This window comes from Abiotrophia sp. HMSC24B09, from assembly GCF_001815865.1.
Lineage (GTDB): Bacteria > Bacillota > Bacilli > Lactobacillales > Aerococcaceae > Abiotrophia.
In genome coordinates, this window is record NZ_KV822195.1 from 426667 (window position 1) to 484337 (window position 57671).

The following is a 57671-nucleotide window of genomic DNA, read 5'->3' on the forward strand; positions in this document are numbered from 1 at the left end:
TTGGACTCAACCTTATCCACGGCGGATAGCAATAAAGCCTTCGTATGTTTTGCCTCAGATGTCGGCATTGCGGCCATTCGCCCAATTATCAAAGAAGAGCTAGGTAAACGCGAATTGGTCTTGAGTCATTTTAGTAAAGGGGTGATGGTCTTTAACAATGAACTGGAAGATTCAGCTAAAAATCATGCAAATCTAAGCTATGAGAGCAGCTCGAGTCTTTCTCAAAGTCAGGACTATTTAAGTGACGCAGTTGAGCGCTATGGTAATGATGCGACTTATCTATTAGCGGGGCAGGCCAATGATGTGAATGCTATGACCAAATTCCTTGAGGATAAGGGAATTGATAAGAAGAAGATAAAAACTAGTCGATTTAGGGGCTTAAAATAGTCTGTAAATTAAAGACTAGACTTTAATGGCTCTTGAGAGTGAAAAAGGGATGAAAAAAATCCAATGGTTGCCTGACCATTGGATTTTGTTTTTACACATAGTATAGAATGCTATAAAACATGAAGACGGCGCCGCCTAATACGAAAAGGTGCCAAATGATATGCATCCATTTGTTGTCTTTCATACGATAAAAAATCGTTCCTAGTGAGTAAGTGACACCGCCCAAAGCCAAGAGCAGAATCCCGGTCAAGGGAATGGATTGAGCTAAGGGATAGATGATAAAGACACTAAGCCAGCCTAATCCAAGGTAGAGGAAGGTGCTGAGTTTTGGCCATCGGCCGATAGCAGAGACTTCGAAGATAATGCCTCCAATAGCCAAGGCCCAGACAAGCGCTAGGAAACCATAGCCCACAAGTCCCCCGATTGAAACCATGAGGTAGGGAGTGTAAGTCCCCGCGATTAAAAGGTAGATAGAAGAATGGTCAATCTTTTGGAAGACATCTTTATAGCGAGTCAGGCTAAAGGAATGATAAAGGGTTGAATTTAAGAATAATAAGAAGAGGCTAGCTCCATAGATCGCATAGGAGACAATCTCTAAGTGTGAGCCATGTTGGACGCCTTTGAGTATGAGCGCAACCGTGGCAATAATGCTTAAGAGGGCGCCAATACCATGAGTTGCAGCATTGAGAACTTCAATGAGGACCTGTTTAGTATAGGATAATTTGAGTGTTTCTTTCATGTTTTCCCTCCTTTTCTATCATTGTACCCTAAATATACTGAGAAAGAAAGTTAAAGCCTTAGGGACTATGTTTTGCATCTTGTGGCCTTTTTTTGGTAGAATGGGTATATACAGACACGAAGGAGGGCCTAATGGCAAAGAGTTTTTACGATTATATTTCTCGTTCAGTGGACTATGGAGCCAAGGACCCCATGAGTCGCTTGGCGAATGCTATCCACTCAGATCAAGGGTTTCCTAAGCGTAGCGACGAATTTGACGAAATCTCACGTTACATGGAAGACAGCCCTCATTATTCACGTCTATTGTCCATCTTTGATGATGCGTGGCAACAGTATCTTTACCACAAATAGAAAGGATTGAATTTTATGTCGATTCATATTGCAGCCCAAGAAGGCCAAATCGCTGAAGTAGTTTTATTCCCGGGGGATCCATTGCGGGCCCAATATATTGCTGAAACCTTCCTGGAGAATGTGACGCGTTATAATACGGTACGCAACATGTTCGGTTTTACTGGGACCTACAAGGGGGTTCCAGTTTCTGTTCAAGGTTCTGGTATGGGGATTCCTTCAGCCATGATTTACGCTGAAGAACTCTACCAAAGCTATGGTGTTAAGACGATTATCCGCATTGGGACCGCTGGTGGGATGAAAGAATCTGTCAAAGTTCGGGATATCGTCTTTGGCCAAGGGGCGACGACTGACTCTAGCTGCTTAACCAATATCTTTAATGGGCAAGTCTCCTTTGCAGCCTTAGCTGATTTCAAGGTTCTAGATACTGCTTATCATCTAGCAGCAGAAAAATTACCTAAGGAAAATATCCATGTCGGTAATATTTTATCTAGCGATCGTTTCTATAATGAAGAGATGGACAAGGGCAAACTAGCTCGTTATGGGGTTTTAGCTGTGGAAATGGAAGCAGCGGGGCTCTATGCCGTGGCAGCTAAACACAACCGTCAAGCCTTGGCTATGTGTACGATTAGTGACCACTTAATTACAGGTGAAGAAACAACGGCTGAAGAACGCCAAACAACTTTCACACAAATGATGGAAGTTGCCTTAGAAACAGCTTACGCGCTTCAAAGCAAATAAACTCAATATTCTTGGAAAGAAGGGATTCGATGAAGTTAAGCAAAGGATTGAAATGGTTCTCTGCCTTACTAGTAACAACCAGTGTACTTTCAACAACTGTTCCAGTGACAGCTGCACCATTTAGCCTCTTTGGCTCAAAAGAACAGCTTTCAGATGAAGACATTCAGAAAATTCAGGAAGTCTATCGTTCTATTCGTGAAGGCTACATTGAAGAAATTGACAAAGAGAAGATTTTAGAAGGTGCCCTGAAAGGTATGGTGTCTGCCACAGAAGACCCCTATTCAGAGTATTTTAACAAGGAAGAATCAACCGCCTTCGATAATGCCATGAGTGATTCCTTTGAAGGGATTGGGGTTCAATTCCAAGTCAAAGGTGGCGAAATGGTTGTTATTAGTGCCCTTGATGATACACCTGCCTCTAAAGCAGGTTTGCAGCCAAATGACGTCATTGTCAGTGTAGATGGGACAGAGCTTAAGGACAAGACGACCCAAGAAGTCATGAAACTTATCCGTGGCCCTAAGGGTTCTGAAGTTAAACTAGTCATTCGTCGCGGCGGGTCAAATTTTGATGTCAAGTTGACTCGCGACACTATTCCAAATTATTCCGTTACTAGCAATTTGGATGAGCAAGACAAGACCATTGCCCACATCAAAATTATCCAATTTGGTGAAAATACCGCCAAGGAATTGGAAAATGCCGTTAAGAAAGCCCGTGAAGACGGTGCTAAGAGCTTTATCTTTGACTTGCGTAATGACCCAGGTGGCCTCTTAAGTCAGGCGCTGGCTATTGGGAATATGTTCTTAAAAGATGGCGATGTCATCCTCCAAACCCAAGAACGTGGCAGTGATCCGACCGTCTTTTCTGCTGATACCAAGCTTTATGGAGACTTTAAAATCACAGAACCTTACGTCTTCTTGGTAGATGGTGGTTCAGCATCTGCTAGTGAAATTTTAGCTGCTGCAATTAAGGAAAACACCAAACATGATTTAGTAGGCGAGAAGACCTTTGGTAAGGGGACGGTTCAACAAGTTCTTAATCAATCAGATCTTGGCGAATTGAAGTTAACGATTGCTAAATGGCTAACGCCAAAAGGTGATTGGATTCATAAACAAGGGATTGAGCCGACAGTTGCTGTCGAACAAGAACCGGTGGCTAAGGCAGTTAGCCTCAGCTATGATGATACCCTTGCCAAAGGCCAATCTAATGACGGAGTAAAAAATCTGGCCTTAATTCTTAAAGCTTTAGGCTATGAATTAGAGTCTACTGAATACTTTGATGACAAGATGGAAGCTGCTGTCAAGGCCTTCCAAAAGGATAAGGGATTGACTGAAGATGGGCAAGTAACTGGTAAGACAGCAGATGCCCTCAACGAGGCAACCCGTGATTATCTCAAGACTCATGATGCGCAGTACGACAAGGCCAAAGAAGTACTTAAGCAAGGAAATAACTCATGAGATCACTAAGAAAATTAGGCCGTGACTTGGTCAATGTGGTCTTCTATCTCATGATTGCCGTCTTAATCCTAACAGGTATTCGGCAGTATATTCTGCAGCCTTTTCAGGTTGATGGCCATTCTATGGAGGCAACCCTCCATCATGGAGAGCACATGTTGCTCTTTCCTAGTGCTAAGATTAATCGCTTTGATGTAGTGGTATTTCCTGATCCGAAAGGGTCAGGAAATTCCTATGTTAAGCGGGTTATTGGTTTGCCTGGTGATCATTTGCAGGTGAAGAATGACCAACTCTATCTCAATGACTTGCCAGTACCGGAGCCATACCTGGAACCAAATAAATCTCAAGCTGATAGCCATCCATTTACTCAAGACTTTTCCTTGTGGGATACCTTGGGAATCGAGTCTATTCCTGAAGGATATTATTTTGTTATGGGGGATAACCGACCAGGATCAGGGGATAGTCGTCAGTTTGGTCTAGTCCCAATTGCTTCGGTTCAGGGCAAAGCTGACCTAGTTTATTGGCCTTTCAATCAAATGCGACGCATGGCGCAATATCAGCTACAAGCAGATGGCTCCTTGTCTATTAGCGCACCCTAAACTATGTCCTAGGAGGAAAGTTCGTGTCACAACCCATTCAATGGTTTCCTGGCCATATGGCCAAGGCTAAACGTGAAGCCAAGGAAAAACTCAATTTAGTCGATATTGTTATTGAACTAGTTGACGCTCGTATCCCTGAATCCAGTCGTAATCCCTTGATTGACGAAATTGTAGGTAATAAGCCTCGTATTATGGTCCTCAACAAGGCCGATTTAGCAGATCCTGCTAAGACTCAGGCTTGGATTAATTACTATCAAAGTCAAGATATTCATGCTTTATCTATCGATGCTCAGCATGGTAAAGGACTCAAACAACTTGAGAAGCAATGTCAGCTACTTATGTCAGATTACTTTGCCAAACAAGCTGCTAAAGGTGTCAAGCCGCGTGCTATTCGCCTGATGATTCTGGGGATTCCTAACGTAGGTAAATCAACCTTAATCAATCGCTTTGTGGGTAAGAATCAGGCCATTACCGGGAATAAACCCGGGGTTACCAAGGCGCAACGTTGGCTAAAAGTAGGGCGCAATTTTGAATTACTGGATACGCCGGGGATTCTGTGGCCTAAATTTGATGATCCTTTGGTGGGCAAAAAATTAGCCCTAACCGGTGCCATCAAAGACCAACTGGTTCATATGGATGATTTGGCTCTTTACCTATTAGATTTAGTATTAGGCAATAATCTGGATGTGCTTAAACAGCGTTACCGTCTGACTGAACAAGAGTGCCAACTGCCCCTAGTAGAGTTACTTTTAGTTATCACTAAGCGACTGGGCTTTAAGGATGATTATGATCAGGCATCTACAAAATTAGTCATTGACTATCGTCAGCACCAATTAGGTAGTTTGACCTTGGATCAAGTGCCTTTAGAAGCCTCATTAGTAGGTGAAAATTAATGTCTAAGTTAACTGTAAGTCAAATTAAGGATGCTTTGCTAGAAGTAGAGGATGAGTCTCATGAATTATTAGCGATACTAGAAAAAGATGAGCGTAAAAGTGTCCAAAAATTGCTTGAACAATGCCATAAACGCCTACTAAATCAACAAATCATGTTTCACGACCACCAAAAAAGGCTTATACATGAAATTGCAGCCTATAATGCTGGATATCAAGTGATTGCCGGATTAGATGAGGTAGGGCGTGGGCCTTTAGCTGGTCCAGTGGTGGTGGCAGCAGTTGTTCTGCCTAGAGACTGCCAGCATTTACTGGTTGGGGTGACAGACTCTAAGCAACTCTCACACGCAAAACGTCTAGAGTTTGCTCGACAAATTCGTGAGGTCGCCCTTGATCTTAAAATTGTTGCCATTCCTCCAGCTATTATTGACCGGGAGAATATCTATCAAGCTACGCGACAAGGGATGAAGGCTGCAGTTGAGGCTCTAAGTCTAAGACCTGATTATTTGCTACTGGATGCCATCAATATTGATGCTGATTTGCCACAAGAGTCCTTGGTCAAAGGCGATCAGCGTTCCTTATCCATTGCGGCTGCTTCTATTGTTGCCAAGGTTTATCGGGATGAATTGATGGTCCAATACAGCCAGACCTACCCAGAGTTTGGCTTTGAGCGGAATATGGGCTATGGGACCAAGGAACATTTAGAGGCCTTGGATAGAGTAGGTTATACTCCTATTCATCGTCGGAGCTTTGAACCGGTTAAGTCCATGTACAAAACATATGAATCATAAATTCAATCGGTTCCGCTACGGAGCCGATTTTTCTATAGTGAAGGCAAGGTAAGCTTGACAAAACCCTTAGACATTTGTAGAATTAAGGTGAGAAAGATTGATTCATTAAACGAAAGGAGATTCTTATGGTAGCAAAAATTAAGCGTCTAGCGGATGGCGAATTCACTATCTTGAAGGCCATCTGGCAATTGCCACAGCCTACAACTTCTGCTCAGATTATTGAATATCTAGGTGAAGACAATCATTGGAAGCCACAAACCTTGCTTACGGTCTTGGCTCGTCTTACTGAAAAAGGATATCTCAATAGCGAGCGAGTGGGGCGGGAACGTCACTATACAGCACTAGTTTCAGAAGCAGATTATCTGGAGGTTGAGGCCTCTGACTTCTTGAATCGCTACAAGGGTCACTCTCTCAGTGGCTTTATTAATAACTTATTCCGTTCAAATTCCTTATCTGATTCTGATATGGATGAATTGCGTGACTTGCTGAATCAGCATAAGTCCTAGTGAGGAGGGGGCTAAATGCAAGACATACTCTTTAACTTCTTTTTGACTAGCTTATCAGTTTCTTGCTTAATCCCATTTGTCAGTATTTGTTTTATGCTTTTCAAGAATCGACTGTCAGTCCGGAGTAAATACTATATCTGGATTGGGGTTATCCTGAGCCTCTTGTTACCATTCAGACCAGCCTTTAGTCTGGGCTTAATTGAGGTGCAACCACCCGCACCATTACTCCCGACCTCAGCTCCGGCTCATATGGGGTCGACACCAATAGAAGCTTCAGGAGCAACAGTTCCGACTCCTACATGGTCCTTTAACATTTTACATGCTATCTTGTTGGTCTGGCTATTAGGTGTCTTGATATATCTTGGACGTCAGCTCTATAGTTACATCAAGTTCCAGACCATGCTCAAGCGATGGGGCGACCCTGTTGAAGATTTAGCCATCTGGGAAACCTTAGCTGAGATGCAAGCGCTTGTGGGTGTAAAACGCGAAATTGGCCTAATTTATTGCCCGTTGGTTCACAGTCCTCTCTTATTTGGCTTCAGAAAACCAACCATTGTACTTCCTGAGCTTGACTATACAGAGGAAGAATTTAGTTTGATCTTCCATCATGAATTAGTCCACTATAAGCACGGAGATGTTTATGTTAGTCTCTTAGCCATGTTTATTAAGAGTCTCTACTGGTACAACCCATTGGTTCGTTTTGCCAGCAAAGAGTTATTGGAAGCAGGGGAAATGTACTGTGATGCTACCGTATTAGCTCAACAAGATGTTAGTTATCGCATCTTCTATGGTGAGACAATCCTGACCATGATTGACCGAAGCAAGAAAAACCAGGTAGCTTTAACCACTTGCTTCTATTCCAATCGTTTCAATTTGAAGCGACGCATATTAGCCATTATGGATAATCGTTATCCAATTCGCTTCTTATCCGTTCTTGCCATTCTAGGAGTGGCTACTTTAGTCTTACTATCGCGTTCTGTCTTTGTCATGGCACAACCACCTGCTAATCAGGTGGCAGATAGTCAGATAAGTGAGCTCGGAGTTTCTAGCAATCAAGCCAGAGATTATGCCTTAGCAGAGGCGGGCTTGACATTGGATCAAGTCCAAGCCTTAGAAATAGAATTGTCTCAGGACCGCTATTTTGTCGCTTTCCAATATCAAAATACCATTTATCAGTACCAAATTAGTTTGATAGATGGGCAAATTTTACGAGTTCATGAGACCAACCAAATTTTAGTCTCGAATTCTCAACCAAGTGAGAGCGTCGCAGGTTCTGAACATGTAGCTAGCCAAACTTCTAATGCAGAGTCGTCACAGGCACCGTCAGTATTTAGACCTTTACTCAATGTGCAGTCCATCTTGAAAGATAGCGATGACGATGAATCTGATGACAAAGATGACATGGATGATCCAGATGATCCAGACGACCCAGATGTAGATGATTAATAAACAAATATAGATTTGAAGTCTAACGAGAGACGATAGAGCTCTCGTTAGGCTTTTTGTATGTGGTTTTGCAAATATAACAATCTCATGACACATGTAGAATTGACTTGAATTATAAAAACTACAAGTGTAGAATATAATTATAAACGACAAATGTAGTATATTCATTAGCTCCTAGAGAGCTTATCTTTTATCACCTAAATACTACATATGTAGAATTAGGAGGAGTAAAAATGAAAGAGCATAAAGTTCAAAAGAATTTCCAACGTTTCGAGAGTAAATATTTAGTGGATGCTAAGACCATGACGGCACTGAATAAGGAGTTTAGTCAATACTTAGTGCCAGATGACTACCCTGTCTCGACGATTAGTAACTTGTATTTTGATAATGCAGACTATGACTTAGTGGAAGATTCATTAGCTAGATTGCATGGACGCGAGAAAGTCCGAATGAGAACCTATGATGCTAAGCCTAAGGCTGATAGTTTTGCCTTCTTAGAGATTAAGAAGAAGATTTTAGAAGTAGGGCATAAGTACCGTTTTGTAGCAGATATGGCAGATATTATTCGCTATGTGGCCCATCCTACCAAAGCTCATCCAGATGCTAACCCAGAGTTGCAATTAACCTTATTAGAGCTACAACGTCGCTACGTAGCACTTAAGCCAATGATGTTTATTGGTTATAATCGCGACTCCTATCGTGGAATTGAAGATCCTAAGGTTCGTGTAACCATTGACCGCGAAGTTGTTTACCGAAACTACGACTTAGATTTAACAGCTGGGCGGCATGGAGAACCATTAATCGAGGAAAATCAAGTTATTCTAGAAATTAAGGTTAATGGTGATCAACCCGACTGGATGGTTGAAATCTTGAACCGTCATCAAGTTGAAGAAATTTCTTTCTCTAAATATGGGAGAGCCTATTCTAAAACTTTAGAAGCTTCAGAAGTTCGCTTGGCTTTATAATAGGGAGGTAGGTTTATGAACCAATTATTCAATTCAGTTTATGTGGCAAATGAAGCCAATGCTAAGCCTGAAATGTTAATGATGTCACTGCTAGTTGCCTTACTAACTGGTCTCTGGTTGGCTTGGGTCTATAAGTATAAGACGCTCTATACGAAGGATTTCGTTATTACTTTGGCTCTCTTGCCAACCATTATTGCCATGATTATCTTTTTAGTCAACGGTAATTTGGGCACCAGTGTGGCTGTAGCCGGGACCTTTAGCCTCATTCGTTTTCGTTCAGCGGCAGGGGGCGCCAAGGAGATGCTAGTTATTTTTATGGCGACTGCCATCGGTTTAGCCTGTGGGATGGGATATATCTTCCTAGCCCTTGGCTTTACCCTTGTTTTGACCTGTCTGCTCTTGATTTTGGAACATGTCAATTTTGCTAATACAAGCCAATCACGGCGCTATCTGACAGTGAAAATTTCAGCTGATCAAGATTATGATTTGCTCTTTGAGGGTATTTTTGAAGCGCTTTGTCAGTCTGTAGAACTGGCCTCCATATCTTTTGAAGATGGCGATGCCTTGCTTAAGTTAGACTATATCGTAGACCTTAAACGTGAGGTTAGCGATCATGCCTTTATTAATCAATTTCAGGCCTACAATACTTTAGCTAAAGTTAGCTTGAGTAAGGTAGCCAAGAAGAAGAAGACACTTTAGATAACTCCTAAGCCAGTAGATTTATTTAGTCTGCTAGCTTATTTATACTTACTTGACAGCTGATTGAAAACGCTTTATGATAGTTATATACTCTATTTTAAAGCAAGGATTCATTTTGTGAAGAAATGCATAAGTTAACAAAACGAGTGGTATCATGCCTGGTTTATTCATCAGAAAGGGAGAGTGTTATGAGACCAAGAAAATCTCTAGTGAGGGACTTACTTTTAGCGCTTGATCGTCAGCTGCCCGTTCATTTCGAATTGGAAAACCTATTAGACTTTGTAGAGTCACATTCTTACAGCCAGGACCAAGTGATTTCAGCTTTAGAATACCTTAAGCACGAAGGCTATTTGTCAGGTCTTATTCTCTATGATGACCAAGGGCAGCCATATCACTTCATTATTGATGGTATGTCCCGCCAAGGGCTTGACTTGCTAGATAGCTTATCTAAAGAAAGTACCCTATAGGAACTTTAACTACAATAAGGGAGACTGGGAATCAATTCCAGTCTCCCTTATATATGCTTTTCTTACTATTTATATAGCCTTGTAACTTTTTATCTTTTTTAGACGTGTTTTATTCTCCTTTTTGCCTATATATAGTATGAAAGGGGAAATCTTGATGGATTTGACGATGAAGGAGCAACTCATTCTTTTGAGCCTAGAAGGCGCTAATTACCGTGAGATTTGGTATTACCTCAAGCATGCTATCAAAAGTGCTTGTCATCGCGACGCACTTCAGCTCGCAGACTGTCAGTCTATGTTAAGGGAAGTACAGAAAGAAGAAGGCGTCTTAGTTAATCCAAGTTTTCATTTCTATTTGGATGACCAAAACTATGAAAGAATTAAGGAATTAGCCAACTATAGTCTGATGATTGGTGAAAGACTGTATCCTAGCACCTGGTTAGAGATTCCTAAGCCGCCTTTATTGGTATATTTTCAAGGACATATTGAATGGTTGCAAGAGCCGCTAATTTCGATAGTTGGAACTCGAGCTATTAGCTCACAAGGTCAGCGAGATGCTAGCTCGCTAACACAAGCTTTGTGCCAAGCAGGCTATGTCTGTGTCTCGGGGATGGCTTTGGGAGTAGATGCCATGGTCCATCGAACGGCTCTAGGCTGCTCAGGTGGCAAAACCATTGCTATCTTGCCGGCTGGCTTTGGGACCTGTTATCCACGAAGTCATACAAGCCTTATGGCTGAATTAGGGCAATCCCACTTGCTCTTGTCAGAGTATTTGCCTCATATAGGAATCAAAAAACATCATTTTATTATGCGTAATCGATTGGTAGCGGGGATTGCACCAGCACTGGTTGTTGTGGAAGCAGCCTTGAAGAGCGGGAGTCTCATCACGGCTAATTTTGCCCTGCAGTATAATCGCGAGATTTATGTCTGTCCAGGACATTTGAGTGAGACTAATTCAGCCGGATGTAATCAGTTAATTGAAGCGGGAGCTAATGCCATTTATAGTCTGCCAGACTTCTTGGGAGACCTGGAGACTCTCTATCGTCTCCAAGCAATAAAGAATTAAAAGTGTTGACAAGCGATCCGGTTTCGTCTAAGATTGATACGATTTACATTGAAGCAAGCCCCCTTGCTCGAGAAAGGGATGTGTCGATCAGGTGACTTATAAATATCTGGTGATTGTCGAATCACCAACAAAAGCAAAAACTATTGATAAATACTTGGGTAAGAACTATAAAGTAGTAGCCAGCAAAGGACACTTGCGTGATTTGCCTAAGAGCAAAATGGGTGTGGATATCGATAACCATTTTGAACCTAGCTACATTAACATTCGCGGCCGTGGTGATACCATTAAAGAACTTCGTAAATACGCCAAAAAAGCTGAAAAAGTCTATTTGGCAGCCGACCCGGACCGTGAAGGGGAAGCAATCGCTTGGCATCTGTCCTATATATTAGGTTTGGATCCAAACGACAAGAACCGCGTGGTCTTTAACGAAATTACCAAAGATTCTGTTAAAGAGGCCTTCAAGCATCCGCGTGCTATTGACCAAGAACTAGTTGATGCCCAACAGGCGCGTCGTATCTTAGACCGTGTAGTGGGTTATTCCATTTCGCCTATACTATGGAAGAAAGTTAAAAAAGGCTTGTCTGCTGGTCGGGTGCAGTCCACGGCATTGAAACTGATTATTGACCGCGAACTAGAAATCCGAAACTTCAAACCAGAAGAGTATTGGGATATTCCGACTACCTTCCTTAAGGGCAAAAGCAAGTTCCAGGCTGATTTTTATGCACTAGATGGCAAAAAGCGTGAGCTTAAGAGTCATGAGGATGTCCAAACGGTGATGGCTCGAATTGATCAAAAGGCCCCATTCAAGGTAGATGAGATTGAGGAGAAGGAGCGCCGTCGTAAATCGCAGGCGCCATTTACTACCTCAACCCTACAACAAGAAGCGTCTAATCGTCTGGGCTTCCGTACCAGCAAAACCATGATGGTCGCCCAACAGCTCTATGAAGGGATTAGCCTTGGCCGCAACACGGTTGGTTTGATTACCTATATGCGTACAGACTCTACCCGAATTGCGCCGAGTGCCCGTCAGGCAGCTCTCGATTATATTGATGAGACTTTTGGATCTGAATATCTTGGCCCCGGCAAGGTAGTCCGTAATGGTCAAAGCGCTCAAGATGCCCATGAAGCGATTCGTCCATCTAATGTGACACTTACTCCAGAGTCCATCCAAGCCTCTTTAACTAAGGACCAATATCGACTCTATAATTTGATTTGGTCCCGTTTTGTGGCTAGTCAGATGGCAGATGCGGTCTACGATACCATTCGTTGCGACTTAAGTCAGAATGGTGCAACCTTCCGTGCAAATGGCTCTAAGATTAAATTCCCTGGTTTCCTTAAGGTTTATCCATCTCAAGGGGCTAAGGATAACTTCCTGCCAGACTTAAAAGTTGGAGAGGCAGTGAAGGTGGCGGATATGAATCCAAGTCAGCACTTCACCCAACCACCTGCTCGTTACAACGAAGCTTCCTTGGTTAAGGTCTTAGAAGAAAAGGGGATTGGCCGTCCATCTACCTATTCACCTACCATTGAAACCCTGCGCAAGCGTTACTATGTCAAAATGGTGGCTAAGCGTTTTGAACCAACTGAACTAGGCGAGATTGTCAATAATCTGATGACTAGTTATTTCCCTAATATCGTGAATACCGAGTTTACGGCTGGTTTAGAAACGGAACTAGATGCCATTGAAGAAGGCAAGTTCCAGTGGGTTCAAGTCCTAGAGTCCTTCTATGAAGGCTTTAAAGGCAATTTAACCAAGGCCGAAGAAGAAGTAGCTAAGATTGATATCAAGGATGAGCCAGCTGGTTTCGCCTGTCCTGAGTGTGGCCATGATATGGTCATTAAGATTGGCCGTTTTGGTAAGTTCTATGCCTGCAGCAATTTCCCAGATTGTCGACATACAGAAGCGATCGTCAAAACCATTGGCGTGACCTGTCCGCAGTGTCATCAGGGCCAAGTGGTCGAACGCCAATCCAAGAAGAATCGGCTCTTCTTTGGCTGTAATCGATATCCTGACTGTGACTTTGTCTCATGGGACAAACCAGTTGGACGCGACTGCCCAGTCTGCCAACACTATCTAGTAGAAAAAACAAGTCGCAAGGGCAAACAAGTTGCTTGCAGTCACTGTGACTATCAAGAAGATATTCAAAAATAAGCAAGTTCCTTGCCAGCATAAAAGAGATTAAACCGAGGTTTAATCTCTTTTTGTTTATCAATCCTTAACAAATGAGAGCAAATGAGGCGGAGCAGTCGCTTCAAAAGCAAAAAAGTGATACACTAAAAGACATAGAAAGAATGAAAGTAGGTGGTCTTATGCAAGAAGCTATTGCGCGTTTTCTCCAATACATTAGTGTTGAAAGACGCTATTCCCAGAAGACCCTAGCTGCCTATCAACAAGACTTAGCGGCCTTTCAGTCTTTTATTGAGACTAGCGGTGGCGGCGATTTGAAGCAAATTGCCTATCAAGATGTTAGACTCTATCTGGCTTATCTCAATGAACAAGCCTACGCAAAAACGAGTATCCGCCGTAAATTATCCAGTCTACGATCATTTTTTTCTTACTGCCTAAGCCAGGGATGGATTGAGACTAATCCCATGGAATTGGTTCAGTATCAAGTGAAGAAAAAGACCTTGCCACAATTCTTCTATGAAGAAGAACTGAGTCAACTCTTTGACGCCCTTTATAAGCGGGAAGATGATGCGGCTTGGCGTGACCGAATGCTCTTAGAAGTTCTCTATGCAACCGGTATGCGGGTCAGCGAACTAAGCGAATTGAGCCTAAATCGCCTTAACCTAGAGGTACAGCTTATTCGTGTGCTAGGTAAAGGAAACAAGGAGCGCATCGTACCATTGGGAGATTCAGCGACCCAAGCCATTCGGGATTACTTAAGTCATTTAAGACCGAAAATTGATAGAAATAACAGCCCATACCTGCTACTGACTGACAAGGGGGCGCCAATGAGTCCCCGACAGATTCGGACTCGACTCAAGAGCTTGGTTGAGGAGCAGGCCATGAATTTAAAAATCTATCCCCACAAATTGCGGCATTCTTTTGCTACGCATTTGCTCAATAAGGGGGCAGATCTGAGAACAGTTCAAGAACTCTTAGGCCACGCCAACCTCAGTTCAACCCAAATTTATACCCATGTAACTAAAGACCAATTGCGCAGCCAATACCTTAAAGCCCATCCTAGGGCTAAACAAGCTAAGCAAGACAAATAATCAAGCTAAAAGGAAGTGACCATCATGACAACAATTTGTGCTGTAAAAAAAAATAATCAACTGGCCATGGCTGGTGATGGCCAAATTACCATGGGCCAACAAGTCATTATGAAAGGCTCTGCCCGTAAGATTCGCCGTATTTATCATAACCAAGTCCTGGTTGGTTTTGCGGGTGGGGTAGCGGATGCTATTACTCTATCAGAAATGTTCGAGGCCAAGCTCAGTGAGCACCAAGGACAGTTAACCCGGGCAGCCGTCGAACTAGCCAAGTCTTGGCGTTCTGACCGGACTTTACAGAAGCTAGAAGCCCTACTGATTGTCATGGATAAGAACAATCTCCTCATGGTCAGTGGGACGGGGGAAGTCATTGAGCCAGATGATGGCATTTTGACCATTGGCTCTGGGGGTAACTATGCCTTAGCAGCAGCCCGTGCTCTCAAGCGTAACGCGCCTGAATTGAGTGCCGTAGACATTGCCAAGCAAGCCTTACAAATTGCTAGTGAGATTGATGTCTTCACCAATGACCAAATTCGTGTGGAAGAAGCCTAAGAGGGCTGACTTGCCACTATAATAGAAGGGATGAATTGATTATGAGTCAATTAACACCACGTTATGTTGTCAATGAATTAAATAAGTACATTATCGGCCAAGATGAAGCTAAACGCGCCATTGCCATTGCCTTGCGCAATCGTCTGCGCCGTCTCAAGTTAGATCCTGCTATGCAGGCTGAAGTCAAACCAAAGAACATCTTAATGATTGGACCAACTGGGGTCGGTAAGACTGAGATTGCGCGACGCTTGGCTGAAATCGCCAATGCGCCTTTTGTCAAAGTAGAAGCGACCAAGTATACCGAAATCGGTTATGTTGGTCGTGACGTAGAGGCCATGGTACGTGACTTGGTGGAAGCCAGCATTCGCATGGTCAAGAAGATTAAACATCAAGAAGTGAGAGAAGAGGCCTATGAGCGTGCCTTGACCCGCCTAGCTAAGGCCCTCAAACCGGGTATTAAGCAAGAGAAGAAGCAACAAGCCCAGCCTAATGATTTTATGGCCATGTTGCAACAAATGACTCAAAGCCAGGAGGAACCTCAGGAAGTGGTGACAGATGACATTAAGGTAAGTCGCCGCCAAATCAAGGAACAATTGCGCCAAGGCTTACTTAATGATAAGGAAGTCACCATTGAGTTAGAAGAGAAGAAACTGCAACTCAATAACTTAAACCCTATGATGGAACAAATGATGGATGTCCAATCCGAATTCCAAAACTTACGACCTAAGAAAAAAATCAAACGCAGTGTGACCGTCAAGGAAGCGCTGGAATTGCTGACAGAAGAAGAGTCAGATCATCTGGTTAATCAGGATGATATTAACCAACAGGCCTTAGAACTGGCTCAAAACAGCGGGATTATTTTTATCGACGAAATCGATAAGATTGCAACTTCATCCAATCATGGTGGAGAAGTCAGTCGCCAAGGGGTCCAACGTGACATTCTTCCGATTGTCGAAGGAAGTGACGTCCAGACTAAGTATGGTATCATTTCAACTGATCATATTCTCTTTATTGGGTCAGGTGCCTTCCATGTAGCCAAGCCTTCGGATTTAATCCCAGAGCTGCAGGGGCGCTTTCCAATTCGTGTTCAGTTGACTGACCTTAAGGTAGATGATTTCCGCCGAATCTTACAAGAGCCTGCACATGCTATTTTGCATCAATACCAGGCCATGCTGGCTACAGAAGGGGTACAGGTCATTTTCACGGACTCTGCTATCGATAAAATGGCGGAGTATGCGGTGCTATTGAATGAGTCAACCGATAATATTGGGGCTCGTCGTCTCCATACTATCGTCGAGACAGTCCTAGAAGAATTACTCTATGAAGCCGCGGATATGAATATGGGCCGTATTGAGATTAATGGGGCTTATGTAAGTCAACGATTAGATAAAATAGTAGAAAGTCCTGATTTGAGCCACTATATCTTATAGGCAACTCATAGAGGAAGATTTGAGGAGGTAAATCCATGATACGACTTGAGAATGAACAAGTAATTGTAAAAATTAAGGAGATGGGGGCTGAACTGACCTCTGTCTTGAATCGCGCGTCAGGTTATGAATTCATCTGGCAAGGGGATCCCAACTACTGGGGACGTCAGGCGCCCATTCTCTTTCCGATTGTGGGTAGCTTAAAGGAAGGATGCGTCTCTTATCAGGGGCAGGATTACCGCCTACCACGTCATGGTTTTGCCAGAGACAGTTATTTCCGGGTCATTGCTCAGTCACAACAAGCGGTCACCTTTGAACTGACATCAAATGATGAGACCAAAGCACTGTATCCTTTTGACTTTGTGTTGCAAGTCTCCTATATTTTGTCTGGCCCACGCTTGACTGTTTCTTATACGGTCCATAATCCTAATGCTAGCCAGGTATTATACTATAACATTGGGGGCCATCCAGCTTTTAATGTCTGCCAAAATGATAAGGACGAGTTTGATGGGGTATACCTTAGCTTCCAACCACAAGAGATGTTACGCCATATTCCGCTAGACCTAGCTAGTGGCTTAATTGAGCTTAATAAGGCGCGCTATCAAGAGCTGAGTCGAATGGAGCTTAGCCACAAGACATTTAAAAAGGATGCGCTAATCTATCAAATCAAGCCAGAGACTGAGCTGCTTCTAGAAGATGCCCAGGCAAGCATCGGACTCAGCCATCATGGCATGAGCTTTGTGGGGATTTGGTCACCGTATCCTGCTAAAGCGCCATTTGTCTGCCTAGAACCATGGGCGGGCATTGCGGATAGCAGTGAGGCAAGTGGCCAGTGGCCAGAAAAATACCAGGTCATTGAAGTGGGTCCTTCCAATGTTTCCACCCATGACTACACCCTGACTTTTACTAAAAAAAACTAAGACAAGAAATTTAGGAATTAGCAGAAAGCGAGGCTAGACATATGCATTCCCTTCAAGTGGCGCCCCAAACCAAATTAGGGGTTCTAGAAGCCTATTATGGGTATGACAGCTTTCGCCCAGGCCAAGAGGCCATTATTGATGCCATTCTATCCGGACGGGACGCTATGGCCATCATGCCAACTTCGGCTGGTAAGTCTCTTTGCTTTCAAGTGCCAGCCTTGTTATTGCCAGGGGTAACCTTAGTGATTTCGCCACTTATTTCGCTAATGCAAGACCAGGTTTCTAGCTTGGAAGCCATGGGCATACCTGCAGTTTTGATTAATAGTGGCCAAAGCTTGGAAGAAAACCGTCAAGCAGTGACGGCCTTAAGAAGTGGGCGAGTCAAATTAGCCTATATTGCGCCAGAGCGCCTGTCAAATGACTATTTTTTGAACTTGGTCAGCCAATTAGAGGTTAGTTTAGTGGCAGTGGATGAAGCTCATTGTATTTCCCAATGGGGTAATGACTTTCGGCCTTCTTATCAAGCCATTCCTCATTTGCTGGACTATCTAGCCAAACGACCGGTTATGGCGGCTTTTACGGCGACAGCCACCCACCAGGTTCGGCAAGATATTGTCCATTATTTAGGGCTACAAAAGCCCTTTGAAATGGTGACAGGCTTTGATCGACCTAATCTTTTCTTTGCCTTGGAAGAACCAAGCGATAAGATAAGAAGGCTAAAGGAACTTTTGGCCAGTGGCGAGCCTAGCATTGTCTATTGTGCCACACGCAAAGACGTGGAGTCTGTAGCTAGTAAACTAAATCAGTCCGGTATTAAAGCCAGACCCTACCATGCTGGAATGGACATGTTAGATCGACACGCTGCTCAACGCGCCTTTCAATTTGATGAGATTCAGGTGGTGGTGGCAACTAATGCCTTTGGTATGGGGATTGATAAATCCAATGTGCGTCAGGTCATTCATTATGCTATGCCTAAGGATTTGGAATCCTATTATCAGGAAGCAGGCCGTGCTGGTCGTGATGGCGAAGACTCTCGTTGTACCTTGTTCTATTCAGACCGCGACATTATGACCAATGTCTACCTGATTGAACAAGGTGGCGATCCAATCGGACGCCAGAAACTCAATGAAATGATTGACTATTGCCGAACTACTCAGTGTTTGCGGGGCTTTATGTTACGTTACTTTGGTGAATCGCCACATGAAAGGAACTGTCAGTCCTGTACCAATTGCACGACGACAGTGGAACAGGTTGATATTACGGTGCCTGCACAAAAGATTCTAGCCTGTGTCTATCGTATGGGCCAACGCTATGGTTTGACTAAGGTGGCCGAGGTCCTTAAGGGCAGTCAGAAGGCAGACATCAAAGGAACATATCTGGCTGATCTGCCCACTTATGGTCTCATGAAAGACATACCAGAAGCTCAAATCAAGCGTTATATTAGTGCCTTGGTGGTAGAAGGTTATCTTAAGATGGTAGGCCAAGACTATCCCATTCTCAACCTAACTTCTAAGGCTAAGCCGGTGCTAAAGGGGCAGGAACAAGTAAGTATTAAGCATACTTTGGCAATGAGTATTGCTAAGATGAGTCAAGTCAAGGCTCGTGGTAATGAGAGCCAAGATGCCTATGATCAAGTGCTTTTTGAGCGTTTACGGCAAGTTCGTTATGATTTAGCTCAAAAGCATCAGGTACCACCTTTTATTATTTTTTCCGATGCTACCTTGCGCGCCTTGTGTCGTCATTTCCCGACGACGGAGACAGCCTTCCTGACTATCTCTGGTGTGGGGCAGAAGAAATTATCACAGTATGGCTATGACTTTATGCAAGCCATTGAGGCCTATCTGGCTGAAAAAGATAAGTAGAAAAACACGCTTAACTCTCAGGGGAGCTAAGCGTGTTTGCTTTTATTTTGCTTGTGATGAATCCTTGGATCCATGCTGATTGAGCCAGAGACCGAGCCCAAAGCTGATAGTCTTTTCTTCATGGCGTAGTAGGCGCTCAATGTTCTGCCGGTGACGATATATCATGAAGAGGGCGATAAGGATAAAGGTCACGCCGTAGATTTTATTAGGCTGAGTCAAGAAGAGGTAGCAGGCGGTCAAGCTATAAGAGACCATGGCCGAGAAGCTAACAGTACTGGTTAGATAGAGTAGGGTAAAGAAGCTAATCACCATGACCAAGGCAATCCAGAAATGGAAGCCTAGCAAGACACCGATAGAAGTAGCAACAATCTTGCCGCCCTTGAAGTTGGCCCAGATGGGATAGGCATGGCCAATTAAGGCTGCAAGTGCGACAGCTGAGATCACCCAGGCATTATCTGTGAAGAGCCATTTGGCCAAGTGAACTGGAATCCAGCCTTTTAAGACATCAATCATGGCAACTAAGACGGCTGACTGAAAGCCGTAGGTACGTCCAATGTTAGTCGCGCCACTGTTACCAGAGCCTGTTTGGCGCACGTCTTGACGATAGCGTAGACGTGAATACCAAACCCCAGTAGGGATGGAGCCTAGTAAGTAGGTGGCAATAATCAATAGGATTTTGAGATGCATAGAGAGCCTCCTTTAAATTCCCCTTTAGTGTATCACGAATTCCTACTAAAAAAAAGGCCAGGGGACATCTTTCAGTTGCTATTTAGCGGATGATGCGCTAGAATGGGCCAGATGAAAGATTTAATTGAAATCTAGACCTAGTATTTGGTATGATAGAACAGTTGAAACAAAAAGTTGAGGTGACAATAATGGCTGATAAGCAGCAATTATTAACAAATTATGGTGATGATGCCATCCAAATCCTAGAGGGTTTAGAAGCTGTACGTAAGCGTCCGGGTATGTATATCGGCTCTACTGATCAACGTGGCTTGCATCACCTTTTATATGAAATTGTGGACAATGCTGTCGATGAAGCTTTGTCAGGTTTTGCGGACCATATTAAGGTAACCATCTGTCAAGATGGTAGTGTTAAAGTTCAAGATAATGGTCGTGGTTTGCCAGTCGGCTTGCATGCTTCAGGTAAGCCAACCATTGAAGTGGTCTTTACTGTCCTCCATGCCGGCGGTAAATTTGGTCAAGGTGGTTATAAGTCGGCTGGTGGTCTTCACGGGGTAGGGGCTTCAGTGGTCAATGCGCTCTCTACTTGGGTGCAGGTTGAGGTGGACCGTGATGGCTATACCTATCAAATGCGTTTTGAGAATGGGGGCGTGCCGGTTACTAAACTCATTAAGACTAAGAACTCCAACAAGTCTAAACATGGAACTACCGTGCATTTTATGCCGGATAGCAAGATTTTTGGCCATGCTAGCATAAACAGTGAGACGATTGCAGAACGTTTGCGTGAGTCTGCCTTTCTGCTTAAGGACCTAACGATTGAACTAATCGATGAGCGTATTGATTATCATGAGGTCTTCCACTTCAGCCAAGGTCTGATTGACTTCATTACTTATTTAAATGAAGAGAAAGATACCCTTGGAGATATCGCTGGTTTTGCTGGTGAGGTTGAGGGCTTTGAAATTGATTTTGCCTTTCAATATAATGATGGCTATTCTGAGACCATTCTATCCTTCGCCAATAATGTTCGCACAGGTGGCGGGGGGACCCATGAAGTTGGGATGAAGACCGGCATGACTAAAGCCTTCAATGACTATGCACGTAAGGTGGGACTGCTCAAAGATAAGGATAAGAACTTAGAAGGTTCAGATGTCAGAGAAGGGCTAACGGCGGTTATTTCGCTACGTATTCCTGAGGAATACCTGCAATTCGAAGGTCAAACCAAGGAAAAACTTGGAACGCCTAAGGCGCGCCCACTGGTAGAAAACTTCGTTAACGAAAAAATGACGGCCTATCTCAATGAGAATGGCAACTTCTCTCAGATGATTCTGCGTAAGGCCATTAAGGCCAGAGAAACGCGCGAAGCGGCGCGTAAGGCTCGTGACGCGGCGCGATCTGGTTCTAAGAAGCAGGCCCAAGAACGAGCAATTTCCGGTAAATTAACTAAGGCTCAATCAAAGGATTCCAGCAAGAACGAACTCTACCTAGTCGAAGGTGACTCTGCTGGTGGTTCAGCTAAGCTTGGCCGAAATCGCCAGTATCAAGCCATCCTGCCACTTCGCGGTAAGGTCATCAACACCGAAAAAGCGTCTATGCAAGATATCCTTAAAAACGAGGAAATCAATACCATGATTTATACCATCGGGGCTGGAGTAGGGGCAGATTTTGACCTAGAGTCGGTTAACTACAACAAAGTCATTATCATGACCGACGCGGACACGGATGGTGCCCACATTCAAGTCTTACTCTTAACTTTCTTCTACCGTTATATGAAGCCCTTGTTAGAAGCGGGCAAGGTCTATTTAGCTATGCCGCCACTCTTCAAAATATCTAAAGGATCAGGTAAGAAGCAAGTGGTGGAATATGCCTGGACAGATGAAGAATTAGCCAGCAAAATTGCCAAAGTTGGCAAAGGCTATGTTCTACAACGCTATAAAGGTCTTGGGGAAATGAATGCCGACCAGCTATGGGATACTACCATGAACCCAGAAACCCGTCTATTGATTCGTGTCACGATTGATGATGGGGCACGCGCGGAACGCCGATTGACTACCTTGATGGGTAATAAGGTAGAACCACGACGTAAGTGGATTGAGCGTCATGTCAGCTTTACGCTAGATACAGAAGACTCAATTCTGGAAATGTCGCAAGGGCAAGAATCCAGTCATGCCCATCATGAAAGTTTAGTCAAACAACAAGATGCGCGTCAAGAAGCCCAAGGGCCTGAGTTAATTGCTCAGGATTCCGGTGAATTTTCACTCTTTAATGATGAGGAGGTCTAAGCATGAGCCAAGAAATGATTCAAGAATTAAGCTTTGCAGATGTGATTGGTGATCGCTTTGGTCGTTATTCCAAGTACATCATTCAAGACCGGGCCTTGCCAGATATTCGAGACGGTCTCAAACCGGTTCAACGCCGGATTCTATACGCTATGTATCGTGACCGGAATACAGCCGACAATCCTTACCGTAAGTCCGCTAAGACGGTCGGTAATGTCATCGGTAACTATCACCCTCATGGGGACTCTTCTGTCTATGAAGCCATGGTCCGCATGAGTCAAGACTGGAAGTTGCGCAATCCTCTGATTGATATGCACGGGAATAATGGTTCCATGGATGGGGACCCAGCCGCGGCTATGCGTTATACCGAAGCCCGCCTGTCACCTATTGCGGCTCAGTTACTGCGTGATATTAAGCAAGAAACTGTTGATTTTATCCTTAACTTCGATGATACGGAAGAGGAGCCAACGGTTCTACCAGCACGTTTCCCAAATCTCCTAGTCAATGGGGCAACAGGGATTTCAGCTGGTTACGCCACTGAAATTCCCCCTCATAATCTAGGTGAAATTATTGATGCCGTCATCTATCTCTTAACCCACAAGCGTCCTAAGTTAGAGGAATTGTTGGAGTTGGTGCCGGGCCCTGACTTCCCTACGGGAGCCATTATTCAAGGTATAGATGCCATTCAACAGGCCTATAAGACAGGCCAAGGTAAGATTACCTTAGTTTCGCAAACTGACATTGAAAGTCTAAAAGGTGGGAAAAGTCAGATTGTGGTGACTGAGCTACCATACGAGGTCAATAAGAGTAAACTCATTCAACGTTTGGACGAAATTCGCATTCAGCGTAAGGTAGAGGGTATCGCAGATGTTCGCGATGAATCTGACCGTAATGGAGTGCGTCTGGTAGTCGAACTTAAGCGTGACGTTGACGCCAAAGGGATTCTGACCTATCTTCTGAAACATACTGACTTGCAAGTGAACTACCATTTTAACATGGTCGCGATTAACAAAAGACGACCTGAACTGGTTAACTTACAAACCATGTTGGAAGCCTATATCAGTCACCAGCAGGAAGTACTAACCCGTCGCACTCAGTATGATTTGGCTAATGACCAAAAACGTCTACATATTGTAGATGGTTTGATTCGGGTAGTCTCCATTCTGGATGAAGTCATTGCCACTATTCGTCGCTCTGATAATAAGCAGGATGCTAAGGAAAACTTAGTAGCTGAGTTTGATTTTTCTTTAGAACAAGCCGAAGCCATTGTGTCCTTACAACTCTATCGTTTGACAAATACCGATATTACGGCCTTGCAACAGGAACGTTTGGAATTGAATGAGCGGATTCTGATGTATCAAAATATCCTATCCAATCCTGAAATCCTCAATAAGGTTCTGATTAATGAACTTAAAGCTATCAAAAAAGACTTTGCGACACCGCGTCGTAGCCAAATACAAGCAGAGGTTCAAAGCCTAGAAATCGATACTCATATTCTGATTCCAGACGAGCAAGTTATGGTTTCTTTGACCAAGGAAGGCTATATGAAGCGTACTAGTATGCGTTCCTTTGCCTCATCTGATCTAAATAGTTTAGGCTTACGTGACTTTGACTATCCAATTTTTGTCGAGGAACTCAGTACACATCAAGAATTAGTCATTATCACTTCAAAGGGGAATTATATCCATATTCCGGTGCATGAACTGCCTGAAATTAAATGGAAGGATCTTGGGGTCCATCTGTCCCAAAACTATCAACTTCAAGATGGTGAACGCTTTGTTAAGGCTTTTGTGGCAAGCCAGGAGGACCATAAACTAATCTTGGCTACTAAGGCGGGTATGATTAAGCAGACGCCATTATCGGCCTTCACGACTTACCGGTCTTATAAAACGCGGACGGCAAAGGCTATGAATCTGCTAGACGATCAAGATGAAGTAGTAGCAGCGGAATGCCTTAAAGCTGGTCAAAATTATGAGGTCGTCTTATTGACCAAACGCTCTTATTGCTTACGTTACTCAGCTGACTTGGTATCAGAAATGGGCCTGAAAGCCAAAGGGGTAACAGCAATTAAGTTGAAAAAAGAAGACCAGGTGGTTGCCTGCTTAGTGGTTAACCAAGAAGCAAAACGGCCACAACTCTTTGCCTTGACTCAGCGAGGAAATGTGAAACGCAGTGATTTAACTGTCATACCTGAACTGGGGCGTGGCTCGCGTGGCGTCCTCTTACTAAAAGAATTAAAAACCAATCCGCATCAATTATTGAAAGTCCTAGCCCTTGATAAAGCGCAGCACCAAGTCTGTCTTTTAGGGGATACAGGACAAAGTGTGGTCTTTCCAGCTAGTGAGATTCCACTGTCGGATCGCCTTGCTAACGGCTCGCAAGCGCCTGATTTAGCCAAATTGGGTAATGTCTTAGACTGTTATTTAGTCTTGGACATCCAATCTCAGGCTTCAGAAGCAAATTAGTTTTTTTAACCATCGTCTGATTGGACGATGGTTATTTTTTTGCTTTGACTTTGTGCAAGACAATGAGGGTAGGGTAATAAAGTTTGTTCATTTTACTTGTAGAAGGACATAGATCTGCATCAGACTTACTTGTTATAGATTTTTTGTAAGAAAAAGAAAACGTGTAGGACTAGGGTTAGAGGCAAATGTACTAATACAGATGACAAATTATGGGCAAACAGGATTAGTACAGGATAGATATTTCACAAACTTTTACACAAGCTGCGCGACTTTGTGAAACCGGTGTAAACCTTGATATAACAAGGTATTTTACTTGGTGTTTCTGAACTAAAGGGCTTGCATTTTAAAATATGAGTGTTATAATGAACATATAAAAGTTGTTGTACTAGATAGTTTACAATTCAGTTAAGGAGGATATCTATGGAACAATGGCAAGGCTTTAAAGGTAAAAAATGGCAGGAAGAAATCGACGTGCGCGATTTCATCCAACAAAACTATACGCTCTATGAAGGAGACGATAGTTTCTTAGCAGGTCCTACTCAAGCTACCAAAGACTTATGGGCACAAGTAATGGACTTGAACAAGCAAGAACGTGAAGCGGGTGGTGTCTTAGACACTGATACTTCTGTTGTATCTACCATCACTTCTCACGGTCCTGGTTACTTAGATAAAGACAAGGAACAAGTGGTTGGTTTCCAAACTGACAAACCATTCAAACGTGGTTTACAACCATTTGGTGGGATTCGTATGTCTGAAAAGTCTGCAGAGGCTTATGGCTTCCATGTAGACCCAGAAGTTTCTCACATCTTTACTGAATACCGTAAAACCCATAACCAAGGGGTATTTGATGTTTATACACCAGAAATGCGTGCAGCTCGTAAGTCGGGGATCATCACTGGTCTACCAGATGCTTATGGTCGTGGCCGTATCATCGGTGACTACCGTCGTGTTGCCCTCTACGGTGTTGACCGTTTGATGGAAGAAAAACTCAAAGACTACAACAACATCGGTTGCGATGTTATGACTAATGACATCTTACAATTACGTGAAGAATTGTCAGAGCAATATCGTTCATTGAAAGACCTTAAGAAATTAGGGGAAATCTACGGTTTCGATATTTCTAAACCAGCAACTACCGCTAAAGAAGCTTTCCAATGGCTCTACTTAGCATACTTAGCTGCTATCAAAGAACAAAACGGGGCAGCAATGTCCTTGGGTCGTACTTCTACCTTCTTAGACATCTACGTAGAACGTGACTTACGCAATGGTACTTTGACAGAAGAAGAAGCGCAAGAATTGGTTGACCACTTCATCATGAAGTTACGTTTAGTTAAATTCATGCGTACACCTGAATATAACGAACTCTTCTCTGGGGACCCAACCTGGGTAACTGAATCCATTGCAGGGGTTGGTTTAGATGGTCGTCCATTGGTAACTAAGAACTCCTTCCGTTACCTCCACACCTTATCTAACTTAGGTCCAGCACCAGAACCAAACTTAACGGTTCTCTGGTCACCACAGTTAACTGATGGCTTCAAGACCTTTGCGGCTAAGATGTCTATCGAATCTTCAGCTATTCAATACGAAAACGACGAAGTAATGCGTCCACAATATGGTGATGACTATGCCATTGCTTGCTGTGTATCTGCAATGCGTGTAGGTAAACAAATGCAATTCTTCGGCGCTCGTGCTAACTTAGCTAAGTGCTTGCTCTATGCAATCAACGGTGGTATTGACGAAAAATCTAAGGCTCAAGTAGGTCCTAAGTTCCAACCAGTCACTTCTGAATACCTAGACTTCGAAGAAGTAATGGAAAAATATGATGATATGATGGAATGGTTGGCAGGTCTTTATGTCAATGCCCTCAACTGTATCCACTACATGCACGACAAGTACAGCTATGAACGCATTCAAATGGCGGTTCAAGATACCTACATTCACCGTACTATGGCGACAGGTATCGCTGGTTTCTCTGTTGCGGCTGACTCCTTGTCTGCTATCAAATACGGTAAAGTTAAGACTGTCCGTGACGAAAACGGCGTTGTAGTTGACTTCGAAGTAGAAGGCGACTTCCCTAAATATGGGAACAACGATGACCGCGTAGATACATTAGCGGTTGATCTCTTGAAACGCTTCATGACCAAAGTTAAGAAGCACCCAACCTACCGCAATGCGCAACACACTACTTCTATCTTAACCATCACTTCTAACGTTGTATATGGTAAGAAGACTGGTAACACACCTGATGGTCGTCGTGCAGGTCAACCATTTGCACCAGGTGCTAACCCAATGCACGGTCGTGACACTCACGGGGCTTTGGCTTCCTTATCATCTGTTGCGAAAGTACCATACTCTTACGCATTAGACGGTATTTCTAACACCTTCTCCATCATCCCACGTGCCTTAGGGAAGGAAGAAGATGTGCAACAAGAAAACTTATCCAACATGTTGGATGGTTACTCTAAAAAAGGTGGTCACCACCTCAACATCAACGTATTCAATCGTGACACCTTAGTGGATGCGATGGAACACCCAGAGAACTACCCACAATTAACCATTCGGGTATCTGGTTACGCCGTTAACTTCATTAAGTTGACCCGTGAACAACAATTAGACGTTATCAACCGGACTATGCATAGCCAAATGTAATAGTCGAGTCTTGACTGGGAAAAGTGACGGGGCAACTCGTCGCTTTTGCCCTTTATATAGAGATAGGTAAGGAGATAAATGTAATGCAATTTGGGAACACAGCCACAACACAAGTAATTGGTCATGTCCATTCAACCGAAAGTTTTGGGTCCGTGGATGGCCCAGGCATTCGATTTATTACCTTCATGCAGGGCTGCCGCCTACGTTGCGAATTTTGCCACAACCCTGATACTTGGGCGACGCGTGGGGGACATGACTATACGCCGCAACAACTCTTTGACGAGGCCGTTCAATACCAAGATTTCTGGGGTAAGAAGGGTGGCGTTACGGTCAGTGGGGGAGAGCCTCTCTTGCAGATTGACTTTGTTATTGAGTATTTCAAAATCTGTAAAGCCAATGGGGTCCACACTACTTTAGATTCTTGTGGGGGGCCATTCACCCGCAAGGAGCCATTCTTTAGTAAATTTAATGAATTGCTTAAGTATACAGATTTAATTCTCTTGGATCTTAAGCACATTGATTCAGATGGCCACCGTAAGTTAACTGGTCAGCCTAACGAGAACATTCTGGATTTGGCTCACTATTTATCGGATATTGGTCAACCAGTATGGATTCGCCATGTCTTGGTACCTGAACGGACTGACTTTGATGAATATTTAATTCGGCTCAGCGCCTTCGTTAAGACGCTTAAAAACGTCTTGAAATTTGAAGTCTTACCTTATCATAAGCTAGGGGTTTACAAGTACGAAGCCCTGGGGATTAAGTACCGGTTGGCGGGGATTGAGCCGCCGACACCTGATCGGGTAGAGAACGCCAAGCGTATTCTAGAAACCGCCTCTTATCGCGGTTATCTAACAGCCTAAGGATTAAAATAGCCTTTAGTGATTTTCTATCACTAAAGGCTATTTATTTTTGTGCACAAGTCATAGGCGGGAAAGTTGCCAATCAGTGTGTGAAAGCGTAAAATAAAAGGGTATGAGGGACTTTGCCTAGACCTCTTTGGGGCTATAATTTTTCCCAGCTACATGTTAAAATAAGGGCAGTAATTATCTTATAGGAGGATCCACTGACATGACCCAATACTTAGTTTTCGGACATAAAAACCCAGACACTGACACCATTGCATCTGCTATTGCTTTTGCCTACTATCTCAACCAAAAAGGCCACCAAGCTGAGACGGTGGCACTAGGTACACCTAATGAAGAAACGGCTTTTGCCCTTGAATACTTCAAGGCTCATGCACCTCGTGTGATTGAATCTGCAGCTGGGACGGGCGCCCATGTGGCTTTGGTTGACCATAATGAAGCTAGCCAGTCCATCGATGATTTAGCTGATTTAACAGTAGACTATGTCATTGACCACCACCGGATTGGCTTTGAGTCTGCACAGCCTTTGTACTATCGTTGTGAGCCAATCGGCTGTACTGCTACTGTCCTTTACAAGATGTTTGGCGAAGCAGGAATTGAAATACCTGCCCAAATTGCCGGTCTTATGTTGTCTGCCATCATCTCTGATAGCTTACTCTTCAAATCACCAACTTGCACGCCTGAAGACGTGGATGCTGCTCAAGCATTGGCAAAACTGGCGGGTGTTGACGCACAAGTCTATGGTTTGGATTTATTGAAGGCGGGGACTAACTTAGCAAGCAAATCGGAAGAGTCTTTACTCAACTTAGATGCTAAGAGCTTTGACATGAATGGCCACCAAGTAAGGATTGCCCAAGTCAATGCCATTGGTTTTGCTGATCTCTTGGCTCGTAAAGAAGCCTTATTAAAGGCTATGCAAGCGGAAGTTGAGGCAAAAGGCTATGAACTCTTCTTGCTGGTTGCGACAGATGTCTTAGATAGCAATTCCTTTGGTTTAGTTGTAGGCCAAGATGTATCTGCTTTGGAAGCCGCTTTTGGTCAGAAGGTGGTGGACCAACAACTAGAACTGCCAGGAGTAGTATCACGTAAAAAACAAATTGTACCACCATTAACTGATAGCTACGCAGCCCGTTAGTTATCTGCCGAAAGGGAGCTTTTATGAACAAAATTAAGAAATTACTTTATCCAGTATTACTTGTTTTAGGTTTAATAGTGATTGGGACTAGTATCTGGCTAGCCAACCAATCGAATCAGGAACCTGCTTCAGTAGCCGTGTCTACTAACTCATCTGAGGAATCCAGCTCACAAGTTGCTAAGGCGGATTCTTCCTCTAGTGAGGCTGCTAGTTCTGCGACTTCTAGTAGTCAAGCTGTGCGTGGAGTAAATAAACCTGAACGTAAGGGACCATCTGCCCCTGATACTAAGTTGTTAGATGAACTAGGCAATACCATTGCTTTGTCATCAAAATTTGGCAAACCAACTATTATCAATATTTGGGCTTCTTGGTGTCCACCTTGTCGCGAGGAGATGCCCTATTTTCTAGAAGCCTACCGTCAATACGGCGATAAAGTAAATTTCGTTATGATTAATGCAACCGGTAGTCATCCGGACGAAACAGCAGAGAAGGCGCAAGCCTATCTGAAAGAAGCCGGCCTGACCGACTTACCAATTTATTATGACGATCAACGTCAGAACCAAATTGCTTTTAATGCTGTCAGCCTACCAACAACCTATATTCTCAACTCCAAAGGCGAAATTATCAAGCGCGGGCAAGGTTCTGTTCCTCGCGAAGAACTCTTCAAGGTGCTAGAGCAAATGGTGGCTGAGCAGTAGTTCAAGTAACTAAAAGTAAGAACAGTGCCTAGGGCGCTGTTCTTTTATTCAAGATTTAAGGAAGGATGTGATTGAATGAGTTTTGATGGTTTTTTGACTCATGCCTTAGTTAAGGAGCTAGGTGCTCACTTGATAGGAGGGAAAGTTGCTAAAATCTATCAACCTTTTGAGCAAGAGCTGCAGCTAGTCATTCGATCACAACGCCAAAATTTCCGCCTACTCATCTCCATTCATCCTCAATACTATCGACTTCATCTGACAGACGAACGTCCTTCTAACCCTGAACACGCGCCAATGTTCTGCATGCTCTTGCGTAAACATCTGGAGCAAGCCGTTCTACTAGATATTCAACAGGTTGAGAATGATCGGATTGTTGAGCTGCATTTTACGGGACGAGATGAGTTGGGGGATAGCCAGGTCTATCGCTTGATTATTGAACTAATGGGGCGACATTCTAATGTGATTCTGGTTAATGGGCAGGGTCGTATCATTGACTGTCTTAAGCATGTCCCAATGGCCTTAAATTCCTATCGTTTGTTGCAGCCCGGCGCTGACTATCGTCGGCCACCACAAGATGAGCATCAAGTTAACTTGTTTAAGCTAAGCCAGGTGGATAGAGCAGAACTAGCTGAGCGATTAGCTAGTGCGACTAGCCCAGGTCAGGTTCAAGCCCACATTCAGGGCCTAGGCCGACTAGCCAGTCAATCCTTCTTGGCCCAAGTTCAAGAAGGGGCAAGTTGGGATAAGCTACTAGCTGATTTCTGCCAGGCTGTGGATGCCGGTGGCGCCTATTTCTTAGAGGCCGACAAACCTGATTTTTATATGACGCCTTTGGCAGCTGTTGCTGGCCAATGGACTGCCTATGAGTCATTGTCAGGCTTGATTGCTTTCTATTATGCAGAGCGTGTTCGGCTGGACCGTATTAAACAAATGACGGGAGATTTAAACCAGCGTTTGCAGCATTTAATTGAGCGTAACCAACTTAAGCTAGCCAATTTGGATCAAGATCAAGCTGTGGCTTCTCAATCAGAAAGCTATCGAATCAAAGGTGAATTGCTCTCTGCCTACGCCTATCAAATCCAAAAGGGGCAGAGTCAAGTTTCTTTACCAAATTATTATGACAATGACCAAATGATAGAGATTGACTTGGACCCGCGTAAGACGGCAATTGAAAATAGCCAAGCTTATTTCAAGCGCTATACCAAGTACCGCGATGCCCTCAAGCATATCGAACTCCAAAGGCAGCTTGCACAAGAAGAAATTGCTTATTTGGAGTCTGTCCAAGTACAACTTAGTCGGGCTGACCTTCAGGATGTGGCCCAAATTCGCCTAGAACTAGCGGAGCAAGGCTACTTGGGTGCCAAGCAACAAAATCTCAAAAAACGCCGCCAGGAAAAGGGCTTAGGCCCTCGGCTTTATCAAGCAAGTGATGGGACACGAATCTTAGTAGGGCGTAATAATCTCCAGAATGATCAGCTCAGCCTTAAACAGGCCAATAAGAACTTCTGGTGGCTACATGCTAAGAATATTCCTGGTTCACATGTCATTATTGAATCTGACCAGCCTTCAGATACAACCCTGACAGAAGCGGCTATGCTAGCAGCTTATTATTCTAAATTTCAGCAGTCAGCCAATGTTCCAGTAGACTATTTACAGGTTAAGTTTCTAAGAAAACCAAACGGGGCCAAACCTGGCTATGTTATCTACGAAGGACAGAAAACGCTAAGTGTAACGCCAAGTCCGGAGCTTATCGAAGCCATGGAAGTTAAAAAATAAGAATTTTCCACATTAGTCTTGACACTGCTTGTAAACAAGGTTAAACTAGGATTATAAAATAATGAAAGGTTGAGGCAAATGTTTCAAAGTCAAACACAAGCAACAAAATACTGGCAATTCTGGCATAGATAGGTTGTAGACTTGGAACATTTCCAATGGATACAGCCCAGTTTAACATACTGCTGTATCTATGTAGCCTAACACCTCTGTTTACTGCATAGACACTGAGTCAAGACTATGCGTAGATGATCCAGAGGTTTTTAGATAGGACTTCTTATCCGACGCATAGCTGGCGTCGGATTTTTTGTTGCTAACTAATTCTTATCAGAAAAAAGGAGATTTATTATGAAAAAAGTAGTTAAATTTGTCGTACTATTCTTTGCTTTAATTCTTATTGCAGGCCAAGGCCTAGTGGCGCATGCAGCACCTGCCAAATTAAAAGTTGCCATCGTCCAACTTGTGACTCATCCATCCTTGGATGAAATTACCAGTGGGATTAAGGAATCCCTTGCTAGCCATGGCTACAAAGAAGGGGATAACCTAGAAATTGATTTCCAAAATGCGGAAGGGGATATGAATCTACTTCATAACATTTCAGAAGAAGTAGTAGCTAAAGAGCCGGATTTAATCTTTGCCATCACCACTCCAGTGGCACAATCTTTACAACAGGCCACCACAAAAATCCCAATCGTTCTTGCTGGTATCACGGATCCTGTCAGCGCCAAATTAGTGACAGCCTTAGACAAGACAGACGCTAATATCACTGGGGTTAGTGACTTTGCACCTTTAGAAGATCTCTTCAAGCAATTTAAGGCCCTTGACTTAGATGTTAAAACCATCGGGATGATGTACACCACTAGCGAAGACAATGCTAAAGCTGAAGTTGAAAAAGCTAAAGCTATTGCTGAAAAATTAGGTTACAAGGTGGAAGTTAAGACCATTGACTCAACCAATGATATGGCTTTAGTTGCTGAGGAATTGGCAAGCAAGAGCCAAGCCATCTTCATTCCAACGGATAACACCATTGCGAGTTCGATTAGCACTCTTTTAGATGTTACCGACAAGGCCAAGATTCCAGTTCTTCCAACTTACGAGAAGGCAGTCAAAGAAGGGGCCCTCTTGTCAGTCGCTATCAGCCAAACTAATATTGGTAAGCAGTCAGCAGATTTAGGTCTCAAAATTATTGATGGCACCAAAATTTCTGATTTACCAATCGAATTTGCCAAAGAAACAGTCAAAGTCTATAACGGACAAACAGCAGAGAAGCTAGGCATTAAATTACCAAGCGACCTAAGCTCTCAATTTAAGGACTTAAGTAAGGAGTAATTTCTATATGGGAATTTATTATAGTGCCATCGCTCAGGGGTTGCTTTACAGCCTCATGGGGATTGGGCTCTACATTACCTTTCGTATTCTGAACTTTGCCGATCTGACCAGTGAAGCTTCCTTCTCGGTTGGGGCGGCAGTCGCAGTCAAAACCTTAACCCTAGGCTTGCACCCTGTCTTGTCCCTGATTACTGCTTTTGTGGCAGGGATGCTGACAGGCTTGGTCACTGGGCTTTTGATGACCTATTTCGAAATCCCGTCTCTCTTAGCGGGAATTATTACCTTAACGGCCTTTTATTCTATCAACCTACGTATTATGGAGCGGGCCAACTTGAGTTTGCGCCAGGTTAAGACTCTCTATGATTTATTAACTAACCTATTAGCAGATTCTACCATTCGAATTTTCCTGGTGGGTATTATTCTGACCTTGATTGTTATTCTATTGCTGGGCTACTTCTTTAAGACTGATTTGGGCCAATCAATGGTTGCCTCCGGCGATAATGAAGTCATGGCTCATAGTTTAGGGATCTCGGTTAAGTTAATGAAATGCTTAGCCCTCATGGCTTCCAACGGAATTATTGCGATGAGTGGAGCGTTGATTGCCCAACAGAATGGGTATGCTGATGTGGACATGGGGACCGGGACCGTGATTATCGCACTTTCTTCCATTATTATTGGGGAGATGCTCTTCAAGCAGCTGACCCTCACCATGCGCCTTGGTGCCATTGTTTTGGGTTCTGTCCTATATCGCTTGCTCTTGGTGGCCGTACTCAAGCTAGGCTTCTTGCCATCTGACTTCCGCTTGATATCTGCTTTAGTTTTAGCCATCTTCTTGGCTTTGCCAGCTATGCGTAAGAAAATTCAAGCTAAAAAATTAAGATAGGAGGATAGGATAATGACCATACAACTGGATGTACAATCTATTAGCAAGACCTTCTATCGTATGCAGGATAGTCCCTTACAGGTACTAAGTGATATTTCTTTCCAAGTCCAAAAGGGTGAAATTCTGGGGATTATTGGAACTAACGGGGCAGGGAAATCTACCTTGCTCAACTGCTTGACTGGCCATACGCCTGTGACCTCAGGCAGTATTCTACTAAATGGGCAAGTTATTAGTAACCAAGCTGAAAGCAAGAATGCAGCCCTCATTAGCCGCATTTTCCAGGATCCGCGCATGGGGACCGCCCCACGTATGACGGTCTTTGAAAATCTTATGTTGGCCTCTAGACGGGGCCAAAAACCTGGCTTTAAGCGATCACTTACTAGGGATAACTATGAGGCCATGAGAAATTTATTGAGTCAGTTCCATTTGGAATTGGAAGATCGCTTAAATGTGCCGATTGAAGCCCTGTCTGGTGGCCAACGCCAAGCTATTGCTTTAATCATGGCAACACTTAAAAGACCAGAACTCTTACTCTTAGATGAGCATACTGCCGCTTTAGATCCGCGTACTTCTCGTCAGGTTATGCAAATGACCTCTGACCTGATTAAGAAAGAAGGGCTGACGGCGCTCATGATTACTCACCAGTTGCCAGATGCCATTGAATATTGCGACCGTATTTTGCTTATGCATAAGGGGCAGATTCAGCATATCTATGACCAGGATGAAGTCAAGAACTTGTCGGCTCCTGTCCTTTATCGCCATCTGGAAGACTTGATTGAAGCTGAAGCCCAAGCGCCATTGTAATGAAAGGAGTCGCATATGACACTTTTACAAGCTAGCCATGTCGTGCTACTAGGGTGCTCAAATGGCAAGACCAAGACCACTCAAGCTCAAGATAATCTGGATGCTTTGGTGAAGCTCCTGACCAGTCAATATGGTGCCAAGGTTACGATTAAGCCTAGTATTTGGCTAAATCAGGAAACGGGTGGTCACTGTCCAGCCGAGCTTAGGGCAGACTATTTGGCAAAGGCCTTAGCTGATTCTGAGGTCGACTGGATAATGGATTTGACAGGTGGAGACCTGGCTAATCAAACCTTAGCAGCCTTACCGCAAAAATTCTTCCAGCAGCTAAATCGTCAAAAGCCCGTCTACTATATGGGTTACAGTGATAATAGTGTGATTCTTAATGCCTGTTTGGCTCATGACATGATTATACCGGTGAATTTCTTTCCCATGGCCTTGGTCTTAGATCCTACTTCGCGTGCTAAATTTGAGGCTTTCTTGCAAAATAAGCCTGAAAACGATTTGGGAGCTTTTGGCGGAAACATTCGTTGTTTTCTCAAACTAGCTGGCACTAGTTTCTGGCCACAAGATATAGTAGGGCGTCGCTTATACCTAGAAGCTAGTTCGGGTTCCTTAGAGCGAATTCAGTCCATGCTAGTCCAGCTTAGTCAGTTAATTACTTTAGATAATTTAAGCGAAATTTGTCTGGGACAATTCAATGAATTAGACGATAAGGGACAGCGACCAATTTTAGTGGACTATCTTAGTAGTTTGACGGAGACAGCCATCACTGAAAATTTCTATTTGGGGCATCGTTTCCCCCTTGCGCCCTTTATTTATCATAGTATTAGTGATGCAACTCTTCCGGAAAACTAAAAAAGACAGAAAACTCATCTGAAAAATAGTGAACTTTGGCTAGAGAGAAGTAACTTAACGTTCGTGAAGTGGCACTATATGTAGTAGGTAAAATTTGTTAAACCAAAAATTTTTACTATATATAGATTGCCTTTTCCTTCGAAACAGGGTATGATAGTAAAGTAAATTCGAAGGAGGGATTCGAACGATGAAGAAAATAACGGTATACTCAAAACCAAACTGTATGCAGTGTGATTTTACTAAGCGTTTCTTAGATCAGCACAATCTGGAATATACAGCTGTAGACGTTATGCAAGATAGCGATGCCCTAGCTCGTGTACAAGCTCTAGGCTTCCAATCGCTACCTGTTGTCGTAGCGGACGGTGTTGAACCATTTTTTGGTTTCCGTCCAGATATGCTTGAACAATTAGCATAAAAAGAAAAAACCCGGTTTACGCCTTATAGAGTAAACCGGGCTCTTTTATTTTAGAAGTTGCTTTGCATAGTGTGAAGGACTCATGCCGTATTCTTGGGTGAAGACTCGTGAAAAGTACTGTAGGGACCCGTATCCCAAGGTTTCAGCAATCTCAGATAGGGTTAATTTAGATTCTTTGATTAGAAGCTTACTACGCTTTAGGCGAAGTTGGTTGATATAGTTTTTAGGTGTCGTGTTGGCATATTTCTTAAATAACAACTGTAGGGTTGAGCGCGATAAACTGAAGTGATTAACCAAATCATTTACCTGATTCTCAGCTTCCACATGATGATGTAGATAATCGACAATGGACTGGAAGAGTTCGTTCTCGTAATTTTCTCGCATAGAAGTACTTGGTTCATCATAGAAGGCTTGATCACTCTTAAGCATCTGGATAATGACCGATTTGAAGAGTGTAATCATTTCATCAGCGTAAAAGGGTGCACTGGGACGATTAGATAATTCTACCATTTTTTCGATAACTTGGGTGTAGTGATTGCTGAGATGTACAATTTTATTTTTAAGTTCGGGGCTAATACCACTTGCTTGGAACATAATGGATAGATAGGTAGATACGCCTTCTTTCTTAACCATTTGGCTGTGTCGCTGATTAGGATAATAGAGCATGCAATCATGCCGCTTGGCAACATGCTTCAGGCCTTCTACTTCATGAACAAGTTCACCTTGGTCAACAATGGTCATTTCAAAGTAGTCATGTTGATCGTTGACGAAACGGTAAGGAGCAGTCTTGACTTGATAGAAGAAACCATAGACTTTTTCAATTTTGATTTCTTCTACAAAGTCTCTGACTTTAAGGGCTTGCTTAGCAGCCACTAATTCTGGACGATGGTTAAAGCGGGGTTCTAAAAGAATGCTACATTCATCTGTAATAGATAAGATGTTAAAGCAAATATTAGCATGTAACTCAATCGAGCCTTGCAAAACAAACTCTTGGTAAGTGTCCACTAGATAGGGATTGTGGGTCATAATGATCAGCGCAATACCACTGTGAGCGGTGATCGTAACAGTATCAGGAAATTTCAGAAAACTATCTGACTTCTGGCGATTGATGGTGAGGGCTTTTTTTGTATGCTTATGACTATCAAATTCAAAATTAGTGAGGGTATCAAAATAGTCAGCATGAGCAAAAGCGGATGTCTTAATGTACATGGGATCACCCCTAATATTTATAACATATTTACCTTTTTAGTATACCTCAATTTTGGATAATAATCACTAAAAATGTCCTGAAAGTTAAAAAGGATAAATTAAAAATGTCTAAGATTCCATCAATACAGTTGTATCTAGCCTTAAATAGCATTATACTATTGTTTGTAGAAAGTATTTAGTCATGAGAGGAAGGAAATCTCAATGCCAACAATCGAAATGGCCAGAGTTGATAATCGACTCATTCATGGCCAGATTTCAGTTCGATGGTGCAGTAAACTCGAAATCAATACAATCATTGTCGTCAACGATGCGGTTGCACAAAACAAGGTACAACAAGGCTTGCTAGATATGGCTGTTCCAGATGACTACCATACACGCTACTACACCTTACAACAAGCCATTGACAAGCTACCTAATCTGTCTTCAGACAAAAAAATGTTACTCATTTTTGAGAATATCCAAGACCTACGTAGCTTGGTAGCTGCGGGAGTTAAAATCCCATACATCAATATCGGCAACTTGGATATGTCACCTGGCAAACGTCATATTGCAGCCTCAACTTCCTTAAGCCAAGAGGAAATGGATTGGCTGGATAGTCAGGCTCAAGCAGGGACTAAGGTTGAAGTAAGACGAATTCCGTCCGAAGAAGCAACCTATGTATTTTAAGCTTTAGAACAAGTCCAGGCCCTTGGTTTGGGCTTGTTTTTCAATTTTTGTAAATGTTAGGAAGTGCCCTATGATACGCCCAGCCCAGGCCAGTGATGTGCCTGCTCTCTATGATTTGATGGTCATAATCTGGCAGGATATGGAGTTTGAACCATTTGTGACTTTAGATTCTCAGACTTTTAAAGAGGCTATGATTCAACATCTCTTAGATACTAAGCAAAAGTATAATTACCAAAATTGTTGGGTCTATCAAGCTAGACATACAGGCCAGATTCAGGGTCTAGTCTTAGGTTACCCTGGTAACTTAGAATCCACTTATGACCGTCTCATAGAGCAACATTTCGGTGATCACACAGAGTTAGGAGATTTCTCTTTGACTCGTGAAAGTCGAGACGATGAATGGTACATTGATATGCTAGTCGTAGCTCCTCAAGCTCGAGGATTTGGCATTGCGAGCTCCCTTATCAAGCATCTAGAAACTATTCACAAACCAGGAACTGTTTTGGGCCTTAATTGCGACTTAGTCAATCCCAGAGCCAAGGCCCTTTACCGTCGCTTGGGCTTTGAGGTCAGAGACCGAGTCACTTTCTCAGGCCATGACTACCACCATATGCAAAAAATCGTAAGCCCCTAGGAGGATGTATGAACTTTAAAGACTACACAGCTAAAGATTGGATTCGCTTAGTCATTGGTCTCTTAATTCTGGTGCTAATCTGGTATTTCCGTCCGGGTGGCCAGGATAGCCCTAAGGACAAGAATCACAACCCTGAGTCTAGCCAACGAGCGCAAAATTCAGGCTCTACTAGTGAGCAGATTGATATCAAGGCTTTTACTGGGACCAACTATCAAGTCCTACCAAAAGGCCAGAAAATACCAGTTAACTTTGTTCGCATTGTAGATGGGGATACGGTCGTTCTTTCATTAAATGGCCACGAATTTCGGACCCGTTATCTGATGATTGATACGCCAGAATCGGTTAAGGAAGGTCTCAAGCCTCAGCCATATGGTAAAGATGCGGCCCATCGCAACCAAGAATTACTGACCAATGCTAAGCAGGTCAGCCTTGAGTTCGACAAGGGGCCTTATGCCGATGATTATGACCGGGCGCTTGCCTATGTCTATGCCGATGACAAATTAGTTTCCCTAGAATTAGTCAAGGAAGGTTTGGCTTCAGTTTCCTATGTCAATCCTCCTAACAACAGTCAAGAAAAGACCCTGAGACAGGCCCAAAAGCAAGCTAAGAATGCCAAAAAGGGTATCTGGTCCATCCCCAACTACGTCAATGATAAGGGGAAATTTACTATCCAAGAATAAGAGAGGAATCGCCTATGCAGCTAATAAATAAGCAAGCCCAGCAAGTAATCAAATTCAAGTTGAAGTGCAAACTTCTTTTAGTTATGAGTCTATTGACTTTATGGACGCCTCTGTCATTGGTTCATGCTCAAATGACCATTGATAAAAATGAGTCAGCCATGCAGTCCGTAGGCCAAAGCAGTGAGTCGAGCCATGAGGGCTCAACAGTCCGCGTGCGTGTTATTGGCGATATTCTCTTGCATGACTTTGTCTATGAACGGGCGCGAACTGTCAATGGTTATAATTTTGATAGCATGTTAGCGCCAGTCAAATCCTATTTAGAAAATGCCGATATTACCGTCGCTAATATGGAAACCATTGTAGCAGGGGAGTCTGTTGGCTTAGGGACCTATCCCTTCTTCAATGCACCGTCACAGATTGTTGACACCCTTAAAAATGTTGGGGTAGATATCGTCAACAATGTGTCCAACCATACCATGGATATGGGGGCACAAGGGGTATTAGCTTCCATTAAAGCCCTCAAACAAAGGGACATGATGTACGTGGGTTCTTATGAGAGCTGGGAGGACTATAATACGCCTCGCATCATTGAACGAAACGGCATTAAGGTTGGTTTTCTGGCCTATGCTTATGGCCTCAATGGCTTGGAGCGCCCTCAGAATCAACAGTATCTGGCAACACTGATTGACAAGCAGCTCATTCCACTTGAGATTAAAGACTTGAATAGCAAGGTCGATGTTTCCGTAGTTATTATTCAAAATGGTGAAGAGTATGAGACCATGCCGACGGCAGACCAAATAGCTACTCATCAAATGGCTCGTGATGCTGGTGCTAACTTCGTTTTAGGTGGTCATCCACACGTTTTAGAGCCTTTTATCTACTATAATGAATCTCAAGCGGGACTCTTCTCACATGGTAACTTCCTGACTGGTCAATATGAGACAGCAACCAAGGTAGGGGGGATCACAGAATTTACCTACCGTAAGCTAAATGATGGTAAGGTTATTCTGGATAGCATGCGTTTTATGCCAACTTATAATATTGGCCTACCAGAGTCTAATGAATACCTGGTTGTGCCACTGGCTGACTGGCAGAAATACAATATTGCCAATGGACAAGCCCTTATGGACGAAATCCGTCAGCGTATGACGCGCTTTACTAACAAGGTTCAAGTCGTTGACTACCTGGATTAATCATACATATTTTATATAAAAGAAAAGCCTGATGGGATGGGCTTTTCTTTTTTTATGGTGATTTTTCGGATATATTTAGCCTATTTTGGGTATTTATATAAGAAGGAGGGGAGTAGTATGAAAGTAAAATTTAAGGGCATCTTGACAACTGGCTCCATACTAGTTGTCATGGTGGCTAGTCAGGTGGGGGCACAATCAGCCTATGTTTTATCTCAGTCTGTTAATAAGATACCAGTTGAGGCCCCAACTTGTGTCAGCCTTATTCGACAAATGACCCAAGCAGATGCAAACGACACTAGCAGTTCCCAGGACTTAGCTAGTCAGATGCGGGAGCAAGAAGCTAGTCTAGCCAGCCTAGAAGAGCAAGCCAAGCAAGTACAAGCTGAGCTAGCTAGCTTAGACGATAAAATTAAATCCCTACACGACCAGTTAGATCAAGCCCTAGATAGTGCTTATCAAGCCTTAGTAAAAGAAAATCCTGAATTAGCTCAAGCTAGTGAAGACCAGCAGGCCGCAGCTTTAGCCAATCAGCCTCAAGTGGCTAGTCTGCAAGAAGCCTTAACGAGTGCCCAGACTGAGCAACAAGAAAAGCAGGCCGCCCTAGAGCAAATCAAATCAGAGATGGCCAATTTGGATTATGATCACCACCATAAAGAAGACCAATTGGAACAATCCAAATCCAACAAGACGGCACTTAATGCCTGTTTGCTTTATCCTTACTCTAGTCACTATCTCAGTGCCGACAGTCTACCACTCAATCCTGCTAGTGAGACCTTGGCTGACTATTTGGTTGAGGTCAATCAAGTGCTCAAGCAGATTGTACCCTTAGCCTATCAAAAGCTTAAGTACCAAGAAATTGAGACGCTATTTTCACCGGAAACTAGCAATATGGACGAGGTTAACAAGCTATTGGAGGGCAAACAGGACTTGCAACTGTCGCCAGAAGGGGAGACCTATTATCAGTATGCGCAGGAACTATCGCTCTTTGACGTAGAAATTTTGGCTAATCTAGCCCTGCGTCACTACTACCAATCAGGTGATAAGGCGACTTTGCAAGCAAAGTTCGATCAGGTCTACCAACTCAAAATCGGCCAGTATCGTTATCTGATATCCATTAACAAAGAGGTTTTTCAAGCCCTTAAACAAGGTTTAGCCGACTATCTTAATGCCCACCACTATGGTCCTGAAGCCCAAGGAAAATTGCAAGCCCTGGTCGATCGTTATCAATTACATTTGGTGAATTATAATGAGACTAATCAAAAGTGGCAAGTAGTTGAAGAAGAGGAGGAAAGCTTCCTGACGGTACCGGATTTGATGTCAGAGGATCCTGAGACTAACAGTTCAAATAGTGAGTTGGGTGATAGCAACCATCATCATTCTACTAGAGATTGGACACCGTCCGACCAAGATAGACAGACAAGAGACTCTAGCAGTCAAGGGCATCAAGAAACTTCAAGCTCGAGTCAAAACCAGACAGAGTCTAGCTCTGAATCGTCAGCGGATAATAATCCCGAGACTCTAAAGCGACTTAAGGAACGACTCAATAAACGGCAAGCTAAGAACTCGCATCATCAGAGTAAGTCCAAGCATCAAAGCACGTCTGGCCAATCTAAAAAGGAAGCCAAAGCAAAAGCCAATTCAGATCAAGCCAATGAGAGCAGTCAAGAGAAGGGCAAGGGCAGTGTCAAATTACCTGATACAGGCGAGCAAGCCTTTTACATGACATTAGCCTTGGCGCTTTGTGGCTTAGCAGCTGTTATTGTAGCAATCTATCTCTACCGGCGTTACCGTGAACGCAAGAAACTCAAAGACATTCATTTTGACTAAGCAAAGCATTTTGTGATAGGCCGGAAAAATCGTATAATAAAAGGGTAAAATGCAAAGGAGTGATTAATTCATGAATGAAGTAGCAAACTACCTAGAACAAGTCAAAGTATTCCAAGCTGTCAGCCCTGAAGAAGCCAAGGCATTGATGGACGCCAAAGATGGTGGCATCCTCTTTATTGGCCGTGAAAGCTGCCCATACTGCCGCCGTTTTGTGGCTAAACTTAGCCCATTGGCACAAGAAGCTGGCTTAAAAGTGGCTTATCTGCACTCTCAAAATCCAGAAACTCTGAGCCAAGTGCAACAATTACGCGATCAATGGCAAGTTCCAACTGTGCCAGGTTTCCTCTTTTCAGACAAAGAAGGGGTTCATGTTAAGTGTGACAGCTCCCTAAGCCCAGAAGAGATTCTAGCCTTTGTTAAGCGCTAGTTACTAAAATATTCTTGATTCCTCTTAGCTGATTCTGCTATACTGAGACTAAGCAAAAAGGAGGAAGAAGATGTCTAAATTACCAAATTGCCCGCAATGTGATTCTGAATATACCTACGAAGATGGCCAGCTCTTTGTCTGCCCAATGTGTGCCCATGAATGGACCCAGGAAGACGAAGTGGCTCGTGCTGAAGCTGGGATTATTCGCGATGCTAATGGCAATCAACTTGAGAATGGTGACAGTGTCACGGTCATTAAGGACCTTAAGTTGAATGCGACGACAACGATTAAACAAGGGACTAAGGCTAAAAACATCCGTTTAATTGATGAGCCTGTTGATGGTCACGACATTGCATGTAAGATTGATGGCATTGGTAGCCTTTATCTCAAATCAATTTACGTCAAGAAATAACTAGCGTCTTAGGACCCGTTCTTACGTCAAGAACGGGTTTTTTGCCGATTAAATCGGCCTGTGGACTGATGGGTTTAGGCTGATTCTAGGTTACAATAGGAAGTGCATAAGGAATCATGGAGAGGAGGGAAGAATATGCAGCAGACCATGCGACACTCATTGAAACAATTGTTCTTGCTTTTATTTCGTCATTTGTTGAGTTTTGTCACGATTGCAGCTATTCTCCAAATTACCATTAGCTACCTAGGTGGTTACCTTCTAAAATTGATTTTCCGTCTAGCCCTTCTCTTGGGCAATCAGACTCATTTGGATTTAAATAATATTTCTTACCTAATGAGGCAGCCAGATAGTCTATTAGCTTTTCTTCTCTTTGCGCTCTGCTTTGCAGCCCTCTTTTTTATTGAGTTGTCGGTTTTGATTTACGTCATTTATGCTCGCCAACTTAAAAAGGAAATCTCCTACGGAGCGGTCATTCGCCAAGCACTAGGCCGTTTGCGCCATTTATTTGGGCTGAGCTTCTTCTATTTTCTTGGCTATATCGCCATCACGATTCCCATATCCGGCCTAGTCATGCAGTCTTCACTGACCAATGGCCTCAGGATACCTGATTTCATCACAGGTGAGTTTCTTAAAACTTGGCAGGGGACAATCCTTGTGGTGCTCCTAGCGATTCTGCTCTTCTATCTCAACCTTCGCTTGATTTACGCTATGCCCCTTATGATGATTAAGGACCAAAGTTTTGTCATATCGCTAAGGGAAAGTTGGCGAATGACTCAAGTTAAGAAGTGGAAACTTTTATTGACTTTCGCTATTTTCGGTTTTGTCCTGGGTTTAATTAGTGTAGGCTTGATTAGCGTATTTATAGAAGCGGCCATGGCCTTTGATCCATCCGGTAATAGTTTTATAGTCCAAGCGCTGCTCTTGTCAATTCTTAAGTTTATTGCCTTCACGGTGATTATCCTATCCAAAGTCGGTACCTTAATCATTTTAGTGGATCAGGTAGTGGCGCCTGAAGTGACCAATTCGCTGCTCTTAATTGAGCCGAGTCATCGTCGCCACCGTCGACGCATCTTCCTACTAGTCTTCAGTCTCATATTCTTCAAAATAGGGGAGAATGCCTTTTTACTAGCTGGCCAAACCTATCAAACTCAGCAAGCCATTATTGGCCACCGCGGCTATGTAGAAAAGGGCGTAGAAAATACCATCCAATCTCTTGAAGCAGCCGCTGAAAATGGCGCCACCATGGTAGAACTAGATGTCCAAATGACTAAGGATCAAAGGCTGGTTGTTATGCACGACAGCAACTTACAGCGTTTAGCGGGCATGAATAGAGAAGTTTGGGATATGACTTATGATGAATTAGTGGGACTGACGCTCAGTCAGGGAGACTATCAAAGTCAGCTGCCATCCTTTGAGGAATTTGTTAAGCGAGCTCAGGAGCTAGATATTGATCTTCTAATTGAGCTCAAACCCCATGGCAAGGAGCCAGATAATTATGCTCAACTGATCGTTGATAAACTCCAAGAACTAGGTATTACTAACCGCTATCCAGTCATGTCTCTCAATCATGAAGTTATTGACGCCATTGAGTCTCTCAATTCTGATATTAGAACTGGCTATGTGATTCCATTGCAATTTGGTGCTTTTGCCAAAAATGAGGTTGATTTCTATGTCTTAGAGGCATTCTCCTATACTAGTGAGCTAGCCAATCAAGCTCATAAAGAGGGCAAAGAAATCTATGTCTGGACCATTAATGATGAAGAGGAAATCCAAAGCTTTCTCTATCGACCTGTTGATGGTATTATTACCGACAAATTGGAAACACTCAAGGAAATCCAATACGGCATCTCAGACAATCAAACTTACTTCGAACGTGTAGGACAACTTATGGCGCCACAGTTCTGAAAGAATCGAAATGGTTAAGCTGATAGATTGAAATGTAGGTGGGAAATTATGAGTCGAAAAAAAGCAATTTTCCTTTATCTATTAGGATCCTTAGGGCAAATATGGATTATATCTATGATCGTTTTTATATTGCGTAATTTGGGGGTGAGTGTAGATTACACGACGCCAATAGGAATGCTTGCTATTGGATTAGGGGGCGTTTCGTCCGCTCTATGGGGAATGATTATTGCAGTCAACTACAAAAAGTACAGTGGGAAGAGAATCTTAAAGGATTTTTTCTCTATCAAGCAAAAGACTAGTAGCTATTTATGGGTCCTATCCTTCTTGTTTTTGGATTTTTGCTATCTTGCCTTTGATGGAAAGTTGGTCTTGGATGCCTGGTATCTTCCGATTATCTTATTTCTTAAAGCAATCCTTTTCGGTGGGATTGAGGAAGTAGGGTGGAGATATGTTTTTCAACCCATAATCATGGAGCGTCGTAGCTATCTTAGTTCAACTTTAATGACTTTTGTACTATGGGGAATATGGCATTTTGCTTATTTCTACATTGAAGGAACCTTGTCACAAGTATGGACAGGCGGATTTTTGCTTGGATTGTTGACTAATTGTTTTATTTTATCTGCATTATTTATAAAGACAAAGAGTTTGTGGATATGTGTTATGACGCATTCCTTAATAAATGTTTTCTCTCAAATAGCAGTAGGTGGTAATGAAAATATCTCTTATGCAAGCAAGGTAATCATTATTGTATTGGCGATTCTTCTTGCACTTAGAGCGCAAAATAATAAAGCAAGAGATTTGTCGGTTATTTAAAAATCGACAAATCGGAAGAATCAAGAAAATCCAATAGACTATCTCAGACAATCAAACTTATATGGCAACTTAGGCACCACACTTCTGAAAGGATCAGATTATGACATTTCTCTTTTTACTACTACTTGTCTTGGTCAGCTCGCCATTCTTTTGGGTTTACTGGCATGATAAGCGAACCTTATGGTTGGGATTTTGGTTCCTAGTGTCGGGCTCATTAGCTGGTATTATTGGAATCTACTTGACCTTTGTACTAGAATGGCAATTCTTTGCTGTCATTATGGTTGTCCTGGGTGTCCTCTTCATTTTGACATTGATGTTGGCGCCTTTGATCAGCCTAATAGCTCTCTTGTATTCAGGCCTTACCTTGATTCGGCGGGAAGGCTTCAATCTGGTTAATTCACTAGCGCTCATGCTAGCATTTGGCATGATTGGTTATATGGTCATCTGGCCTGTTCTAGCAAGTCGTTTATCACTCAATTGGCCAATCTTTAATGTCATCTATGGGCTCATGGGAAGCACTATTTTCTATTTTGCCGTCTTAGTCGGCATCTTTTTCGTTACCAACATTCTCAACTTTATCCATTTCGTACGGCCGCGCTATTCTTATATTGTGGTGCTAGGGGCTGGCTTAAATGGGACAGAAGTGACGCCCTTGCTTGCCAGTCGAATTGATAAGGCCATCAAACTCTGGCGCCGTCGCCCTCAAGAAGTGACCTTGATTATGTCGGGTGGCCAAGGTCCAGATGAAGTCATCTCAGAAGGGGAGGCGATGAAAGCTTACGCCCTTCGACAAGGCGTGCCTCAATCCGCCATTCTGGTCGACAATCAGTCTCGTAATACCCATGAAAATCTTCAATTCTCCTATAAGCTAATGGAAAAGGGGAAAGAGGACTTTGTCATTGTCACTAACTATTATCATTTATTACGTGCCCTTATTCTGGCCCGGCGCCTAGGACTTAAGTGTCAAGGTTATGGCGCCAAGACTAAGCTCTATTTTTCGATTAATGCCTTTTTACGTGAGTTTATTGGCTATCTGACCTTAGCCTGGGGCCTACATCTGGCCTTGATAGGGGGCTTGTGGGTGCTTACTCTGGTTTTATCTCTATGAAATGGCTTACTTAACTAAGAAAGGAAGTCCCTATGCAAAAGAAGAAGTTGATTTATCTCATACTTGCCTGTATCTTAATCTTGCAGGCTTCATTAGCTGTGCAGGCTAAAACAAGCTACAAATTGCCTAGTTTAGAAGAAATACAAACAATTAACAAAGATTTGAAAGTGGATGCTTTAATTGAAAAACTACCCGTGACCGCACATAGTGATGATCCACTGCTTAAGCTAGTTAATAAGAATAATCCTAATGCTGATAAAAAAGAACCAGAACTGGCTTGGGATAGCTACGGTAATATCTATCATCAAGACTTAGTCAAGCCCTTAGAAGACTTAATGGAAGCTGCTGCCAAGGATGGTTTCTATTATCGGGTTGTATCAGGTTATCGGTCTGTTGAAGAACAAGAAAATAACCGTAACCTTAGCATTCAAAACTATCTAGCTCAAGGCTTAAGTCAAGCCGATGCAGAGTCCGTTACCAATCAATATTTCGCGCCAGCAGATGCCTCAGAGCATACGACGGGCTTGGCTATTGATCTTCTAGGTACTGAATGGCTAGATAATGGTGGTGAACTGGAGGCAAGCTATTCAGAGACAGATTCAGCCAAATGGTTGGCTAATAATGCGCATCGTTTTGGTTTTATCCTAAGGTATCAGCAAAAGAAAGAGTCCATTACAGGATATAACTTTGAACCCTGGCATTTTCGTTATGTCGGTAAGGTCCATGCGGGCTTTATCTATGAGAATGAGTTAACCTTAGAAGAATATCTGGCTTTATTGGCTAAGAAGGAGTCTAACTAGATTCCTTAAACGATTATCCTATAATGTATATTATGTTAACTCATGGATATCAGAAAATATCTAAGTCTCTACTGACCCATTTCCCTTCCACTAGAAAGGATTTCTAATATGAATTTTGAATTTACCAATCAAGCAATCGAATTTATCCAACAAGCGCTGTCTCAGCATGATAGCAAATCTTACCGCATCCTTATGGATTATGTGGATGGCAATAGCCCCTATAATGACGATCCAGTTGGCTGTCACTGTAATGTTATGGGCAAGTATCGTCTGCTCATAGTAGCTGACAATGACCCAAAAGTGCCATTTGACCTCTATTCAAGCAAGTTTGAGACTAATTTTGAGTCCATCTATCTCAACCCTCTCTATGACATGATGTTTGATCATCAACATAAGATTGGCTTTGATCCGGCTTATCCAGCCTTGACATTATCAAGTGATGCAGGTCAGATTACACCTAAATTACCTTTAATACTTGCCCTGCCGGATTCGTGAAAACGATGACAAGTGTCCTATATCATGCTATAATAGAGTCACTTATAAGCGCAATATTTAGGAGGTTTCCTCTATGGATATTCAGTTATTTATTCAACGGCGCAAGTCATTAGGAATTTCACAGTCTGAATTGTGCCAAGGAATCTGTACCCAAGCCACCCTGAGTCGTTTTGAAAACCAAGGACAAGTTCCTTCTGTTAAGATTTTACTGGATTTGTGTCAACGATTAGATATGAGTTTGGGCGAGCTCTTCCCACGTCAAGATGTCCAATCGACTGAGCTTTATCAACATATTGAAGCGGCTGAAAATGCCTTTGTAAGAGCTGATTATAAGTTGGCCAATCAGGAATTAGCTGCTGTGGATGCCAAGCAAGTCAGCCCCCTTTCGCTCAAGAAACGCTACCTTTACCTTAAGGGTTTCCTGGCGGCCTTGACCAAGGCTTCAATCAATGATAGTTTTTTCTACTTAAATCAACTAATGACCGATTTACATGCCGATTTCGAGCCACTCTACAGTTCTTTAGCTGCAGCTGGCTTAGGGCTAGCCTATGCCAATGCAGGTGAATCCGAACGGGTCCATCACTACTTTGAAAAAGCTCAAGACGGGCTGCTAGATTATGAACCGGCTAATAGCCAGGAATTATGGCGTATACTTAATATTGTTTTGCATTCAGCTAATTTCTATGCGACAGCCCAGGAGTATGACCAGTCTGACCGCCTCTTGCTACATGGCATTAATCTTTCTAGCCAAGCAGCGGTATCCCATTACGTGGATCGACTCTATTTCCGACTTGCTCAGAATGCAGAAGCTCAGGGCTTAGAAGCGGACCAAATCAAGCAATATAGTGCAGACGCTTTGGCCTTTGCTAAATTTAATGGCAATAGTCAGTTGCTAGCGCGTATTAAGCAATTCCAATCTCATATCTAAAGCAAAAATCCCATTATATCATATATGATATAATGGGATTTTTTGTGGTCATAAGTTTTTACTGAAGGCTTTTTGGGTTTTGTAACAATCATAGCCAATGGACTGATAAAAGGCGTGTGCCCCAGTGCGATGGCTACCAGAATTGAGGCGAATGTGGTGGATGCCCTTTGAAATAGCTTGGGCTTCCAAGGCTTGCATCAAAAGTCGCCCTATTCCTTGGTGATGATAGGTCTGGTCGACTGCTAGCGCCATAACATTATAGGCAGGATCGCCATAAAAGGAATAATAGTAACTGGCGTGGACAATGCCCAAGACCTGTTTAGGAGCTTCTTGACTGCAAGCCACTAGAAGAATCTGCTGGTCATCCGCTAAGAGAGCCTGTAGGCGTTTCTGGCAGGCTTCTAGGGGATAATCATATCCTAATTCTTGGCAGGCTAGCTTTTGAAGGGCCGCCGCGTCCTCAAGTTGGGCTGGTCGAATTTCAATAGTTCTGGTCATCTTATTACCCTTCTTGACTTGCTAAATTTTCAGCTGGTGATAAGGCTTGATCGGCCCAGGACAATTTGATATGGCAGTAGCCACTAGGATGTTTATCTAGGTAATCTTGGTGATAGTCTTCAGCTGGCACAAAATGAGCCAAAGGCATGACTTCAACAGCCGTTGGCCGCCCTGCTCTTTGCTCAAAAGTAGCCACTAGGGCCTTAACAGCCGCTTCTTGACTGGCACTAGTGGTGTAGATTCCTGTGCGGTATTGACGACCAACGTCACCGCCCTGCTTATTGAGGCTAAAAGGATCAATAACACGGAAGAAATGGCTAATTAAAGTCGCCAAATCGACCTGGTTAGGATCATAATGAATGGCTAGGGTTTCTGCATGATCTGAGCTTTTAAGACCTTGATAGGTGGCCTGTGGGCTTTTGCCGTTAGCATAGCCAACTTCCGTATCCACCACACCTGTCAGGCGCTTGTAATAGCCTTCCATGCCCCAAAAGCAGCCTCCTGCTAAATAAAGTGTTTCTGTCATCGTCATACCCCTCTCTCTCGACTCTTGATACTTCTATTATAACATAAGCCCAAAATAGACGTCCTCAAAAAAGCACCAAGTGCCAGGCACCTGGTGCTAGAATCGTTAGCTACTTGCTATTATTTGATACGTCCTGGACGTTCCTTGTAACCATAGTAAGCGTCTTGGAGGATTTCTACCATGTCAGCTACCATTGGTAAGCGAGGGTTAGCTGGTGAACATTGGTCTTCGTATGCTAAGTAAGCAATCTCTTCAACTGTGTCCATGTATTCCTTCTCATCCACGCCTTGTCCCTTAATACTCATGTCGATTCCGACACGAACACCTAGGTCATAGACTGCTTTTGCTAAAGCATCAACTGCTTCTTCAGGCGTTGAAGCTGGCAAGCCTAACATCTTAGCAATGTCTTGGAATTTAACATCGGCCTTGTAGTAGTTGTATTTTGGCCAAGTTGCAGCCTTAGCTGGACGAGTCCCGTTGTAACGGATAACGTATGGTAAGAGGATGGCGTTGGTACGGCCGTGAACGGTATGGAAGAAACCACCGATCTTATGAGCCATAGAGTGAGACATCCCTAAGAAGGCGTTGGCAAAGGCCATACCTGCCATGGTTGAGGCGTTATGCATCTTCTCACGTGACTCAAAGTCAGCATTCTTAACAGAGCTTTCTAAGTTTTCGAAGACTAACTTGATAGCTTGTAGAGCCAAACCATCTGTATAGTCGTTAGCCAAGGTAGAAGTATAAGCTTCCACTGCGTGAGTCAAGACGTCCATACCAGTATCAGCTGTAACTGATGCAGGAACTGTCAAGACAAAGGCTGGGTCCACGATGGCGATGGTTGGTGTCAAGGAGTAGTCAGCCAATGGATATTTACGGTTATTCTTCTTATCAGAGATAACGGCAAATGGTGTTACTTCAGACCCGGTACCAGAAGTGGTTGGAATCCCAACGTATTTAGCCTTTTTACCTAATTCTGGGAAGCGGAAGGCACGTTTACGGATATCCATGAATTTCTGTACTAAATCACGGAAGTCAACTTGAGGTTGTTCGTAGAACATCCACATTACTTTAGCCGCGTCCATTACAGACCCCCCACCTAAAGCGATGATGGTATCTGGTTGGAATTCACGCATGAGGGCTGCCCCGCGTTCAACGGTTGTAATATCTGGATCTGGTTCAACATCTGAGAAGATGGTGTAGGTAACTTTCTTAGGACGGAGGGAGAGTTGTTCGATGACACGGTGAACGAAACCAAGTTTGAACATCGCATCGTCCGTAACGATCATAACTTTCTCTACATCCTTCATCTTTTGCAGATATTGGATGGAGTCACGTTCGAAGTAGATTTTTGAAGGTACTTTAAACCATTGCATATTATTTCTACGTCTCCCCACTTTTTTGATGTTTAACAAGTTAACGGCGCTGACGTTGTTGCCGACAGAGTTGCGACCATAAGTCCCACAACCCAAGGTTAAGGATGGCAAGAAGGCGTTATATACGTCACCAATCCCCCCGAAAGTAGATGGTGCATTCCAGATAACACGAATTGCCTTAACTTCACGACCAAAGTCTTTAGCCAGTTGCTCGTTACGTGTATGGATAGCAGCAGAGTGACCCAAACCATGGAATTCAACCATTTGACGAGACTTCGCAATCCCATCTTCAGTATTTTCTGATTTCAATACAGCAATGATTGGAGAGAGTTTCTCACGAGTTAATGGTTCTTTTGGCCCTACTTCAGCCACTTCGGCAGCTAGGATATTAGTGCCTTCAGGTACGCTGAAGCCAGCTTGTTCAGCAATCCAAGCAGCTGGTTTACCAACGATATCAGCGTTCAATTTACCTTCTGCGCAGTTCTTGCTGTTAGCTTTTACGCCGAAGCAGTAGTTTTCTAACAAGGCTTTTTCTTTCTTGTTAACGAAGTATACATGGTAAGACTCAAGTTCTTTCTTGAATTCATCGTAAACTTCTTTATCCACGATGGCAGCTTGCTCTGAAGCACAGACCATCCCGTTGTCGAAAGACTTAGACATGATAATGTCGTGTGCAGCTTGTTGGATGTTAGCTGTTTTTTCTACGTAAGCAGGTACGTTACCAGCCCCTACCCCTAAGGCAGGCTTACCACATGAGTAAGCGGCGCGAACCATGGCGTTACCACCAGTTGCTAAGATTGTTGCGATCCCTGGGTGATTCATAAGCGCAGAAGTTGCTTCCATCGATGGTAAAGTAATCCATTGGATACAGTTCTTAGGTGCCCCTGCTGCTACTGCCGCATCGTAAACCACTTTGGCTGCGTGAGCAGAAGATTCTTGTGCAGATGGGTGGAAGGCAAAGACGATTGGGTTACGTGTCTTTAATGAAATCAAAGATTTGAAAATCGCGGTAGAAGTTGGGTTGGTGGTTGGGGTAATCCCCGCTACAACCCCGACAGGTTCAGCAATCAAGGTTAAACCAGTCACATCGTCTTCTGAGATAATGCCAACTGTTTTAGTGTGACGCATGTTGTTAACCACGTGCTCGCAAGCGAAGAGGTTCTTAGTTGCCTTATCTTCGAATACCCCACGACCTGTTTCATCAAGCGCGTGCTTAGCCAAGACCCCGTGTTGGTCTAAGGCTGCAACTGAGGCTTTAGCCACAATGTAGTCTACTTGTTCTTGGTCTAAGAGACGGAACTCGTCAAGAGCGACTAAGCCTTTTTGGACAAGCTCATCAACATGGGCTTGAGCCTCTAACTTCTTATCTTCTTTTTCAACCATGGATGTTCCTCCTAAGTTCTTTTTATTTACATCTTCATCATACGCCTTTGTTTTCAAGAAGTAAAGCACTTGTTCAAGTTCAAACGATAAAAATTTTATATTGACGGTCTTTTTTTGTAAATGAGCATGTATGAAAACAAGGCACAATGTGAAGGTTATTTTCAAAACGTTTTCAAATATTGACATATCAGTATTTTAACTAAATGCTTATGTGAATAGAAAACCTTATCATTTTAAATAAAATACTCAGGTTATCTATATAATATATTATATATCCTCTATTCGTTTTTTAGGTTCACAAACACTTTGTGAAAATGAGTTTATAAAATAATCTTGATATATCGGCATTAATACATGAAAAAAAGCCAAAGTGAACAAACTTTGGCTTTGGCTTGTTAAAATTGATTGAAGTCCCAAATTTGGTCGACCCAACCTTGATAAAATTCAGGTTCGTGGCAAACCATGAGGATACTGCCCTTGTATTCTTTGAGGGCTCGAGCCAATTCTTCCTTGGCATCGACGTCCAAGTGGTTGGTCGGCTCGTCCAAGATCAAGACATTATGCGGAGCATTCATAAGTAGGCAAAGACGGACCTTGGCTTGCTCTCCCCCACTTAGGACTTGAATTTGGCTTTCGATGTGCTTAGAAGTCAGTCCACAACGTGCTAAGGCAGCGCGTACTTCAGCCTGGTTCATAGCTGGGAAAGCATTCCACACAACTTCTAATGGCGTCTGACGGTTACCTGAAGCGACTTCTTGTTCGAAGTAACCAATTTCCAAGTAATCTCCCTGCTCTACTTGGCCAGCTAAGGCCGGAATAAGCCCCATGAGGCTCTTGAGTAAAGTGGTCTTACCAATCCCGTTAGCCCCGATAATCGCAACCTTCTGGTTACGTTCAAAGACTAGATCCAGCGGCTTGGTCAGAGGCTGGCTATAACCAATTTCTAACTGATTAGCTTCGAAGATGAAACGGCCAGGGGTCCGAGCAGACTGGAAGTCAAATTTTGGCTTCGGTTTCTCGCCTTGTAGCTCGATGACTTCCATCTTATCTAGTTTCTTTTGACGGGACATGGCCATATTGCGTGTTGCTACTCGGGCCTTGTTGCGGTTGACGAAGTCCTTGAGGTCCGCTATTTCCTTCTGTTGGCGTTCATAGGCCGCTTCTAGTTGGGCACGCTTCATGGCGTGGACCGCTTGGAAGTTCTCATAGTCGCCAACATAACGGCTAAGCTTGAGGTTTTCCACGTGATAGATAATGTTAATGACACTATTAAGGAAGGGAATATCATGGGAAATTAAGATAAAGGCATTTTCGTAGTTTTGCAAGTAACGTTTAAGCCACTCGATATGCTCAGCATCCAAGTAGTTGGTCGGTTCGTCTAAGAGTAGAATATCGGGCTTTTCTAAGAGTAACTTAGCCAATAAGACCTTGGTCCGCTGTCCCCCACTCAGTGAGGTGACGTCTGTGTCTAAACCAAAGGCGGTAATACCAAGAGCACGAGCCACTTCTTCAATTTTAGCATCCAAGGTATAGAAATCGTGGACTTCCAAGCGCTCTTGTAACTCCCCTACTTCCTCTAATAGGTCTGCCATGGTTTGGTCATCAGCGGTCGCCATCTCTTCATAGGCCTCGCTAATGCGCGCTTCAATGGCAAATAAATCATCAAAGGCCATGCGCAAGACATCGCGAATGGTTTGACCAGGCTTAAGGACGCTGTGTTGGTCTAGGTAGCCAGTTGTAACATACTTGGCCCACTCTACCTTGCCTTCATCTGGCAATTGCTTACCTGTTACAATGTTCATGAAGGTTGATTTCCCTTCACCATTGGCCCCAATCAGGCCGATATGTTCCCCTTTGAGTAGGCGGAAGGAGACATCTTCGAAGATGGCCCGATCGCCGAATCCATGGGTAAGATTTGATACGCTTAAGATACTCATGTCTTTCCTCCAAATTGACAGTTCCTTCCTATTATAGTCTATTCTGTTAGCTTTGAATAGGGTTTATTGCTCTGGTAGCACTAATTGGCTGAAAACCTGCCCAATAGGAGCATGAATAACTAAATCTGCCCAGTCATCCTGAGGGATGGCCTGCTTATTGATGACCACCAAATGTTTACCCTTAAAATATTGCAGTAGACCTGCAGCCGGATAGACTACTAAAGAAGTGCCTCCTACAATCAAGGTATCGGCTTGCTGAATGGCTGAGATAGCCTGGTCAAAAACCTCCATATTAAGCGACTCTTCATAGAGGGTGACGTCTGGTTTGAGCACGCCGCCACAATGGGGACAGCGCGGGATGCCCTGACCATCATAAGCGTCAAGAAAGCTATTCAGGTCATAGACTCTACCACACTCCTGACAAATATTTCGGTCAACCGTCCCATGTAGTTTGAGAAGGCGTTGACTACCAGCGGCTTCATGTAGGGTGTCAATATTCTGGCTAATGACAGCGTCCAAGTGGCCACTGGCCTCTAACTGCGCTAGAAAGATATGGGCAGCATTTGGCTTAGCATGAGGATAAATCAAATGTTTACGGTAAAAATCATAGAAAAGGTGGGGATATTTACGATACATGCTATGGCTAATCAGTTGTTCGGCTGAAAAGTTTCTACCTAAATCTTGACTATAAACACCTTGGGCACTGCGAAAATCAGGGATACCCGATTCGGTTGAAACACCTGCCCCACCGAAAAATACCAGGTGTTGGTTGTTGTTAATGATGGTTTGTAGAGCCTGAATGTCTTCTTGCATAGGCTTCCCTCCTATCTTCGGTTGTTACATAAAAAAGTGACCGAGCCAGAGGCCCCGTCACTTAGGCTTAAATGCTATCCATTTTGCCCTAACTTTGTGGGCTAAGGTCATTTTCAATCAGGACCTTAATGGCATTATTCTTAGAAGCATCGCGGAAGACGTCATAAGCCTCTTCGATTTGAGACAATTTGAAGTAGTGGGTAACGAGCTCTTCAGGGTGAATCTTCTGAGCTTCTAGGGCTTGCAGCAGTTGTGGTGTGGTATTAGTTGATACTAAGCCAGTTGTTACGGTAATATTGCGAATCCAGAGTCTATCTAAGTCGAATTGCACAGGAACCCCATGGACACCCGCGTTAGCAATACGGCCATCAACCGCAATAATCTTTTGGCAGAAGTCAAAGGATGCTGGAATCCCAACCGCTTCAATGGCTACGTCAACCCCACGACCATCCGTTAAGTCAAAGATTTCCTTGATGGCTCTGTCAGTATCGGAATTATTAACCTTATGGGTAGCGCCGAACTTGAGGGCGGTATCTAGGCGGTGATCATCAATATCCACCATGATAATCTTAGCAGGAGAATAGAACTGAGCGGTTAAGAGTGAGCCCAAACCAACTGGTCCAGAACCAATAATGGCCACATTACAACCTGGCTCTACCCGACCTTTGAGGACCCCAATTTCATAACCCGTTGGTAGAATATCTGAAATCATAACCAGGGCTTCATCGCTAAGGCCTGCTGGTGGGTTATAGAGGGTATTGTCTGCATGTGGAACCCGGAGATATTCAGCCTGTGTGCCGTCGATTAAGTGGCCGAAAATCCAACCACCCTCGTCTTCACAGTGGGCATAAATCCCCTTCTTACAGTAATAACACTTACCGCAGGAGCAGACGCAAGAAACAATGACTTTATCGCCAGGCTTGAAGTTAGTCACGCTGGATCCAACTTCTTCGACAACCGCAATCCCCTCGTGTCCTAAAATCGTCCCATTTTGGACAGCTGGCACGTCACCCTTGATGATGTGTAGGTCTGTCCCACAGATGGTCGTTTTAAGCATACGAACAATTGCATCCGTTGGCTTCAAGATGACAGGCTTTGGCTTGTCAACGAACTTAGCTAGGCCAGGTTCAACATAGGTGTATGCTTTCATAGTAGACTCCTCCTTATTGTGAAATTTGTGAAATATACTACACTTATATTGTAAACCTTTTCTTAGATGATTGCAAGCGATTACTTAATTATTTTGACCTTCTGTTTATACAAAAAAAACTCCCACCATAGTGGCTGGGAGCTTGATAGATATTAATCTTCGTCCATTTGTAGGACAGCCATGAAGGCTTCTTGTGGGACTTCCACCGTCCCAATTTGTTTCATCCGCTTTTTCCCCTCTTTTTGTTTCTCGAGGAGCTTCTTACGACGGCTGACGTCCCCACCGTAGAGTTTAGCCGTTACGTCTTTACGCAAGGCTTTAATGGTGGTACGCGCTAGAATCTTATTACCGATAGCAGCCTGAACAGGTACTTCGAAGAGTTGACGCGGAATGATGCCGCGAAGTTTTTCTACTAATTCACGGCCACGACCGTAAGCAAAGTCCTTGTGGACAATCATGGAGAAGGCGTCAATCAGGTCGCCATTGAGCAGGATATCCATCTTAACTAGGTTAGATGGTTTGTAGCCAATTAATTCGTAGTCAAGGGATGCATAGCCTTTGGTATTGGATTTGAGCTTATCGAAGAAGTCATAGATGATTTCTGACAATGGTAACTCATAGACCACATTGACCCGGTAATCATCCAGATAATCCATGGTAATGAAGTTACCCCGCTTACGTTGGCCGATGTCCATGACTGCGCCAACATATTCATTAGGCACCATAATGGAGGCCTTAACGTAGGGCTCGTAGATTTCATCAATGACGGTTTGGTCTGGCATAGCGGACGGGTTATCCACGATGATTTCCTCGCCATTGGTCTTTTTGACCTTGTAAATAACCGAAGGTGCCGTGGTAATCAGGTTGATGTCGAACTCACGTTCCAGACGTTCCTGGATAACGTCCATGTGCAGTAAGCCTAAGAAACCTGTACGGAAGCCAAAGCCTAGGGCTTGCGAAGTTTCAGGCTCAAATTGCAAGGCCGCGTCATTGA

54 protein-coding genes (2 of these 54 only partly in view) are annotated in these 57671 nt (G+C 43.4%); 44 read left to right on the plus strand and 10 right to left on the minus strand.

Annotated features, from left to right (window positions below; translation table 11 throughout):
• Window positions 1–387, plus strand: partial view of a ferredoxin reductase gene (locus tag HMPREF3093_RS03165; RefSeq protein ID WP_070755675.1) — the 3' portion only. It extends 420 nt beyond the left edge of the window; the window shows 387 of its 807 coding nt (coding positions 421–807); the start codon falls outside the window, past its left edge; it ends in the stop codon at window positions 385–387.
• 91 nt (window positions 388–478) lie between these two features.
• On the opposite strand, the gene HMPREF3093_RS03170 is transcribed toward HMPREF3093_RS03165, so the two are convergent.
• The gene (locus HMPREF3093_RS03170) at window positions 479–1126 is read right to left on the minus strand and encodes a PAQR family membrane homeostasis protein TrhA (RefSeq protein WP_070755561.1); all 648 of its coding nucleotides are present in this window, start codon (window positions 1124–1126) and stop codon (window positions 479–481) included.
• Between the two features lie 131 nt (window positions 1127–1257).
• On the opposite strand from HMPREF3093_RS03170, the gene HMPREF3093_RS03175 reads away from it, so the two are divergent.
• From HMPREF3093_RS03175 to recQ, 18 genes are all read left to right on the plus strand, one after another.
• Complete coding sequence (locus HMPREF3093_RS03175) at window positions 1258–1476, plus strand: YozE family protein (protein WP_035364330.1); 219 nt, start codon at window positions 1258–1260, stop codon at window positions 1474–1476.
• Window positions 1477–1491: 15 nt separating this feature from the next.
• Window positions 1492–2214: a purine-nucleoside phosphorylase gene (deoD, locus tag HMPREF3093_RS03180; RefSeq protein ID WP_070755562.1), complete on the plus strand. Its 723-nt coding sequence runs from the start codon at window positions 1492–1494 to the stop codon at window positions 2212–2214.
• A gap of 29 nt (window positions 2215–2243) precedes the next feature.
• A complete protein-coding gene (locus HMPREF3093_RS03185; RefSeq protein WP_070755563.1) occupies window positions 2244–3668 on the plus strand; it encodes a S41 family peptidase in 1425 nt (474 codons plus the stop codon).
• On the plus strand, window positions 3665–4264 hold the full coding sequence (lepB, locus tag HMPREF3093_RS03190) for a signal peptidase I (RefSeq protein ID WP_070755564.1): 600 nt from the start codon (window positions 3665–3667) through the stop codon (window positions 4262–4264). Before HMPREF3093_RS03185 ends, lepB begins: the two co-directional genes overlap by 4 nt.
• Before the next feature lie 23 nt (window positions 4265–4287).
• Entirely contained in the window at window positions 4288–5157 is an 870-nt protein-coding gene (gene ylqF, locus HMPREF3093_RS03195; protein WP_257244489.1) for a ribosome biogenesis GTPase YlqF, read from the plus strand.
• Complete coding sequence (locus HMPREF3093_RS03200) at window positions 5157–5945, plus strand: ribonuclease HII (RefSeq protein WP_070755565.1); 789 nt, start codon at window positions 5157–5159, stop codon at window positions 5943–5945. The genes ylqF and HMPREF3093_RS03200 overlap by 1 nt, the downstream gene beginning before the upstream one ends.
• A gap of 125 nt (window positions 5946–6070) precedes the next feature.
• Entirely contained in the window at window positions 6071–6451 is a 381-nt protein-coding gene (locus tag HMPREF3093_RS03205; RefSeq protein ID WP_070755566.1) for a BlaI/MecI/CopY family transcriptional regulator, read from the plus strand.
• Between the two features lie 15 nt (window positions 6452–6466).
• A complete protein-coding gene (locus HMPREF3093_RS03210) occupies window positions 6467–7897 on the plus strand; it encodes a M56 family metallopeptidase (protein WP_070755567.1) in 1431 nt (476 codons plus the stop codon).
• A 233-nt stretch (window positions 7898–8130) separates the two neighbouring features.
• Window positions 8131–8862 (plus strand): polyphosphate polymerase domain-containing protein, encoded by a 732-nt coding sequence (locus HMPREF3093_RS03215; RefSeq protein ID WP_070755568.1) that lies wholly within the window; start codon window positions 8131–8133, stop codon window positions 8860–8862.
• 15 nt (window positions 8863–8877) lie between these two features.
• A complete protein-coding gene (locus HMPREF3093_RS03220; protein WP_070755569.1) occupies window positions 8878–9561 on the plus strand; it encodes a DUF4956 domain-containing protein in 684 nt (227 codons plus the stop codon).
• A 188-nt stretch (window positions 9562–9749) separates the two neighbouring features.
• A complete protein-coding gene (locus tag HMPREF3093_RS03225; protein WP_070755570.1) occupies window positions 9750–10028 on the plus strand; it encodes a hypothetical protein in 279 nt (92 codons plus the stop codon).
• A gap of 154 nt (window positions 10029–10182) precedes the next feature.
• Window positions 10183–11091 (plus strand): DNA-processing protein DprA, encoded by a 909-nt coding sequence (dprA, locus tag HMPREF3093_RS03230; protein WP_180363253.1) that lies wholly within the window; start codon window positions 10183–10185, stop codon window positions 11089–11091.
• Window positions 11092–11182: 91 nt separating this feature from the next.
• Window positions 11183–13243: a type I DNA topoisomerase gene (gene topA / locus HMPREF3093_RS03235; protein ID WP_070755571.1), complete on the plus strand. Its 2061-nt coding sequence runs from the start codon at window positions 11183–11185 to the stop codon at window positions 13241–13243.
• A 158-nt stretch (window positions 13244–13401) separates the two neighbouring features.
• Complete coding sequence (gene xerC / locus HMPREF3093_RS03240; protein ID WP_070755572.1) at window positions 13402–14310, plus strand: tyrosine recombinase XerC; 909 nt, start codon at window positions 13402–13404, stop codon at window positions 14308–14310.
• Between the two features lie 24 nt (window positions 14311–14334).
• Window positions 14335–14859, plus strand: coding sequence for an HslVU peptidase proteolytic subunit (gene hslV / locus HMPREF3093_RS03245; protein WP_070755573.1), 525 nt, complete (start codon window positions 14335–14337; stop codon window positions 14857–14859).
• A 41-nt stretch (window positions 14860–14900) separates the two neighbouring features.
• Complete coding sequence (gene hslU / locus HMPREF3093_RS03250; protein ID WP_070755574.1) at window positions 14901–16289, plus strand: ATP-dependent protease ATPase subunit HslU; 1389 nt, start codon at window positions 14901–14903, stop codon at window positions 16287–16289.
• A 35-nt stretch (window positions 16290–16324) separates the two neighbouring features.
• On the plus strand, window positions 16325–17206 hold the full coding sequence (locus HMPREF3093_RS03255; RefSeq protein WP_070755575.1) for an aldose 1-epimerase family protein: 882 nt from the start codon (window positions 16325–16327) through the stop codon (window positions 17204–17206).
• Between the two features lie 41 nt (window positions 17207–17247).
• Window positions 17248–19068, plus strand: a complete 1821-nt coding sequence (gene recQ / locus HMPREF3093_RS03260) for a DNA helicase RecQ (RefSeq protein ID WP_070755576.1) — start codon at window positions 17248–17250, stop codon at window positions 19066–19068.
• A 42-nt stretch (window positions 19069–19110) separates the two neighbouring features.
• Here the strand turns inward: recQ and plsY are convergent, their stop codons facing one another.
• Window positions 19111–19755 (minus strand): glycerol-3-phosphate 1-O-acyltransferase PlsY, encoded by a 645-nt coding sequence (plsY, locus tag HMPREF3093_RS03265; protein WP_070755577.1) that lies wholly within the window; start codon window positions 19753–19755, stop codon window positions 19111–19113.
• A 188-nt stretch (window positions 19756–19943) separates the two neighbouring features.
• On the opposite strand from plsY, the gene parE reads away from it, so the two are divergent.
• The 12 genes from parE (at window position 19944) to nrdH (ending at window position 35900) form a co-directional block, all read left to right on the plus strand.
• Window positions 19944–22031 carry a DNA topoisomerase IV subunit B gene (parE, locus tag HMPREF3093_RS03270; protein WP_070755578.1) on the plus strand — a complete coding sequence of 696 codons (2088 nt, stop codon included), beginning with the start codon at window positions 19944–19946 and terminating at the stop codon, window positions 22029–22031.
• A gap of 2 nt (window positions 22032–22033) precedes the next feature.
• A complete protein-coding gene (parC, locus tag HMPREF3093_RS03275; protein ID WP_070755579.1) occupies window positions 22034–24493 on the plus strand; it encodes a DNA topoisomerase IV subunit A in 2460 nt (819 codons plus the stop codon).
• Window positions 24494–24913: 420 nt separating this feature from the next.
• Entirely contained in the window at window positions 24914–27142 is a 2229-nt protein-coding gene (gene pflB / locus HMPREF3093_RS03280; RefSeq protein WP_070755580.1) for a formate C-acetyltransferase, read from the plus strand.
• An 83-nt stretch (window positions 27143–27225) separates the two neighbouring features.
• Entirely contained in the window at window positions 27226–28005 is a 780-nt protein-coding gene (pflA, locus tag HMPREF3093_RS03285; RefSeq protein WP_070755581.1) for a pyruvate formate-lyase-activating protein, read from the plus strand.
• Between the two features lie 208 nt (window positions 28006–28213).
• Window positions 28214–29143, plus strand: a complete 930-nt coding sequence (locus HMPREF3093_RS03290; RefSeq protein WP_070755582.1) for a manganese-dependent inorganic pyrophosphatase — start codon at window positions 28214–28216, stop codon at window positions 29141–29143.
• A gap of 23 nt (window positions 29144–29166) precedes the next feature.
• Window positions 29167–29841, plus strand: a complete 675-nt coding sequence (locus HMPREF3093_RS03295) for a TlpA family protein disulfide reductase (protein ID WP_070755583.1) — start codon at window positions 29167–29169, stop codon at window positions 29839–29841.
• A gap of 75 nt (window positions 29842–29916) precedes the next feature.
• Complete coding sequence (locus HMPREF3093_RS03300) at window positions 29917–31617, plus strand: Rqc2 family fibronectin-binding protein (protein WP_070755584.1); 1701 nt, start codon at window positions 29917–29919, stop codon at window positions 31615–31617.
• A gap of 345 nt (window positions 31618–31962) precedes the next feature.
• Complete coding sequence (locus HMPREF3093_RS03305) at window positions 31963–32943, plus strand: ABC transporter substrate-binding protein (RefSeq protein ID WP_070755585.1); 981 nt, start codon at window positions 31963–31965, stop codon at window positions 32941–32943.
• Between the two features lie 7 nt (window positions 32944–32950).
• Complete coding sequence (locus tag HMPREF3093_RS03310) at window positions 32951–33826, plus strand: ABC transporter permease (RefSeq protein ID WP_070755586.1); 876 nt, start codon at window positions 32951–32953, stop codon at window positions 33824–33826.
• A gap of 12 nt (window positions 33827–33838) precedes the next feature.
• Window positions 33839–34630 carry an ABC transporter ATP-binding protein gene (locus HMPREF3093_RS03315; RefSeq protein ID WP_070755587.1) on the plus strand — a complete coding sequence of 264 codons (792 nt, stop codon included), beginning with the start codon at window positions 33839–33841 and terminating at the stop codon, window positions 34628–34630.
• Between the two features lie 15 nt (window positions 34631–34645).
• Window positions 34646–35485 carry an LD-carboxypeptidase gene (locus HMPREF3093_RS03320; protein ID WP_070755588.1) on the plus strand — a complete coding sequence of 280 codons (840 nt, stop codon included), beginning with the start codon at window positions 34646–34648 and terminating at the stop codon, window positions 35483–35485.
• Window positions 35486–35672: 187 nt separating this feature from the next.
• A complete protein-coding gene (nrdH, locus tag HMPREF3093_RS03325; protein ID WP_070755589.1) occupies window positions 35673–35900 on the plus strand; it encodes a glutaredoxin-like protein NrdH in 228 nt (75 codons plus the stop codon).
• Window positions 35901–35945: 45 nt separating this feature from the next.
• On the opposite strand, the gene HMPREF3093_RS03330 is transcribed toward nrdH, so the two are convergent.
• Window positions 35946–37109 carry an AraC family transcriptional regulator gene (locus tag HMPREF3093_RS03330; RefSeq protein WP_070755590.1) on the minus strand — a complete coding sequence of 388 codons (1164 nt, stop codon included), beginning with the start codon at window positions 37107–37109 and terminating at the stop codon, window positions 35946–35948.
• Between the two features lie 201 nt (window positions 37110–37310).
• Here HMPREF3093_RS03330 and HMPREF3093_RS03335 point away from each other — a divergent pair, with 201 nt between their 5' ends.
• The 13 genes from HMPREF3093_RS03335 (at window position 37311) to HMPREF3093_RS03395 (ending at window position 48997) form a co-directional block, all read left to right on the plus strand.
• Window positions 37311–37775, plus strand: coding sequence for a PTS sugar transporter subunit IIB (locus HMPREF3093_RS03335; protein ID WP_070755591.1), 465 nt, complete (start codon window positions 37311–37313; stop codon window positions 37773–37775).
• A 70-nt stretch (window positions 37776–37845) separates the two neighbouring features.
• Window positions 37846–38409, plus strand: coding sequence for a GNAT family N-acetyltransferase (locus tag HMPREF3093_RS03340; RefSeq protein WP_070755592.1), 564 nt, complete (start codon window positions 37846–37848; stop codon window positions 38407–38409).
• A gap of 8 nt (window positions 38410–38417) precedes the next feature.
• Entirely contained in the window at window positions 38418–39089 is a 672-nt protein-coding gene (locus HMPREF3093_RS03345; RefSeq protein WP_083316256.1) for a thermonuclease family protein, read from the plus strand.
• 83 nt (window positions 39090–39172) lie between these two features.
• Window positions 39173–40282, plus strand: a complete 1110-nt coding sequence (locus HMPREF3093_RS03350) for a CapA family protein (RefSeq protein WP_180363254.1) — start codon at window positions 39173–39175, stop codon at window positions 40280–40282.
• 117 nt (window positions 40283–40399) lie between these two features.
• Window positions 40400–42109: a hypothetical protein gene (locus tag HMPREF3093_RS03355; RefSeq protein WP_070755594.1), complete on the plus strand. Its 1710-nt coding sequence runs from the start codon at window positions 40400–40402 to the stop codon at window positions 42107–42109.
• Window positions 42110–42179: 70 nt separating this feature from the next.
• Window positions 42180–42536 (plus strand): DUF6568 family protein, encoded by a 357-nt coding sequence (gene traF, locus HMPREF3093_RS03360; protein ID WP_070755595.1) that lies wholly within the window; start codon window positions 42180–42182, stop codon window positions 42534–42536.
• Between the two features lie 70 nt (window positions 42537–42606).
• Complete coding sequence (locus HMPREF3093_RS03365) at window positions 42607–42948, plus strand: zinc ribbon domain-containing protein YjdM (RefSeq protein WP_035364310.1); 342 nt, start codon at window positions 42607–42609, stop codon at window positions 42946–42948.
• 135 nt (window positions 42949–43083) lie between these two features.
• Window positions 43084–44853: a glycerophosphoryl diester phosphodiesterase membrane domain-containing protein gene (locus HMPREF3093_RS03370; protein ID WP_070755596.1), complete on the plus strand. Its 1770-nt coding sequence runs from the start codon at window positions 43084–43086 to the stop codon at window positions 44851–44853.
• Window positions 44854–44901: 48 nt separating this feature from the next.
• Window positions 44902–45666 (plus strand): CPBP family intramembrane glutamic endopeptidase, encoded by a 765-nt coding sequence (locus HMPREF3093_RS03375; protein ID WP_070755597.1) that lies wholly within the window; start codon window positions 44902–44904, stop codon window positions 45664–45666.
• A gap of 100 nt (window positions 45667–45766) precedes the next feature.
• Window positions 45767–46774, plus strand: a complete 1008-nt coding sequence (locus HMPREF3093_RS03380; protein WP_070755598.1) for a YdcF family protein — start codon at window positions 45767–45769, stop codon at window positions 46772–46774.
• Window positions 46775–46806: 32 nt separating this feature from the next.
• A complete protein-coding gene (locus HMPREF3093_RS03385; protein ID WP_070755599.1) occupies window positions 46807–47574 on the plus strand; it encodes a M15 family metallopeptidase in 768 nt (255 codons plus the stop codon).
• A 108-nt stretch (window positions 47575–47682) separates the two neighbouring features.
• Window positions 47683–48069, plus strand: a complete 387-nt coding sequence (locus tag HMPREF3093_RS03390; protein WP_070755600.1) for an iron-sulfur cluster biosynthesis family protein — start codon at window positions 47683–47685, stop codon at window positions 48067–48069.
• Between the two features lie 73 nt (window positions 48070–48142).
• The gene (locus tag HMPREF3093_RS03395; protein ID WP_070755601.1) at window positions 48143–48997 is read left to right on the plus strand and encodes a helix-turn-helix domain-containing protein; all 855 of its coding nucleotides are present in this window, start codon (window positions 48143–48145) and stop codon (window positions 48995–48997) included.
• A gap of 48 nt (window positions 48998–49045) precedes the next feature.
• On the opposite strand, the gene HMPREF3093_RS03400 is transcribed toward HMPREF3093_RS03395, so the two are convergent.
• The 7 genes from HMPREF3093_RS03400 to lepA form a co-directional block, all read right to left on the minus strand.
• Window positions 49046–49495 (minus strand): GNAT family N-acetyltransferase, encoded by a 450-nt coding sequence (locus HMPREF3093_RS03400; protein WP_070755602.1) that lies wholly within the window; start codon window positions 49493–49495, stop codon window positions 49046–49048.
• A 4-nt stretch (window positions 49496–49499) separates the two neighbouring features.
• Window positions 49500–50021, minus strand: a complete 522-nt coding sequence (gene msrA / locus HMPREF3093_RS03405; protein WP_070755603.1) for a peptide-methionine (S)-S-oxide reductase MsrA — start codon at window positions 50019–50021, stop codon at window positions 49500–49502.
• A gap of 119 nt (window positions 50022–50140) precedes the next feature.
• Window positions 50141–52777 (minus strand): bifunctional acetaldehyde-CoA/alcohol dehydrogenase, encoded by a 2637-nt coding sequence (adhE, locus tag HMPREF3093_RS03410; RefSeq protein ID WP_070755604.1) that lies wholly within the window; start codon window positions 52775–52777, stop codon window positions 50141–50143.
• Window positions 52778–53172: 395 nt separating this feature from the next.
• On the minus strand, window positions 53173–54714 hold the full coding sequence (locus tag HMPREF3093_RS03415) for an ABC-F family ATP-binding cassette domain-containing protein (RefSeq protein WP_070755605.1): 1542 nt from the start codon (window positions 54712–54714) through the stop codon (window positions 53173–53175).
• 63 nt (window positions 54715–54777) lie between these two features.
• Window positions 54778–55527, minus strand: coding sequence for an NAD-dependent protein deacylase (locus HMPREF3093_RS03420; RefSeq protein WP_070755606.1), 750 nt, complete (start codon window positions 55525–55527; stop codon window positions 54778–54780).
• Window positions 55528–55615: 88 nt separating this feature from the next.
• Window positions 55616–56677 carry a zinc-dependent alcohol dehydrogenase family protein gene (locus HMPREF3093_RS03425; protein ID WP_070755607.1) on the minus strand — a complete coding sequence of 354 codons (1062 nt, stop codon included), beginning with the start codon at window positions 56675–56677 and terminating at the stop codon, window positions 55616–55618.
• Window positions 56678–56829: 152 nt separating this feature from the next.
• Window positions 56830–57671: the end of a translation elongation factor 4 gene (lepA, locus tag HMPREF3093_RS03430; protein WP_023392150.1), read on the minus strand. It continues 991 nt past the right edge of the window; the window shows 842 of its 1833 coding nt (coding positions 992–1833); its start codon lies off the right edge, out of view — the gene reads right to left on this strand; it ends in the stop codon at window positions 56830–56832.

What these genes read in the sequence shown, in the direction of transcription:
- HMPREF3093_RS03170 (WP_070755561.1), bottom strand. Translation starts at nt 1,126, where the DNA reads ATGAAAGAAACACTCAAATTATCCTATACTAAACAGGTCCTCATTGAA.
- HMPREF3093_RS03175 (WP_035364330.1), top strand. Translation starts at nt 1,258, where the DNA reads ATGGCAAAGAGTTTTTACGATTATATTTCTCGTTCAGTGGACTATGGA.
- deoD (WP_070755562.1), top strand. Translation starts at nt 1,492, where the DNA reads ATGTCGATTCATATTGCAGCCCAAGAAGGCCAAATCGCTGAAGTAGTT.
- HMPREF3093_RS03185 (WP_070755563.1), top strand. Translation starts at nt 2,244, where the DNA reads ATGAAGTTAAGCAAAGGATTGAAATGGTTCTCTGCCTTACTAGTAACA.
- lepB (WP_070755564.1), top strand. Translation starts at nt 3,665, where the DNA reads ATGAGATCACTAAGAAAATTAGGCCGTGACTTGGTCAATGTGGTCTTC.
- HMPREF3093_RS03200 (WP_070755565.1), top strand. Translation starts at nt 5,157, where the DNA reads ATGTCTAAGTTAACTGTAAGTCAAATTAAGGATGCTTTGCTAGAAGTA.
- HMPREF3093_RS03205 (WP_070755566.1), top strand. Translation starts at nt 6,071, where the DNA reads ATGGTAGCAAAAATTAAGCGTCTAGCGGATGGCGAATTCACTATCTTG.
- HMPREF3093_RS03210 (WP_070755567.1), top strand. Translation starts at nt 6,467, where the DNA reads ATGCAAGACATACTCTTTAACTTCTTTTTGACTAGCTTATCAGTTTCT.
- HMPREF3093_RS03215 (WP_070755568.1), top strand. Translation starts at nt 8,131, where the DNA reads ATGAAAGAGCATAAAGTTCAAAAGAATTTCCAACGTTTCGAGAGTAAA.
- HMPREF3093_RS03220 (WP_070755569.1), top strand. Translation starts at nt 8,878, where the DNA reads ATGAACCAATTATTCAATTCAGTTTATGTGGCAAATGAAGCCAATGCT.
- HMPREF3093_RS03225 (WP_070755570.1), top strand. Translation starts at nt 9,750, where the DNA reads ATGAGACCAAGAAAATCTCTAGTGAGGGACTTACTTTTAGCGCTTGAT.
- dprA (WP_180363253.1), top strand. Translation starts at nt 10,183, where the DNA reads ATGGATTTGACGATGAAGGAGCAACTCATTCTTTTGAGCCTAGAAGGC.
- xerC (WP_070755572.1), top strand. Translation starts at nt 13,402, where the DNA reads ATGCAAGAAGCTATTGCGCGTTTTCTCCAATACATTAGTGTTGAAAGA.
- hslV (WP_070755573.1), top strand. Translation starts at nt 14,335, where the DNA reads ATGACAACAATTTGTGCTGTAAAAAAAAATAATCAACTGGCCATGGCT.
- hslU (WP_070755574.1), top strand. Translation starts at nt 14,901, where the DNA reads ATGAGTCAATTAACACCACGTTATGTTGTCAATGAATTAAATAAGTAC.
- HMPREF3093_RS03255 (WP_070755575.1), top strand. Translation starts at nt 16,325, where the DNA reads ATGATACGACTTGAGAATGAACAAGTAATTGTAAAAATTAAGGAGATG.
- recQ (WP_070755576.1), top strand. Translation starts at nt 17,248, where the DNA reads ATGCATTCCCTTCAAGTGGCGCCCCAAACCAAATTAGGGGTTCTAGAA.
- plsY (WP_070755577.1), bottom strand. Translation starts at nt 19,755, where the DNA reads ATGCATCTCAAAATCCTATTGATTATTGCCACCTACTTACTAGGCTCC.
- parE (WP_070755578.1), top strand. Translation starts at nt 19,944, where the DNA reads ATGGCTGATAAGCAGCAATTATTAACAAATTATGGTGATGATGCCATC.
- parC (WP_070755579.1), top strand. Translation starts at nt 22,034, where the DNA reads ATGAGCCAAGAAATGATTCAAGAATTAAGCTTTGCAGATGTGATTGGT.
- pflB (WP_070755580.1), top strand. Translation starts at nt 24,914, where the DNA reads ATGGAACAATGGCAAGGCTTTAAAGGTAAAAAATGGCAGGAAGAAATC.
- pflA (WP_070755581.1), top strand. Translation starts at nt 27,226, where the DNA reads ATGCAATTTGGGAACACAGCCACAACACAAGTAATTGGTCATGTCCAT.
- HMPREF3093_RS03290 (WP_070755582.1), top strand. Translation starts at nt 28,214, where the DNA reads ATGACCCAATACTTAGTTTTCGGACATAAAAACCCAGACACTGACACC.
- HMPREF3093_RS03295 (WP_070755583.1), top strand. Translation starts at nt 29,167, where the DNA reads ATGAACAAAATTAAGAAATTACTTTATCCAGTATTACTTGTTTTAGGT.
- HMPREF3093_RS03300 (WP_070755584.1), top strand. Translation starts at nt 29,917, where the DNA reads ATGAGTTTTGATGGTTTTTTGACTCATGCCTTAGTTAAGGAGCTAGGT.
- HMPREF3093_RS03305 (WP_070755585.1), top strand. Translation starts at nt 31,963, where the DNA reads ATGAAAAAAGTAGTTAAATTTGTCGTACTATTCTTTGCTTTAATTCTT.
- HMPREF3093_RS03310 (WP_070755586.1), top strand. Translation starts at nt 32,951, where the DNA reads ATGGGAATTTATTATAGTGCCATCGCTCAGGGGTTGCTTTACAGCCTC.
- HMPREF3093_RS03315 (WP_070755587.1), top strand. Translation starts at nt 33,839, where the DNA reads ATGACCATACAACTGGATGTACAATCTATTAGCAAGACCTTCTATCGT.
- HMPREF3093_RS03320 (WP_070755588.1), top strand. Translation starts at nt 34,646, where the DNA reads ATGACACTTTTACAAGCTAGCCATGTCGTGCTACTAGGGTGCTCAAAT.
- nrdH (WP_070755589.1), top strand. Translation starts at nt 35,673, where the DNA reads ATGAAGAAAATAACGGTATACTCAAAACCAAACTGTATGCAGTGTGAT.
- HMPREF3093_RS03330 (WP_070755590.1), bottom strand. Translation starts at nt 37,109, where the DNA reads ATGTACATTAAGACATCCGCTTTTGCTCATGCTGACTATTTTGATACC.
- HMPREF3093_RS03335 (WP_070755591.1), top strand. Translation starts at nt 37,311, where the DNA reads ATGCCAACAATCGAAATGGCCAGAGTTGATAATCGACTCATTCATGGC.
- HMPREF3093_RS03340 (WP_070755592.1), top strand. Translation starts at nt 37,846, where the DNA reads ATGATACGCCCAGCCCAGGCCAGTGATGTGCCTGCTCTCTATGATTTG.
- HMPREF3093_RS03345 (WP_083316256.1), top strand. Translation starts at nt 38,418, where the DNA reads ATGAACTTTAAAGACTACACAGCTAAAGATTGGATTCGCTTAGTCATT.
- HMPREF3093_RS03350 (WP_180363254.1), top strand. Translation starts at nt 39,173, where the DNA reads ATGAGTCTATTGACTTTATGGACGCCTCTGTCATTGGTTCATGCTCAA.
- HMPREF3093_RS03355 (WP_070755594.1), top strand. Translation starts at nt 40,400, where the DNA reads ATGAAAGTAAAATTTAAGGGCATCTTGACAACTGGCTCCATACTAGTT.
- traF (WP_070755595.1), top strand. Translation starts at nt 42,180, where the DNA reads ATGAATGAAGTAGCAAACTACCTAGAACAAGTCAAAGTATTCCAAGCT.
- HMPREF3093_RS03365 (WP_035364310.1), top strand. Translation starts at nt 42,607, where the DNA reads ATGTCTAAATTACCAAATTGCCCGCAATGTGATTCTGAATATACCTAC.
- HMPREF3093_RS03370 (WP_070755596.1), top strand. Translation starts at nt 43,084, where the DNA reads ATGCAGCAGACCATGCGACACTCATTGAAACAATTGTTCTTGCTTTTA.
- HMPREF3093_RS03375 (WP_070755597.1), top strand. Translation starts at nt 44,902, where the DNA reads ATGAGTCGAAAAAAAGCAATTTTCCTTTATCTATTAGGATCCTTAGGG.
- HMPREF3093_RS03380 (WP_070755598.1), top strand. Translation starts at nt 45,767, where the DNA reads ATGACATTTCTCTTTTTACTACTACTTGTCTTGGTCAGCTCGCCATTC.
- HMPREF3093_RS03385 (WP_070755599.1), top strand. Translation starts at nt 46,807, where the DNA reads ATGCAAAAGAAGAAGTTGATTTATCTCATACTTGCCTGTATCTTAATC.
- HMPREF3093_RS03390 (WP_070755600.1), top strand. Translation starts at nt 47,683, where the DNA reads ATGAATTTTGAATTTACCAATCAAGCAATCGAATTTATCCAACAAGCG.
- HMPREF3093_RS03395 (WP_070755601.1), top strand. Translation starts at nt 48,143, where the DNA reads ATGGATATTCAGTTATTTATTCAACGGCGCAAGTCATTAGGAATTTCA.
- HMPREF3093_RS03400 (WP_070755602.1), bottom strand. Translation starts at nt 49,495, where the DNA reads ATGACCAGAACTATTGAAATTCGACCAGCCCAACTTGAGGACGCGGCG.
- msrA (WP_070755603.1), bottom strand. Translation starts at nt 50,021, where the DNA reads ATGACAGAAACACTTTATTTAGCAGGAGGCTGCTTTTGGGGCATGGAA.
- adhE (WP_070755604.1), bottom strand. Translation starts at nt 52,777, where the DNA reads ATGGTTGAAAAAGAAGATAAGAAGTTAGAGGCTCAAGCCCATGTTGAT.
- HMPREF3093_RS03415 (WP_070755605.1), bottom strand. Translation starts at nt 54,714, where the DNA reads ATGAGTATCTTAAGCGTATCAAATCTTACCCATGGATTCGGCGATCGG.
- HMPREF3093_RS03420 (WP_070755606.1), bottom strand. Translation starts at nt 55,527, where the DNA reads ATGCAAGAAGACATTCAGGCTCTACAAACCATCATTAACAACAACCAA.
- HMPREF3093_RS03425 (WP_070755607.1), bottom strand. Translation starts at nt 56,677, where the DNA reads ATGAAAGCATACACCTATGTTGAACCTGGCCTAGCTAAGTTCGTTGAC.